The sequence below is a fragment of the Cyanobium sp. FACHB-13342 genome (assembly GCF_014697415.1).
Taxonomy (GTDB): Bacteria; Cyanobacteriota; Cyanobacteriia; order PCC-6307; family Cyanobiaceae; genus Cyanobium_A.
Genome location: NZ_JACJRT010000011.1, coordinates 54,359 through 108,959 on the forward strand (window position 1 = coordinate 54,359; position 54,601 = coordinate 108,959).

53 protein-coding genes and 1 tRNA gene (2 of these 54 cut by a window edge) are annotated in these 54,601 nt (G+C 69.3%); 31 read left to right on the top strand and 23 right to left on the bottom strand.

All coding sequences use genetic code 11. The annotated features are described in order from the left end of the window. The 3 genes in view from H6G16_RS09560 to lysA are tightly spaced (at most 20 nt apart) and all read right to left on the bottom strand, a layout consistent with a single transcriptional unit that may run on beyond the window. Positions 1 to 601, bottom strand: partial view of an isoprenyl transferase gene (locus H6G16_RS09560; RefSeq protein WP_190390096.1) — the 5' portion only. It extends 173 nt beyond the left edge of the window; the window shows 601 of its 774 coding nt (coding positions 1-601); its start codon is at positions 599 to 601; the stop codon falls past the left edge of the window. Next, entirely contained in the window at positions 598 to 1,428 is an 831-nt protein-coding gene (gene cdaA, locus H6G16_RS09565) for a diadenylate cyclase CdaA (protein WP_190390097.1), read from the bottom strand. Before cdaA ends, H6G16_RS09560 begins: the two co-directional genes overlap by 4 nt. Positions 1,429 to 1,448: 20 nt before the next feature. Then, the gene (gene lysA / locus H6G16_RS09570) at positions 1,449 to 2,879 is read right to left on the bottom strand and encodes a diaminopimelate decarboxylase (protein ID WP_190390098.1); all 1,431 of its coding nucleotides are present in this window, start codon (positions 2,877 to 2,879) and stop codon (positions 1,449 to 1,451) included. On the opposite strand from lysA, the gene rimI reads away from it, so the two are divergent. The 5 genes from rimI (at position 2,878) to H6G16_RS09595 (ending at position 8,750) form a co-directional block, all read left to right on the top strand. Beyond that, positions 2,878 to 3,342 (top strand): ribosomal protein S18-alanine N-acetyltransferase, encoded by a 465-nt coding sequence (gene rimI / locus H6G16_RS09575; protein WP_190390099.1) that lies wholly within the window; start codon positions 2,878 to 2,880, stop codon positions 3,340 to 3,342. The two genes, lysA and rimI, sit on opposite strands and share 2 nt — an antisense overlap. Before the next feature lie 164 nt (positions 3,343 to 3,506). Then, positions 3,507 to 6,059, top strand: coding sequence for an ATP-dependent Clp protease ATP-binding subunit (locus H6G16_RS09580; RefSeq protein ID WP_190390100.1), 2,553 nt, complete (start codon positions 3,507 to 3,509; stop codon positions 6,057 to 6,059). A 59-nt stretch (positions 6,060 to 6,118) separates the two neighbouring features. Beyond that, positions 6,119 to 7,225: an iron-containing alcohol dehydrogenase family protein gene (locus H6G16_RS09585; protein WP_190390101.1), complete on the top strand. Its 1,107-nt coding sequence runs from the start codon at positions 6,119 to 6,121 to the stop codon at positions 7,223 to 7,225. Beyond that, positions 7,222 to 8,115 carry an alpha/beta fold hydrolase gene (locus H6G16_RS09590; protein ID WP_190390102.1) on the top strand — a complete coding sequence of 298 codons (894 nt, stop codon included), beginning with the start codon at positions 7,222 to 7,224 and terminating at the stop codon, positions 8,113 to 8,115. Before H6G16_RS09585 ends, H6G16_RS09590 begins: the two co-directional genes overlap by 4 nt. Then, the gene (locus H6G16_RS09595; protein WP_199289330.1) at positions 8,112 to 8,750 is read left to right on the top strand and encodes a DUF2993 domain-containing protein; all 639 of its coding nucleotides are present in this window, start codon (positions 8,112 to 8,114) and stop codon (positions 8,748 to 8,750) included. Before H6G16_RS09590 ends, H6G16_RS09595 begins: the two co-directional genes overlap by 4 nt. 13 nt (positions 8,751 to 8,763) lie before the next feature. On the opposite strand, the gene H6G16_RS09600 is transcribed toward H6G16_RS09595, so the two are convergent. The 4 genes from H6G16_RS09600 to H6G16_RS09615 form a co-directional block, all read right to left on the bottom strand. Then, positions 8,764 to 9,609, bottom strand: a complete 846-nt coding sequence (locus tag H6G16_RS09600) for a phosphatidate cytidylyltransferase (protein WP_190390103.1) — start codon at positions 9,607 to 9,609, stop codon at positions 8,764 to 8,766. A gap of 10 nt (positions 9,610 to 9,619) precedes the next feature. Next, positions 9,620 to 10,297, bottom strand: coding sequence for a precorrin-6Y C5,15-methyltransferase subunit CbiT (gene cbiT, locus H6G16_RS09605; protein WP_242036335.1), 678 nt, complete (start codon positions 10,295 to 10,297; stop codon positions 9,620 to 9,622). Then, a complete protein-coding gene (locus H6G16_RS09610) occupies positions 10,251 to 11,627 on the bottom strand; it encodes a lysine decarboxylase (RefSeq protein ID WP_190390104.1) in 1,377 nt (458 codons plus the stop codon). The genes cbiT and H6G16_RS09610 overlap by 47 nt, the downstream gene beginning before the upstream one ends. Before the next feature lie 83 nt (positions 11,628 to 11,710). Then, positions 11,711 to 12,934 carry a hypothetical protein gene (locus H6G16_RS09615; RefSeq protein WP_347238850.1) on the bottom strand — a complete coding sequence of 408 codons (1,224 nt, stop codon included), beginning with the start codon at positions 12,932 to 12,934 and terminating at the stop codon, positions 11,711 to 11,713. Between the two features lie 136 nt (positions 12,935 to 13,070). Between H6G16_RS09615 and H6G16_RS09620 the strand changes: the two genes are divergently transcribed. Together H6G16_RS09620 and H6G16_RS09625 are read left to right on the top strand one after the other, a co-directional pair. Further along, positions 13,071 to 14,114, top strand: coding sequence for an ABC transporter substrate-binding protein (locus H6G16_RS09620; RefSeq protein ID WP_190390105.1), 1,044 nt, complete (start codon positions 13,071 to 13,073; stop codon positions 14,112 to 14,114). 64 nt (positions 14,115 to 14,178) lie between these two features. Beyond that, positions 14,179 to 15,846, top strand: a complete 1,668-nt coding sequence (locus H6G16_RS09625) for an AarF/ABC1/UbiB kinase family protein (RefSeq protein ID WP_347238851.1) — start codon at positions 14,179 to 14,181, stop codon at positions 15,844 to 15,846. Between the two features lie 4 nt (positions 15,847 to 15,850). On the opposite strand, the gene H6G16_RS09630 is transcribed toward H6G16_RS09625, so the two are convergent. Next, on the bottom strand, positions 15,851 to 17,047 hold the full coding sequence (locus H6G16_RS09630) for a hypothetical protein (protein WP_242036337.1): 1,197 nt from the start codon (positions 17,045 to 17,047) through the stop codon (positions 15,851 to 15,853). 100 nt (positions 17,048 to 17,147) lie between these two features. On the opposite strand from H6G16_RS09630, the gene H6G16_RS09635 reads away from it, so the two are divergent. From H6G16_RS09635 to H6G16_RS09650, 4 genes are read left to right on the top strand one after another with little or no spacing between them, the layout of a single operon-like run. Next, on the top strand, positions 17,148 to 18,293 hold the full coding sequence (locus H6G16_RS09635; protein WP_190390107.1) for an ABC transporter substrate-binding protein: 1,146 nt from the start codon (positions 17,148 to 17,150) through the stop codon (positions 18,291 to 18,293). A gap of 37 nt (positions 18,294 to 18,330) precedes the next feature. Continuing rightward, positions 18,331 to 18,792 (top strand): hypothetical protein, encoded by a 462-nt coding sequence (locus H6G16_RS09640; RefSeq protein WP_242036338.1) that lies wholly within the window; start codon positions 18,331 to 18,333, stop codon positions 18,790 to 18,792. Positions 18,793 to 18,796: 4 nt separating this feature from the next. Next, positions 18,797 to 19,300, top strand: coding sequence for a YqhA family protein (locus tag H6G16_RS09645; protein WP_190390108.1), 504 nt, complete (start codon positions 18,797 to 18,799; stop codon positions 19,298 to 19,300). Between the two features lie 4 nt (positions 19,301 to 19,304). Then, on the top strand, positions 19,305 to 19,988 hold the full coding sequence (locus H6G16_RS09650; protein ID WP_190390109.1) for a hypothetical protein: 684 nt from the start codon (positions 19,305 to 19,307) through the stop codon (positions 19,986 to 19,988). 32 nt (positions 19,989 to 20,020) lie between these two features. Here the strand turns inward: H6G16_RS09650 and H6G16_RS09655 are convergent, their stop codons facing one another. Further along, complete coding sequence (locus tag H6G16_RS09655) at positions 20,021 to 21,037, bottom strand: RpoD/SigA family RNA polymerase sigma factor (protein WP_190390110.1); 1,017 nt, start codon at positions 21,035 to 21,037, stop codon at positions 20,021 to 20,023. Positions 21,038 to 21,108: 71 nt separating this feature from the next. Here H6G16_RS09655 and H6G16_RS09660 point away from each other — a divergent pair, with 71 nt between their 5' ends. Continuing rightward, a complete protein-coding gene (locus H6G16_RS09660; RefSeq protein ID WP_190390111.1) occupies positions 21,109 to 21,834 on the top strand; it encodes a pseudouridine synthase in 726 nt (241 codons plus the stop codon). Then, positions 21,807 to 22,733: a helix-turn-helix domain-containing protein gene (locus tag H6G16_RS09665; protein WP_190390112.1), complete on the top strand. Its 927-nt coding sequence runs from the start codon at positions 21,807 to 21,809 to the stop codon at positions 22,731 to 22,733. The genes H6G16_RS09660 and H6G16_RS09665 overlap by 28 nt, the downstream gene beginning before the upstream one ends. Before the next feature lie 9 nt (positions 22,734 to 22,742). Here the strand turns inward: H6G16_RS09665 and malQ are convergent, their stop codons facing one another. Next, the gene (malQ, locus tag H6G16_RS09670) at positions 22,743 to 24,242 is read right to left on the bottom strand and encodes a 4-alpha-glucanotransferase (RefSeq protein ID WP_190390113.1); all 1,500 of its coding nucleotides are present in this window, start codon (positions 24,240 to 24,242) and stop codon (positions 22,743 to 22,745) included. Next, entirely contained in the window at positions 24,239 to 25,450 is a 1,212-nt protein-coding gene (locus H6G16_RS09675; RefSeq protein WP_190390114.1) for a Coenzyme F420 hydrogenase/dehydrogenase, beta subunit C-terminal domain, read from the bottom strand. The genes malQ and H6G16_RS09675 overlap by 4 nt, the downstream gene beginning before the upstream one ends. A 91-nt stretch (positions 25,451 to 25,541) precedes the next feature. Between H6G16_RS09675 and H6G16_RS09680 the strand changes: the two genes are divergently transcribed. Further along, a complete protein-coding gene (locus H6G16_RS09680) occupies positions 25,542 to 26,492 on the top strand; it encodes an LCP family protein (RefSeq protein WP_190390115.1) in 951 nt (316 codons plus the stop codon). 2 nt (positions 26,493 to 26,494) lie between these two features. On the opposite strand, the gene H6G16_RS09685 is transcribed toward H6G16_RS09680, so the two are convergent. Continuing rightward, complete coding sequence (locus H6G16_RS09685) at positions 26,495 to 27,004, bottom strand: hypothetical protein (RefSeq protein ID WP_190390116.1); 510 nt, start codon at positions 27,002 to 27,004, stop codon at positions 26,495 to 26,497. Between the two features lie 89 nt (positions 27,005 to 27,093). Here H6G16_RS09685 and H6G16_RS09690 point away from each other — a divergent pair, with 89 nt between their 5' ends. Further along, positions 27,094 to 28,104 (top strand): ribose-phosphate pyrophosphokinase, encoded by a 1,011-nt coding sequence (locus H6G16_RS09690; protein ID WP_190390117.1) that lies wholly within the window; start codon positions 27,094 to 27,096, stop codon positions 28,102 to 28,104. Between the two features lie 5 nt (positions 28,105 to 28,109). Next, complete coding sequence (locus H6G16_RS09695) at positions 28,110 to 29,348, top strand: family 10 glycosylhydrolase (protein WP_242036340.1); 1,239 nt, start codon at positions 28,110 to 28,112, stop codon at positions 29,346 to 29,348. A gap of 3 nt (positions 29,349 to 29,351) precedes the next feature. Here H6G16_RS09695 and pepN read toward each other — a convergent pair whose 3' ends face one another. Genes pepN through H6G16_RS09710 form a run of 3 tightly spaced genes read right to left on the bottom strand, consistent with a single transcriptional unit; the run spans position 29,352 to position 33,167 of the window. Next, positions 29,352 to 32,036: an aminopeptidase N gene (gene pepN, locus H6G16_RS09700; protein WP_190390118.1), complete on the bottom strand. Its 2,685-nt coding sequence runs from the start codon at positions 32,034 to 32,036 to the stop codon at positions 29,352 to 29,354. 6 nt (positions 32,037 to 32,042) lie between these two features. Next, on the bottom strand, positions 32,043 to 32,501 hold the full coding sequence (locus tag H6G16_RS09705) for a cAMP phosphodiesterase (protein ID WP_190390119.1): 459 nt from the start codon (positions 32,499 to 32,501) through the stop codon (positions 32,043 to 32,045). A gap of 60 nt (positions 32,502 to 32,561) precedes the next feature. After that, complete coding sequence (locus H6G16_RS09710) at positions 32,562 to 33,167, bottom strand: hypothetical protein (RefSeq protein WP_242036341.1); 606 nt, start codon at positions 33,165 to 33,167, stop codon at positions 32,562 to 32,564. An 89-nt stretch (positions 33,168 to 33,256) separates the two neighbouring features. Here H6G16_RS09710 and H6G16_RS09715 point away from each other — a divergent pair, with 89 nt between their 5' ends. Next, positions 33,257 to 34,462: a histidine kinase gene (locus H6G16_RS09715; protein WP_190390120.1), complete on the top strand. Its 1,206-nt coding sequence runs from the start codon at positions 33,257 to 33,259 to the stop codon at positions 34,460 to 34,462. A gap of 37 nt (positions 34,463 to 34,499) precedes the next feature. Continuing rightward, positions 34,500 to 34,572 (top strand) — tRNA-Glu (locus tag H6G16_RS09720). A gap of 12 nt (positions 34,573 to 34,584) precedes the next feature. Here H6G16_RS09720 and H6G16_RS09725 read toward each other — a convergent pair. Continuing rightward, positions 34,585 to 35,055, bottom strand: a complete 471-nt coding sequence (locus tag H6G16_RS09725; RefSeq protein WP_190390176.1) for an SRPBCC family protein — start codon at positions 35,053 to 35,055, stop codon at positions 34,585 to 34,587. Between the two features lie 213 nt (positions 35,056 to 35,268). Between H6G16_RS09725 and H6G16_RS09730 the strand changes: the two genes are divergently transcribed. The 7 genes from H6G16_RS09730 (at position 35,269) to H6G16_RS09760 (ending at position 42,470) form a co-directional block, all read left to right on the top strand. Continuing rightward, complete coding sequence (locus H6G16_RS09730; protein ID WP_190390121.1) at positions 35,269 to 36,441, top strand: FAD-binding oxidoreductase; 1,173 nt, start codon at positions 35,269 to 35,271, stop codon at positions 36,439 to 36,441. Between the two features lie 147 nt (positions 36,442 to 36,588). Then, the gene (gene zwf, locus H6G16_RS09735) at positions 36,589 to 38,112 is read left to right on the top strand and encodes a glucose-6-phosphate dehydrogenase (protein WP_190390177.1); all 1,524 of its coding nucleotides are present in this window, start codon (positions 36,589 to 36,591) and stop codon (positions 38,110 to 38,112) included. Positions 38,113 to 38,131: 19 nt separating this feature from the next. Continuing rightward, positions 38,132 to 39,415: a glucose-6-phosphate dehydrogenase assembly protein OpcA gene (locus H6G16_RS09740; protein ID WP_190390122.1), complete on the top strand. Its 1,284-nt coding sequence runs from the start codon at positions 38,132 to 38,134 to the stop codon at positions 39,413 to 39,415. After that, positions 39,416 to 40,864 (top strand): cobyrinate a,c-diamide synthase, encoded by a 1,449-nt coding sequence (locus tag H6G16_RS09745; RefSeq protein ID WP_190390123.1) that lies wholly within the window; start codon positions 39,416 to 39,418, stop codon positions 40,862 to 40,864. After that, complete coding sequence (locus tag H6G16_RS09750) at positions 40,864 to 41,115, top strand: acylphosphatase (RefSeq protein ID WP_242036342.1); 252 nt, start codon at positions 40,864 to 40,866, stop codon at positions 41,113 to 41,115. Before H6G16_RS09745 ends, H6G16_RS09750 begins: the two co-directional genes overlap by 1 nt. Positions 41,116 to 41,123: 8 nt before the next feature. Then, positions 41,124 to 41,741, top strand: a complete 618-nt coding sequence (locus H6G16_RS09755) for a histidine phosphatase family protein (RefSeq protein WP_190390124.1) — start codon at positions 41,124 to 41,126, stop codon at positions 41,739 to 41,741. A gap of 15 nt (positions 41,742 to 41,756) precedes the next feature. Continuing rightward, positions 41,757 to 42,470, top strand: a complete 714-nt coding sequence (locus tag H6G16_RS09760) for a GAP family protein (RefSeq protein WP_190390125.1) — start codon at positions 41,757 to 41,759, stop codon at positions 42,468 to 42,470. Between the two features lie 227 nt (positions 42,471 to 42,697). Here H6G16_RS09760 and H6G16_RS09765 read toward each other — a convergent pair whose 3' ends face one another. The 3 genes from H6G16_RS09765 to crtE are packed head-to-tail and all read right to left on the bottom strand — an operon-like array spanning position 42,698 to position 45,556. Further along, complete coding sequence (locus H6G16_RS09765) at positions 42,698 to 44,152, bottom strand: AAA family ATPase (RefSeq protein WP_190390126.1); 1,455 nt, start codon at positions 44,150 to 44,152, stop codon at positions 42,698 to 42,700. Next, entirely contained in the window at positions 44,145 to 44,657 is a 513-nt protein-coding gene (locus tag H6G16_RS09770) for a divergent PAP2 family protein (RefSeq protein ID WP_190390127.1), read from the bottom strand. The genes H6G16_RS09765 and H6G16_RS09770 overlap by 8 nt, the downstream gene beginning before the upstream one ends. Beyond that, a complete protein-coding gene (gene crtE, locus H6G16_RS09775; protein ID WP_190390128.1) occupies positions 44,654 to 45,556 on the bottom strand; it encodes a geranylgeranyl diphosphate synthase CrtE in 903 nt (300 codons plus the stop codon). The genes H6G16_RS09770 and crtE overlap by 4 nt, the downstream gene beginning before the upstream one ends. 247 nt (positions 45,557 to 45,803) lie before the next feature. Here crtE and H6G16_RS09780 point away from each other — a divergent pair, with 247 nt between their 5' ends. After that, positions 45,804 to 47,342 carry a mechanosensitive ion channel gene (locus tag H6G16_RS09780; protein WP_242036343.1) on the top strand — a complete coding sequence of 513 codons (1,539 nt, stop codon included), beginning with the start codon at positions 45,804 to 45,806 and terminating at the stop codon, positions 47,340 to 47,342. Positions 47,343 to 47,470: 128 nt separating this feature from the next. Here the strand turns inward: H6G16_RS09780 and folD are convergent, their stop codons facing one another. Continuing rightward, a complete protein-coding gene (gene folD / locus H6G16_RS09785) occupies positions 47,471 to 48,349 on the bottom strand; it encodes a bifunctional methylenetetrahydrofolate dehydrogenase/methenyltetrahydrofolate cyclohydrolase FolD (protein WP_190390130.1) in 879 nt (292 codons plus the stop codon). Between the two features lie 78 nt (positions 48,350 to 48,427). Here folD and H6G16_RS09790 point away from each other — a divergent pair, with 78 nt between their 5' ends. Further along, positions 48,428 to 50,485, top strand: a complete 2,058-nt coding sequence (locus H6G16_RS09790) for an HDIG domain-containing metalloprotein (RefSeq protein ID WP_190390131.1) — start codon at positions 48,428 to 48,430, stop codon at positions 50,483 to 50,485. On the opposite strand, the gene H6G16_RS09795 is transcribed toward H6G16_RS09790, so the two are convergent. Continuing rightward, positions 50,482 to 51,015: a hypothetical protein gene (locus H6G16_RS09795; RefSeq protein ID WP_190390132.1), complete on the bottom strand. Its 534-nt coding sequence runs from the start codon at positions 51,013 to 51,015 to the stop codon at positions 50,482 to 50,484. The two genes, H6G16_RS09790 and H6G16_RS09795, sit on opposite strands and share 4 nt — an antisense overlap. A 59-nt stretch (positions 51,016 to 51,074) precedes the next feature. On the opposite strand from H6G16_RS09795, the gene H6G16_RS09800 reads away from it, so the two are divergent. From H6G16_RS09800 to H6G16_RS09815, 4 genes are all read left to right on the top strand, one after another. Then, a complete protein-coding gene (locus H6G16_RS09800) occupies positions 51,075 to 52,586 on the top strand; it encodes a peptide ligase PGM1-related protein (RefSeq protein ID WP_190390133.1) in 1,512 nt (503 codons plus the stop codon). A 191-nt stretch (positions 52,587 to 52,777) separates the two neighbouring features. Further along, positions 52,778 to 52,984 (top strand): hypothetical protein, encoded by a 207-nt coding sequence (locus H6G16_RS09805; RefSeq protein WP_190390134.1) that lies wholly within the window; start codon positions 52,778 to 52,780, stop codon positions 52,982 to 52,984. Positions 52,985 to 53,052: 68 nt separating this feature from the next. Beyond that, complete coding sequence (locus H6G16_RS09810; protein WP_190390135.1) at positions 53,053 to 53,241, top strand: hypothetical protein; 189 nt, start codon at positions 53,053 to 53,055, stop codon at positions 53,239 to 53,241. 10 nt (positions 53,242 to 53,251) lie between these two features. Further along, entirely contained in the window at positions 53,252 to 53,800 is a 549-nt protein-coding gene (locus H6G16_RS09815) for a hypothetical protein (protein ID WP_190390136.1), read from the top strand. 192 nt (positions 53,801 to 53,992) lie between these two features. On the opposite strand, the gene H6G16_RS09820 is transcribed toward H6G16_RS09815, so the two are convergent. Then, positions 53,993 to 54,382: a PIN domain-containing protein gene (locus H6G16_RS09820; RefSeq protein ID WP_190390137.1), complete on the bottom strand. Its 390-nt coding sequence runs from the start codon at positions 54,380 to 54,382 to the stop codon at positions 53,993 to 53,995. Further along, a protein-coding gene (locus tag H6G16_RS09825) for an AbrB/MazE/SpoVT family DNA-binding domain-containing protein (protein WP_190390179.1) crosses the window boundary here: on the bottom strand, positions 54,382 to 54,601 show its 3' portion. The gene runs 26 nt beyond the window's last position; only the last 220 of its 246 coding nucleotides appear in the window; its start codon lies off the right edge, out of view; the stop codon is at positions 54,382 to 54,384. Before H6G16_RS09825 ends, H6G16_RS09820 begins: the two co-directional genes overlap by 1 nt.

The window sequence follows — 54,601 nt, forward strand, 5'->3', positions numbered from 1 at the left end:
TCAGCAGATCGGGATCCCGCTCGCCGGCCGTGAGCAGTTCGGCGCCGAAACTCTGCTCGTCGATGGCGGCCGGATCGAGCTCCCCGGCCGCGCAGCGCTCGGCCAGCCGCCGCGCCGCCCGCACCAGCTCAGCTCGACCGCCGTAGTTGGTGCAGACGTTGAAATGGATGCCGGTGTTGGCGGCTGTGCGCTCGGTGGCATCGGCGATCAGCCGTTGCAGCCCCTCGGGCAGGGGCTCGAGATCACCCAGGAAACGGATCCGCACCTGCTCCTGCTCCAGGGCCTGAAGTTCCCGGGCCAGCACCCGCTCGAACAGGGTCATCAGGAAGCTCACCTCCTCGCCGGGGCGGCTCCAGTTTTCGGTGGAGAAGGCGTAGGCGGTGAGGGCGCCGATGCCCCAGTCGCTGCAGAGCCGCAGGGTGCGCTTGAGGGCCTCCACCCCTTCCCGGTGGCCCATCACCCGGGGCAGGTTGCGCTGCTTGGCCCAGCGCCCGTTGCCATCCATGATCACGGCCACATGGGCCGGCAGGCGCGCGGGATCGAGGCCCGCCGGAACGGGCTGGGGGGCGTTCGCAGTGGTGGTCGCCAGGGCGCGACTCATCCGCGGGATTCCGGCGTGTCCTTGGCCACGCTACGCCCCGTCGGCAAGGCCAGGGCCTGGCTGAGCAGATCATGCAGACGGCTGCTCGTGATCGGCCGCTCCAACCGGCCCTGGCTAGCCAGGGACAGGGTGCCGGTTTCCTCTGACACCACGATGGCCAGGCACTGGTCGAAACGCTCCGTGAGGCCGAGGGCCGCCAGGTGACGGGTGCCGTAGCGGTTGATGCCCTGGCGGGAGAGGGGCAGGATCACGCCGGCCGCCACAATCCGGTTGGCCTTCACCAGCACGGCCCCATCGTGCAGCGGGGTGTCGGCGGCAAACAAGTTCAGCAGCAGATCCACCGTGAGCTTGGCGTCGAGGCCAATGCCGGGATTGAGAAAATCCTCGGGGCGCAGGTCGCTGCCCAGATCCACCACGATCAGGGCCCCACGCCGGGCCTGGGAGAGGCGACCGGCGGCCTCACTGAGGATGGCGACGGCACCGGAGCCGAGCTGGTCGCGGTTGCGGCTGCCAAACAGCACGCCGAGGCGTCCGGTACCCAGCAGCTCCATCAGCCGGCGCAGTTCCCCCTGCCAGAGAATGGCCAGGGCGAGGCTGCAGGCCAGCACCAAAGCCTCCACCAGCTTGCTGGTGAGAGGCAGGTTGGCGTAGCGCTGCACCACCCAGGCCAGGGCCACCAGCAACAGGTAGCCGCGCAGCAACCACAGGGTGCGGGCCTCGGTGACCCGGCCGAGCACCAGGACGCCCAAGCCTGTGGCAAACAGCAGATCCAGGAGCAGGCGCGGATCGATCAGCCGTAGCAACTCACCCAGTTGCGGCCCAATCACAGACGCCTAAGTCGATGGGTTCAGCCTACCGAGCGCAACCGTTCCGGCAAAACGTCGTAGCGCAGTAGGTCCTCCGGCTGCTCCCGGCGCTGCACCAGGTCGGCCAACCCGTCATGCACCAGCACCGCCGCCGGACGGGGGATGCGGTTGTAGTTGGACCCCATCGAAGCGTTGTAGGCCCCGGTGGCGAACACCACGAGCAGATCGCCGCTGGTGGCCGGCGGCAGCGCCACGTCCTTGAGCAGCACGTCGCCCGACTCACAGTGCTTGCCCGCCACGGTGACGGTCTCGGTGGCCGCCGCCGTGGGGCGGTCGGCCAGCACGGCCGTGTACTGGGACTGATAGGTGATGGGACGGGGGTTATCGCTCATGCCGCCGTCCACCGAGAGGTAGGTGCGCAGGCCGGGAATGTCCTTGCGGCTGCCCACCTCGTAGACGGTTACCCCGGCGGTGGCCACCAGGGAGCGACCGGGTTCGCACAGCAGCCTGGGCAGGTCCAGCCCCCGCTCCTGACAGGCCGCCGCCACCGCTTCCGCCACGGTGCGCACCCAGCTCTCGATCGAGGGGGGGTCGTCGCTGGCGATGTAGCGAATGCCCAGGCCGCCCCCGACATTGAGGTCGGTCACCGGGTGCCCGAGGGAGCGGGCCAGGGAAAGGGCATCGGCCATCACCGCCGCGAGGTCGCGGTGGGGCTGCAGCTCGAAAATCTGGGAGCCGATGTGGGCATGCAGGCCGGTGAGCCGGGCCCAGGGGCAACCCACCAGGTGCTGCAACACCCCTTCGAGCTGGTCGGGATCGAAGCCGAACTTGCTGTCCAGGTGGCCGGTGCGGATGTACTCGTGGGTGTGGCACTCGATGCCCGGCGTGAAGCGCAGCATCAACCGCACGGGCGCCCGCCCCGACTCCACCAGGCCCGGAGCCAGCTCAGCCAGCAACTCGAGGTCGCGCCAGTTGTCGATCACCACCGTGACGCCGCAGCCGGCGGCCAGGGCCAACTCCTCGCGACTCTTGTTGTTGCCATGCAGCACGATCCGGTCGGCGGGCATGCCGCCCTGGAGCGCCGTGAGCAGTTCGCCGGCCGACACCGCGTCCAGCCCCAGGCCCTCCCCAGCCACCAGGGCGGTCAGGGCGAGGGAGCTGTTGGCCTTGGAGGCATAGACCGCCAGGGCTTCCCCGGGGTAGTGGGCCGCCAGGGCTTCGCGGTAGGCCCGGCAGGTGCCCCGCAGGGTGGCCTCATCGAGCACATAGAGCGGCGTGCCGTAGTTGCGGGCGAGCTCACCGAGCACGCAGCCCCCGACACTCAGGGCCCCCTCGGCGGTCAGCGCGGTGGTGAGGGGGGTGAGATTGCGGTTGGGGCTGAGCGGATCGCGCTCCAGCTCGAACGGCCGGGGCACCGCGACGGGCTCACGGGAGATCACCATGGCTGGGGCCGCGGGGGATTCAGAGGTCATGAATGTAAGGAATCTCACGCCAGCCCATCTGCAGGCCTGCCTCGCCCTCGACCAGGCCAGCCTGGGAGGCCTCTGGACCACCGCCCAGTGGCAGAGCGAGCTGGCCGATCCCCGCCGCCCCGGGATGGGGCTCTGGCAGGCCGACAACCTGGTGGCGATGGCCAGCGGCTGGCTGGTGCTGGACGAGCTGCACATCACCTTGGTGGCGGTGGCCCCCGAACAGCGGCGCCGGGGCCTGGGACGGCAGGTGCTCGAAGCCCTGCTGGCTGAGGCCCGGCAGCAGGGCGCCCGGCACGCCACCCTGGAGGTGGGAGTCACCAATGCGGCCGCAGTGGCTCTCTACCGCTCTTTGGGGTTCCAGGATGCGGGCCTGCGTCGCGGTTACTACCGCAACGGGGAGGATGCCCTGATCCAATGGCTGCGGTTACCACCGATCAATGATGCGGAGCCGGGGTGTGGATAACCGGCTTTTCTTATTGCTGAAAACCAGCAATTTGCGATCCCGAGTTGTTGCCGAAAACCGCTTGGGCTCCTGATCCCGCAATGGGTCTGCCCTTGATTCGGCGTAAATCACACCCGACCGGTCAACCCTGGTAGCTTGGATGCACTTGCACCAGGCCCCGGCCCATGTTCGAGCGGTTTACCGAGAAGGCCATCAAGGTGATCATGCTGGCCCAAGAGGAGGCCCGCCGCCTTGGCCACAACTTCGTGGGCACCGAACAGATCCTGCTCGGTCTGATTGGAGAGGGCACCGGCGTGGCCGCCAAGGTGCTCAAGTCGATGGGGGTGAACCTCAAGGACGCCCGCGTCGAGGTGGAGAAGATCATCGGCCGTGGTTCCGGCTTCGTGGCCGTGGAGATTCCCTTCACCCCGCGGGCCAAGCGGGTGCTGGAGCTGTCCCTGGAAGAAGCCCGCCAGCTGGGCCACAACTACATCGGTACGGAGCACCTGCTGCTGGGCCTGATCCGTGAAGGTGAGGGTGTGGCGGCCCGGGTGCTGGAAAACCTCGGCGTCGACCTCGCCAAGGTGCGCACCCAGGTGATCCGCATGCTCGGCGAAACCGCCGAGGTGGCCGCTGGCGGCGGCGGTGGCAAGGGCTCCACCAAAACCCCCACCCTCGACGAATTCGGCAGCAACCTCACCCAGCAGGCCGCCGACGGCAAGCTGGATCCGGTGGTCGGCCGCCAGAACGAAATTGAGCGGGTGATCCAGATCCTGGGCCGCCGCACCAAGAACAACCCCGTCCTGATCGGCGAACCCGGCGTCGGCAAGACCGCCATCGCCGAGGGACTGGCCCAGCGCATCAACTCCGGCGACATCCCGGACATCCTGGAAGACAAACGGGTTCTCACCCTGGACATCGGCCTGCTGGTGGCCGGCACCAAGTACCGGGGTGAATTTGAGGAGCGCCTCAAGAAAATCATGGAGGAGATCCGCAGCGCCGGAAACGTGATCCTCGTGATCGACGAGGTGCACACCCTGATCGGCGCCGGTGCCGCCGAGGGGGCCATCGACGCGGCCAACATCCTCAAGCCGGCCCTGGCCCGCGGCGAGCTGCAGTGCATCGGCGCCACCACCCTCGATGAGTACCGCAAGCACATCGAACGGGACGCCGCCCTAGAGCGGCGCTTCCAACCGGTCATGGTGGGCGAACCGTCCGTGGATGACACGATCGAAATCCTGCGGGGCCTGAAGGAGCGCTACGAATCCCACCACCGCCTCAAGATTGCCGATGAGGCCCTGATCGCCGCGGCCACCCTCGGCGACCGCTATATCTCCGACCGCTTCCTGCCGGACAAGGCCATCGACCTGATCGATGAGGCCGGCAGCCGGGTTCGGCTGATGAACTCCAAGCTGCCGCCGGCCGCCAAGGAGGTGGATAAACAACTGCGCTCGGTGCAGAAGGAGAAGGAAGACGCCGTACGCGAGCAGGACTTCACCAAGGCGGGTGAACTGCGTGACAAGGAAGTGGAGCTGCGCGAGCAGATCCGCTCCATCCTCCAGGCCCGCAAAGATGAGGAGCCCTCCGCTGAGGCCTCCCCGGAAGCCGGCTCCGAGGGTGTTGCTGTGGCGGTTGCCGAGGCACCCGTCGACGGCGAGCGCAGCCCGATGGTGACCGAAGAAGACATTGCCCACATCGTGGCCTCCTGGACCGGGGTGCCTGTCCAGAAACTCACCGAAAGCGAGTCGGCCAAGCTGCTGAACATGGAGGAAACCCTCCACCAGCGCCTGATCGGCCAGGACGAAGCCGTCAAGGCGGTGTCCCGCGCCATCCGGCGCGCCCGGGTGGGCCTGAAGAACCCCAACCGGCCCATCGCCAGCTTCATCTTCTCCGGCCCCACCGGCGTCGGCAAAACCGAACTCACCAAGTCCCTGGCGGCCTACTTCTTCGGCAGCGAAGAGGCCATGATCCGCCTCGACATGTCGGAGTTCATGGAGCGCCACACGGTCAGCAAGCTGATCGGCTCCCCTCCGGGCTACGTGGGCTTCAACGAAGGCGGGCAGCTCACCGAAGCCGTGCGCCGCCGCCCCTACACCGTGGTGCTGTTCGACGAGATTGAGAAGGCCCACCCCGACGTGTTCAACCTGCTGCTGCAGCTGCTGGAAGACGGTCGCCTGACCGACTCCAAGGGACGCACGGTGGACTTCAAGAACACCCTGATCATCATGACCTCGAACATCGGTTCGAAGGTGATTGAGAAGGGCGGCGGCGGCCTCGGCTTCGAGTTCGGCGGTGGCGATGCGGATGAGACCAACTACAACCGCATCCGATCCCTGGTGAATGAGGAGCTGAAGCAGTACTTCCGCCCCGAGTTCCTTAACCGTCTCGACGAGATCATCGTCTTCCGTCAGCTCACCCGCGACGAGGTCAAGGAGATCGCCGAGATCATGCTCAAGGAGGTGTTCGGCCGGATGCTGGAGAAGGGCATCGCCCTCTCCGTCACCGACGCCTTCAAGGAGCGATTGGTGGAGGAGGGCTACAACCCGTCCTACGGGGCCCGTCCCCTGCGCCGCGCCGTGATGCGCCTGCTCGAAGACTCCCTGGCCGAGGAGTTCCTCAGCGGCCGGATCGGCGATGGCGATGCTGCCGTCGTGGACGTCAACGACGACAAGCAGGTGGTCATCCGCAAACAGGTCGCCCTGCCGGCTGAGCCCGAGCTCGCCACGGCCGGCGTCTGACGCCCCGCGGGCCGGGACCCCGGCCCGTACCATCGATTGGGGATGACGACCACACCGGGATGAGCAACCCCCTGAGCCAACACGCCATCGCTCCGGCCGAGGTGCTGCGGGGCCCTGGGGCCTGGAGCCAGGGTGTACCCCGCATCGCCCAGCTCTGCCGCAGGCCCCTGCTGCTCGGCCGCAGCGCCGCCACCGCCGGCTTGCGTCAGCAGCTCAACGCCGATCTGGCCGCAGCGGGCCTGGCCCCCCGCGCCGCCCAACTGCACCACGACTGCTGCGAAGAGGACCTCAGCCGGGTGGCGATCGCACTGCAGGACGGCGCCTGTGATGCCGTGGTCGCCATCGGTGGCGGCAAGGTGCTCGACGCCGGCAAGCTGCTGGCCCACCGACAGGATCTGGTGTGCATCACCGTGCCCACCAGTGCGGCCACCTGCGCCGGCTGGACCGCCCTGGCCAATGTGTACACCCCTGCGGGAGCCTTTCTGGGCGACGTGGCCCTGGCCCGCTGCCCAGATCTGCTGATCTTCGACCACACCCTGGTGCGCCAGGCCCCGCCCCGCACCCTGGCCAGTGGCATCGCCGACGCCATGGCCAAGTGGTACGAGGCCTCCGTGAGCAGCGGCGCCAGCGGCGACGGACTGGTGCAGCAGGCGGTGCAGATGGCCCGGGTGCTGCGGGACCAGCTGATGCTCGAGGCCGAAGCCGCCCTGGGCGACCCGACCAGCGCCGCCTGGGAACGGGTGGCGGAGGCCTGTGGCCTCAGCGCCGGACTGATTGGCGGGATCGGCGGGGCCCGCTGCCGCACCGTCGCCGCCCACGCGGTGCACAACGGCCTCACCCAACTGGAGGCCAGCCACGGCCACCTCCATGGCGAGAAGGTGGGTTTCGGCATCCTGGTGCAGCTGCGGCTGGAGGAGGTGCTCGGCGGCAACCAGCTCGCCGGCCAGGCGCGGCGACAACTGCTGCCTCTCTTCCGCCGGCTGGGGCTGCCGGTGAGCCTTGAAGAGCTGGGCCTGGGGCAGGCCGGCCTGCACGAGCTGCAGCAGGCCTGCAGCTTCGCCTGCCGCGACGGCTCCGATCTGCACCATCTGCCCTTCGCCGTGGGGCCCAACGACCTGCTGGCCGCCCTGGTGAGCACCTGCAGCAGCGAGCGCCAGCCCGCGTGACCACCGAGGCCCCAACCCAACAGGACCTGGTACGCGCGGCGGCCCGCAACCTGCTCGACCCCCAGGGCCGGGAGCTGGCTGCCCAGGTGGAGTGGTGGACCCTGCCCGAGCTCGAGGCTGGCGACGGCTGGGGGCCCTGGCCGGTGGCCGTGCTGGGGCAAGGCCCACCGGTGCTGCTGCTGCATGGTTTTGACAGCTCCTTTCTGGAATTTCGCCGGCTCGCACCGCTGCTGGCCGGGGGTGCCCAACTGTTCATCCCCGACCTGTTCGGCTTTGGCTTCTGCCCCCGACCCGCGGGTGGCGACTACAGCCCCAGCGGCGTGCTGCGCCACCTGGAGGCCCTGGTGGCAGCCATCCAGCAACGCAACCCAGCCCCCCTCGGGCTGATCGGCGCCTCGATGGGGGGCTCGGTGGCGGTGGAGCTGGCCCGGCGCCTGCCAGAGCAGGTGACACGGCTGCTGCTGCTGGCCCCCGCAGGCCTCACGGGCCGGCCCATGCCCCTGCCACCCCTGCTGGACGGGCTGGGGGTGCGCTTTCTGGCCCTGCCCGGCGTGCGCCGGGGCCTCTGCCGCACCGCCTTCGCCGATCCGGAGGCCTCGGTGGGTGCTGCGGAACTCGAAATCGCCTCGCTGCATCTGCAGAGCCCGGACTGGGGCGAAGCCCTGCGCCGTTTCGCCCGCTCCGGCGGCTTCGCGGGCTGTGGGGCACCCTTGCCCGAGCAGCCGATCCAGGTGCTGTGGGGAGCGGATGACCGGATCCTGCGGGCTCCCCAGAAAAAGGCAGCCCTGGCCCTGTTGGGCGGACGGGTGCGCGAATTGGAGGCCTGCGGCCACCTCCCCCACCTCGACCAGGCCGCTACCGTCGCCGCCACCTGGTTCAGTCCAGTATGAGCAGTCCTGAGGAGAAGGCCAATGGACCGGTGATGCAGCTGCTGGCCAGCGGCCTCCAGCTGTGGGTGCGCCAACAGTGCCAGAGCATCGGCAGCCTCGACATCCAGCTGGAGGGCTCGGCGTTGCAGCTGCTGCGCGGGCGGCTGGCGGGGGTGCAACTGCTGGCCCGGCGGGTGGTGTACCGGGAGCTCCACATCGAACTGGTGGAGCTGCGCAGCGGCCCAATCCAGGTTCACATCGGCAACCTGCTGAAGGGGCAACCGCTGCAGCTGGAACGGGCCTTCCAGATTCAAGGCCAGGTGAGTTTCACCCCCGATGGTCTCACCCGCTCCCTCAGTGCCCCCCCGTGGCGGGCCCTGGGAGACAGCCTTGGCGAGGCCCTGCTGGGCATCGTGCCGCTGGTGGAGCTGCGCATGAGCCGCGACCGGCTGATCTTCGCCGCCCGGGGCCTGGGCCGCCCAGACCTGATCGCACTGGAAACCACCATCGCCGCCGTGGAGGGCAGCGTGGAGATCCGATCCAGCGACGGCAGCCTGCGCAGCCGGCTGCCGATGGATCCAGGCATCACGATCAGCGACGCCCGCCTGGAAGCCGGCATGGTGCAGCTTGTGGGCGAAGCCCGCGTGAGCGTCTAGTCCACAGCAAGCCTTAGCCCTGCACCAGGGGCAACACCAGGGTCACCAGGGAATACACCACCGCCGGCACGAACAGGTAGCTGTCGATGCGATCGAGCACCCCGCCGTGGCCCGGAATCGCATCGCCGGAATCCTTCAGGCCCGCATCTCGCTTCATCATCGATTCGGTGAGATCCCCCACCAGGGCAAACACCGCCACCACCGCCCCAAGCACCGCACCGATCAGCCAGCCCCAGCTCCAGCCAATCCAGGTGCCCCCCAGGGCCCCCACCGCCATCGAACAGGCCACCCCACCGAGGGCCCCCTCCACGGTCTTGCCCGGGGAAATGGGCGAGAGGGGGTGTCGACCAAGCCGGCGGCCGACCACGTAGGAGCCGATGTCGGTGGCCACGATCAGGAAACAGGCCAACAGGGTGAGGGCCAGACCAGAGCCCTCCAGGTCCCGCAGACGGATCCAGTAGCTGGGCAAGAACCCCAGATAAAAGAGCCCGAAGATCGAGGCGGCGATGTCGGCGATGGTGCCGGTGACCGGTTGCAGCAACAGCCAACCGCAGATCACGGCACCGGAGGCGGGCAGCACGGCGGCGGCCACATCACCGGCAAACCAACCGCCCCCACTGGCCAGCTGGGTGGTGACCAGCAGCAGCTGCACCGCCACCAGGGTGGTTTTGGTGGCGGGCCGGATCCCCTTGAACTGGGCCATCCGGAAAAACTCCAGCAGGCCCAGATGCACGATCAGGCCCACCGCCACGGTGAACCACCAGCCGCCGAGCATCACCACCACGAAGCCGAAGGCGCCCGCGGCCCAACCGCTCAGCAGCCGGGGCAGGGAGGTGGCGGTGCGGGGGGACGGAATCAAGGCGGGCAGATCAGGCGGGCTCGGGGTGGGGGGACCGCTCCGCGGCGATCAGGAACAGGGGCTCCGCCGCCGCCAGCTTGGCCTGGCTGCCCCGCCGCTGCATGCGGTGCACGGTGGCCTGCACCACCTGCACATCCCTGGCCTGCAGATGGCCCAGGGTGTCGGTGGCATCCACCAGCCCCTCCAGGCTGGCGGTGCTGATCACCAGGCGTCCCTGGGGCACCAGGGCCTCCCACACCGCCAGCAGCACATCGCCCAGGGGACGGCCCACCTCCAGCAGCACCCGATCGGGGTGGGGGGGAAGCTGGGCCAGGTCGGCCGGAGCGGCCCCGGCATGGATGTGCAGGTTGGAGATGCCGAACCGGCGCCGGTTTTGCTCGAGCAGCTCGATGGCATCGGGATCACGCTCGAGGGTATGCACCGCGCCCCTGGGCATCAGCCGGGCGATCTCGAGGGCCAGGGCACCCGTGCCCCCACCCACATCCCACACCAGGGAATCGGGCCGGGGGCGCAGATGGGCCAGCAGCATCACCCGCAGCTCCATCGGGGTGGGGCTGAAACCCGGGGCATCCTCAAAGGCGCTGTCGGGCAGCCCGGGAGTGACGAAATCCCACTGGTAGGGCGCCGGGGGCGAGGCCTGGTCAGGAGCCACCGATGGCTGGTGATTCATCGACGCAGGCAGATCCATCGCCCCCCGATCCGGCCACAACCCTCACCGTATCAGCGATCTGGCCAGGCCAAAGCCGGGCCTGCTCCTGCAGCCAAACGGCCCGGGCCGAATCGATCCGCTCACCTGGCACCAGCAGGGGGATGCCGGGGGGGTAGGGGCAGAGCGGTTCAGCCGCGATCCGGCCAGCCGCCGCGGCCAGCGGCACCGTTTCGGCAGGAGCCCGCCAGGCCTGGCCGATCGGAAGCTCGGGTTCCGCCACCAGGGGCAGGGGCGGGGCACTGAAGGGCGGCAGGGGATGGCCCCCCAGGGCACGCCGCAGCCGCTGCAACTGGCGGGGCAGCCGCCACACCACCCCAACCGGCGGCCCCAGGCCCAGACAAAAGGTGAGCGCCCCCGGCTCGGGCAACTCGGCAATCACGCCCCGCTCCAGCAGCCAGGCATCGGCATCCAGACCATTGATCCCCAGGGCCGCCGTGTGCAGCACCAGCCGCAGGGGGTCGTCATTGGCCAGCAGGGGCAAGCCCGCCGCCAGACAGCGGCGACGCAGGCGCTCGCCGATCTGCTCCGCCCGGCGGCGGCGGTGGCGCCCCCCCGGGCTGGTGAGCTCCTGCAGGATCGCCTCGGCCGAGGCCAGCAACAGGGCACTGGGGCTCGAGGTCTGCAGCCACAGCAGGGCCCGGGCCACGGCAGCAGGATCGACCCGCTGCCCCTGGAGCAACAGGGCCGCGCTCTGGGCCAGGCCACCTCCGGCCTTCTGGCCGGAGAGCACCACCAGGTCGGCCCCAGCCCCCAGCGCCTCCCCACGGCCATGGGCCTGGTCCACCAGCACCGGCACCCCATGGCCGTGGGCCAGAGCCACTAGCGCCGGCAGATCGGCCCTTTGGCCCTGATAGCTGGGGGACACCAGCACCAGCGCCGCCACGGGACCGGCCGCCTTGAGGATGGCCGCCAGGTGGGCCGGGCCGGGCGGTCGCCACAGCCCCGTGGCCGGATCGAAGGGCAGGTCATACAGCAACGGCCGCACCTGGCCGAGCACGCAGGCGTGCAGCAGGGAGCGGTGCAGGTTGCGGGGCAGGAGCACCCGGCTGCCGGGGGGGGCCAGGGCCAGCAGGCCCGCCTGCAGCAGGCCACTGGCGCCATTGACGCCAAACCACACCGCCCCAGCACCGAGCTGGTGGGCACAACGCCGCTGGGCCTCGGCCACGGCACCGCTATCGATGAGGGGACCGCCAAACTCCGGCAGTTCCGGCAGGTCCCAGCGGCCCGGGCGCTGGCGCAGCAGGCGTTGCAGGGCGGGCGACAGCCCCCGTCCGCGGCCATGGGCCGGCAGATGCAGCGGCAGGCCCATGGACGAGCAGATCACGTGGCTTGAGTCTGCCGATCGACCGGCTGCCGTGCCCAGAACCATCGCCCCAGCGGCACGAAGCCTGGTCAGGCCCCGGGCGGAATCGTGAACCAGGCCACGGCAATCGCCAGGCTGCTGAAGAGCACCACCACCACGGGCCAGCTGTTATCCAGATGCTCGAGCCGCCCCCTCAACGCGGCTTGGGCCGCGGGATCCTCCATCGCCTCCATGTCGGCATAGCGACGGCCAATCCAAATCACCAACACAAAAGCCACCAGGGTGACCACATAGGCCACCACATACACCTGATCGAGGAAGGTGAGGAACGGAAGAACGGGCAGATCACTGCGATAGGTCTGCTGCAGGAAGACCAACGTCAGCAACACCGTGACCGGGATGCTGGCGCGGGCATCCTGTTCATCCGGGCGCACCTTGAACACCAGCAACACCATCGCCATCAGCACCACCAGGGGCAGCAACAACCGCCACACCGCAGCCCAGGCGGAGGTGCCAAAGGACATCTCGTACAACACCAGGCTGTAATCACTTTCACCACCCCCTTGGCCAAAACTGGTGGCGTACTGGTGGCGGTATTCAGCAATCGACCAGCCCTGGTTCAACCAGCCCAGGATGCGGGCATTGAACCCCATGCCACTGTCACGAATGTCGGGCTCAAGCCGCAGCTGGTTGTAGCTGAGGCTGCCATCCACGTCGTCGGCCTCGATGAACAACGGGAGACTGATGCTCATAAAGGGGTAATGGCGAAAGCTCGCCTGATCGAGCAGATAGCGGCCGCGGTAGGTGAACAGTTGGTAATACCCCCCATCGGCACGCCGCTCGGGGCCTTCACCCACCGGATTGAGCTCGGGTGGGGCGTCGGTGATCAGGGTGTTGAGCAGGGTGAAGCGCTGATCAATCGCGATACCTGCCGCATCGAGATAGCGCTGAAGGGGCTCATCCCAGATCAACCAGATGTAGCCACTGGAGGCAAAACTGGGAACGCTCAGATCGAGCTCGGAAGCGGTATTGGCGTAGACCCCAACCTGGGCCCGATAGGGGGCTGTGGCCAACGCCTCCTGATCCACCTTGGCCTCACCGGCATTGAGCAGGTCACCCCGCAGGGTGGTCCAGCCACTGGCGGGCAAGTGATCCGGATCGATGGTGAGGGATCGAGCTGAGGTGGACAGCCGCAGGGCATCCCGGGTCTGGACCGGTTTGATGTCGATGCGCGTGATCGCAATCAAGGCCAGAATCACCGCCAGCAGGAGCGACAATGTGGCGAGCAGATTCCAGCGCCGCTGCTTCCGCACTGGTTTCAGGAGGCCGGTGATCCCGAGATTACGCGCCAGACGCAGATTTGCCCTGCTACTGCTACCGCTTCTGGCACCGTTGTTGGTGCGATCGGCACCGGCAGCGCGGCAACCTGCTCAGGCGCCCCAAGAGCTGGTGATCGGCCAGTCGGCCCCGTTCAGCGGGCCCTCCGCCCAAACGGCCAGGGACTACCAGGAAGGCTTGCTCGCCTGGTTTGCCGACGTGAACCGGCGCGGGGGGATCCACGGCCGGCGGTTGCGCCTGGTGAGCCTGGATGACCGCTACGACCCGAAACTCACCCTGCGCAACACACGCCAGCTGGTGGAACAACAGCAGGCCATCGCCCTGATCGGCTACTTCGGCACGGCCAACTCCAAGGCCGTTCTTCCCTTGGTGGAGAGGGTGGGCATCCCCTACGTGGCGCCGCGCACCGGGGCAAAGGCCGTGCTGAAACCCTTTCGTCCGATGGTGTTCAACCTGCGGGCCAGCTACCAGGCCGAGATCGATCGGGTGATCGACCAACTGGTGCGCGATGGCCGCCACCAGGTGGCGGTGGTGCACATCACCGATGCCTACGGAGAAGACGGTCTGCGCTCCAGCCAGGTGGCCCTGGCCCGCCATGGCCTGCGGCCGGTGGCGATTGCCGGGGTCCAGCGCAACTCGACCAACACGGACGCCGCGGCTCGAAAGGTGCTGGCCGCCCAGGCCAATGCCGTGCTGGTGATCGCCACCTTCACCACCTCCGCCTCCCTGACGCGCGACCTGTCCCGACTCGGCAGCAGGGCCCAACTGATGAACCTCTCGCCGGTCGGGATCGAGGGCTTGCAAGATGCCTTGCCCGGGGGCCAGGCCAATGGCATCGGCATCTCCCAGGTGGTTCCCTTCCCCTGGAACCGGAGGGTCCCACTGGTGGCCCAGTACCAGCAGCTGATGCAGCGGCAGCAAGGGGAGGCCCGCTACGGCTACACGAGCCTGGAGGGGTTCCTGGCTGCCCGCTGGCTCACCGCCGCCCTGGACAAAGCTGGACCCGACCCCAGTCGCGCCAAGGTGGTGGGGGCCTTCCGCAGCCTGAAGTCCCTCGACCTGGGCGGCTTCAAGGTGCAGCTCGGGCCGGGCGACAACCAGGCCAGTGATCTGGTGGAGCTCACCTTTCTCGGTTCCCAACGCTGGGGGCCCTGAGTTCCCACCCTTGGGCAGGCGGATCGCGTTTCTAGAGTCTGTCGATCGTCCGGCTGCCGTGCCCGTGACCATCGCCGATGCCGCCAGCAGGCCGCGCTACGACCCTGGCCGGGATCTGAGCTGGCTGCTGCTGCGCCCGTGGGTGCTGGTGAGTCGTCTGCTGGTGGTGCTCTGGCAGCTCGGCAGCCTGGCCCTGGTGCTGGTGGTGCAGGGCAACAGCACCAGCACCGAGGTGCAGCAACAGCTGGGGCGCCGCATCCTCACCACCCTCACCGCCCTCGGCCCCTGCTTCATCAAGGTGGGCCAGGCCCTCTCCACCCGCCCCGACCTGGTGCGGCGCGACTGGCTCGAACAGCTCACCCAGCTGCAGGACAACCTGCCCCCCTTCCCCCACGCCATCGCCCTGGCCACGATCGAGCGGGAGTTGGGCGCTCCGGCCGATCAGCTCTTCGAGCAGTTCCCCGACTACCCCGTGGCTGCCGCCAGCCTGGGGCAGGTGTACAAGGCCCAGCTCGCCGATGGCCACTGGGTGGCCGTGAAGGTGCAGCGTCCCAACCTGCCCACGATTCTGCGGCGGGATCTGGTGATCATCCGGCTGCTGGGGGTGCTCACGGCCCCGTTCCTGCCGCTCAACCTGGGCTTCGGGCTGGGCGACATCATCGATGAATTCGGCTCCACCCTGTTTGAGGAGATCGACTACCGGCTCGAGGCCAACAACGCCGAGCGGTTCGCCGATCTGTTCGCTGCCCAGCCGGAGGTGACGGTGCCCCGGGTGGAGCGGCTGCTCTCCAGCGAACACGTGCTCACCACCCAGTGGATCAATGGCACGAAGCTGCAGGAACGCCAGGCCCTGGAGGCCCGCAACCTGGATCCGGCTGCCCTGATCCGCACTGGGGTGATCGCGGGCCTGCAGCAACTGCTGGAATTTGGCTACTTCCACGCCGATCCCCACCCCGGCAACCTGTTTGCCCTCTCCGGCAAAACCGGGGCCCTGGGCCACGTGGCCTACGTGGATTTCGGGATGATGGATTCGATCAGCGACAGCGATCGCCTCACCCTCACCGGGGCCGTGGTGCACCTGATCAACCGGGATTTCCGCTCCCTCGCCAGGGACTTTGTGACCCTGGGATTCCTCAATCCCAAGGCCGATCTGGACCCGATCGTGCCCGCCCTGGAAGAAGTGCTGGGGGGGGCCCTGGGGGACAACGTGGGCTCCTTCAACTTCAAGGCGATCACCGATCGCTTTTCGGAGTTGATGTATGCCTACCCCTTCCGGGTGCCGGCCCGCTTCGCCCTGATCATCCGGGCCGTGGTGAGCCAGGAGGGCCTGGCCCTGCGACTGGATCCCAGCTTCAAGATCATCAACGTGGCCTATCCCTACGTGGCCCGCCGGCTGCTGGCCGGGGACACCAGCGAGATGCGCGACAAGCTGCTCGAGGTGCTGTTCGATCGGGAGGGTCGACTGCGGATCGAACGGCTGGAAAACCTGCTGGCCGTGGTGGAGAACGACAGCACCAGCCCGAACCTGCTGCCGGTGGCTGGGGCGGGCCTGAAATTGCTGCTGGGGCCAGGGGGCAGCAGCCTGCGGCAGCGGCTGCTGCTCACGCTGGTGCAGGGCGATCGGCTCCACACCGACGACCTGCGCGCCCTCCTGAACCTGATGGGTCGCACCTTCAGCCCCCGCAAACTCGTGGGTGGCATGCTCTCCCGGCTGTCGCCACTGGCGGCCTGAGCCTTCAAATCACCTGGGGAATCGTGATCCAGCAGAAGGTGATGGCGGCTCCTCCCAGGAGCACCACCACCAAGGGCCAGGTGTCATCGAGGCGATGCAGGTGACGCTGGAGGGCCTCCTTGGCAACAGGATCCTCCATCGTTTCCATGACGGCGTAGCGACGGCCAATCCAAAGCACCAACACAAAGGCCGCCAAGGTGACCACATAGGCCACCACATACACCTGATCCAAAAAGGTGAGGAAGGGCAGATTCGGCAGTTGGTCGCGATAGGTCTGCTGTAGGAAAACCAGGGTCAACAGCACGGTGACCGGGATACTCGCGCGGGCATCCTGTTCATCTGGACGCACCTTGAACACCAGCAACACCATCGTCATCAGCACGGCCAAGGGCAGCAGCAGCCGCCAGAAGGACGACCAGGAGGAGGTGCCGTAGGAGATCTCAAATAGAATCTGGCTGTAGTCGTTTTCCTCCCCACCCAGGCCGAAGTTGGTGGCGTAGTGGTGGCGGTATTCGGCGATCGACCAGCCCGTGTTGAGCCAGCCGATGATGCGGGCATAGAGGCCCATGCCGCTGTTGCGGATTTCGGGAATCAGGCGGAGATTGCGATAGCCCAGTTGACCATCCACATCATTGGCCTCAATCACCAGCGGCAGGCTGATGGTCATGAAGGGATAGTGACGGAAACTGGCCCGATCGACGTAGTAACGGCCGATGTAGGTAAAAAGCTGGTAATAACTGCCATCAGCCAATTTGATCGGGCCCGCGCCCACCGGAGCGAGACTTGAATCCTTATCTGAAAGCAGCGTGTTCAAGACAATGAAGAAACTGGAGATATCACCCCCACGACTCTCCACATAGCGCTGCATGGGCTCCTCCCAGCGCAGCCACACATAGCCACTGCTGGAATAGCTGGGCACCGTGAGATCGAGCTCGTAATTGCTGGTGGAGTACACCCCCACCTGCACCTTGTAGGGAGCCTGCTCCAACTCGGCGCGATCGACCCGCTCCTCCCCAGCGCTGAGTTGATCGCCCCGCATGGCGCTCCAGACGCCGATGGGGGGCTTCTCGCCCAGGGGCAGGGTGGTGAGGGCGCGCGAGGCCGAAGACAGGCGCAGGGCATCCCGGCTCTGCACCGGACTCACGTCAATGCGGCTGATCCCAAGAATGGCCAGGATGGCAGCCAGAACAACGGCCACCATCGCCAAAACGTTCCACGGCCTTTGCCTGCGCTGCCCCATGCCAAGCCGCTGCTGTGCCCCGAAGTTAAAGCTGAACAGCGGGCATCAGCCAGGGGCGGCGATGGGTGTGCTCGGACTCACCCTGGCCCTGGCACTCCCGGCTCTCCCCGCCCTGGGCGCCGCCGATCCCCAACCCCGCCCCAAACCCACGCCGGCGCCACTGGTGCTGGGCCAGTCAGCCCCCTTCAGCGGCCCCTCCGCCCTGCTCGGGCAGGAATATCGAGACGGGGCCCTGGCCTACTTCGCCGAGGTGAATCGCCGGGGCGGCATCCATGGCAAGCGGCTGAAGCTGGTCAGCCTCGACGACCGCTACGAGCCACCCCTGACCCTGCGCAACACCCGGCAGCTGATCGAGCGCGACAAGGTGTTCGCCCTGTTCGGCTATGTGGGGACCCCCACCGTCAAAGCGGTACTGCCCCTGGTGGAGAGCGCCAAGATCCCGCTGATCGCCCCCCTCACCGGGGCCCAGCTGCTGCGCCAGCCCCACCGGCCGATGGTGTTCAACCTGCGCGCCAGCTACCACCAGGAAATGGACCGGATGGTGAATGACCTGGTGCGCAGCGGTCGCCATCGAATCGCCGTGGTTGTTCAAAATGATGCCTTCGGCCAGGACGGGCTCAAAGGCGCCCTCAAGGCCCTGAAGCGTCACGGCCTCAAGCCGGTGGCCACAGCGAGGGTGGAGCGCAACTCCACCCAGACGGGTGGGGCCGTGCGCACGGTGCAGCAGGCCAATGCCAACGCCGTGTTGATCGTGGCCGCCTACCCCAGCTCCGCCTCCTTCAGCCGCGACATGCACCGGCAGGGCAGCACCGCCCAGCTGATGAATGTGTCCTTTGTGGGCACGAGCGCCCTGAGGGCCTCCCTGCAGAGCCACGAAGCCAGCGGCATCGGCGTGGCCCAGGTGGTGCCCTTCCCCTGGAATGAGCGGGTGCCGGTGGTGCGCGAATACCAGCAGCTGATGCGGCGCCAACAGGCCAAACCGCACTTCGGCTTCTCCAGCCTGGAGGGCTTTCTGGCCGCCAAGATGACGGTGGAGGGCCTGCGCCGGGCGGGGCCTTCCCCAACCCGCCAGCGGTTTGTGACAGCCCTGGAAACGATGGGCAATGTCGACCTCGGCGGGTACCGGGTGCAACTGGGCCCCAACGACCACAACGGCAGCCATTACGTGGATCTCACCTTTCTGGGCTCCCAGCGCTGGGAGCCCTGAGGGCCTAGGGTCTCGGCCACCCCAACCCATGCTGCCGATGGCCAGCCTGCCGCCCGATCTGCCACCCGACCTGGCCGAGGGCTGGATGTTTGGCGACCTGGATTCCAGCGACATCCTGCTGGAATACGCCCAAATCATGCAGCCGCCCTACCTGGTGGCGGGTGTGGGCTTGGCGATCGGCGTGCTCTGCGGCCTCACCTTCGCCAAGCTGGTGCAGAACCGGCTGGAAGGCTGGAAACAGGATCGCCTGGCCCTGCTGCCCCTGGGCACCCTGGCCATCACCCTGCCCTACATCGGCGTGGTACTCGGCATCACCCTGTTCATCGGCGGCAGCCTGCAGGTGTTTGGCTTCTCCGCCGGGGTGGCCTTGCTGGTGTCCTTTGTGCTGTCCATCGCCACGGCCGGAGCCCTGTGGGTTCAGCTGGAGCGACTGATGGGTCAGGTGGAAGATGGAACCTTCAGCGCCGTTGATTTCGACAACTTCGACCAGTTCTTCTGAACCCATGCCCAGATTCTTTCGGATCGGCATCTTTACGGGGGTCGTAGGGCTGGTGGTGGCCACCGGGCTTGTCTTTTCCCTGGCCGCGCTGCGGATGGCCAAGGTGGGGGAAAACATCCTCAGGGGCCAGGCCAGTTTTGCCGAAGAACTGGAAATGATTGGAACGGTCGACCTCCTATTGCTTGGGATTGGTATTTTGATTATTGCCGCTGGCATGATCAGCCTGACCATGCGAAACATCCCGATGCCTCGGGGGCTGCGGTTTCACGACCTCCATCAACTCAAGAGCACCTTTTCCAGCTTTTTGATTCTGATCATGGCCATTCTCTACCTGGAGAGCATGGCTTCCCTCAAGCAGATGGAGTTGAGCACCAAAAGCCAACCGGAAGCCCTGCTCTATGGAGGGCTTGGCTTTCTGGCGGTCACCATTGGCTTGGTGATCTTCCAGCGGAGCGGCCACCACCGCCCCCCACACGCCCCCCATCCATCCACCCACGAACAGGGCTGAGCCCATGGCCCCATCCACCCCCAAAAACTCCGGCAGCGGACCCGCCGACCTGCTGCGCGATCGCCTCACCCATGGCAGGGGCCGGCTTGCCGTGATCGCCGCCACCACAGGGGTGTGGATGATGGATTTGCTGTTGGTACACCACCTCAAAAACCGGGACGTCATTACCCCCAATCTCGGCACTTTGGTGCACAACATCGATCTCATCGGCACGATTGCGTTCATCGCCGTGACGCTGGGTCTCACCATTAGCCTGTTTCGCGGCCAAAAGCGCGAGCTGTTTCGCTGGGCCCTGGCCTATCTGCTGTTTTCGATGGTGCAGGTGATCACCAACGTGCTCTCGATGGTGGCCAGTGCGGGCAGTCAAAGGGGAGGAGGGCTTGGCGGACTCTGGGACGTGGCCGCCGTTTACATGGAAAGCGTGCTGGTGTTCATGTTCGTGTACATCTTCCTGGATGTGAGCACCCCGGGCGGGGCGTTTGTCTGGCCCAGCCGTGAAGGTGAAGATCCGCCTGAGCCCCACATCATCGACTACCTGTTCATTTCACTGAACGTCAACTCCACCTACGGCCCCACCTCCGAAGCGGTGATGTCACGGCGGGCCAAGCTGGTGATGGCGTTGCAGGTGTTATTGGCGATCTTGATGCTCACCGTGCTGATCGCCCGCTCCGTGAGCTCCACCAGCTGAGTTCGCCCTTTCACAGGGTCTCAAGTGCAGGCTCAGGCCGCCAGATAGCCCTCGAGCATGGCGGCCTGGGCCCGCACCCCCTCAAGGGCCTTGCGCTCCAGGTTGCGCGTCTTGTCGCGGCTCATGCCCAGGTGCTTGGCAATGGCGCTGAGGCTCATGGGCTCGGACTCACCGGGGGCCTGCTCGCAGGGGATGCCGTAGCGCATCTTCAGCACCCGACCCTGCAGCTCCGGCAGCTGCTCCAGCAGTGCCCGCAGGTCGCCCTTCAGGCACTCCCCATCCACCCGCTCCTCCGGCAGCTCCCCATCCCCCGCCAGCAGGTCCAACAGTTCGGTGTCATCCCCATCGCCCACCTTCGTCTCCAGGCTCACCGGCTGGCGCGCCCGGCACAGCAGGTCCTTCACCTCCTCCTCGGGGAGCTCCACCGCTTCCGCCAGTTCCGTCACCGTGGGCGTGCGGCCCAGCAGTTGGCTCAGTTCCCGCTGACCCTTCTTGAGCTTGTTCAGCGTTTCGGTGATGTGGATCGGCAGCCGGATCGTGCGGCTCTTCTCCGCAATCGCCCGCGTGATCCCCTGGCGAATCCACCAGTACGCATAGGTACTGAACTTGTAGCCCCGCGTCGGGTCGAACTTCTCCACCCCCCGCACCAAACCAATGGTCCCCTCCTGGATCAGGTCCAGCAGCTCCATGTTCCGCCGCGTGTACTTCTTGGCCACGCTCACCACCAGCCGCAGGTTCGCCGCCACCATCCGCTCCTTGGCTCGCCGCCCCGCCTGCAGACGCTTTTTCAGCAAGGGCGCGCTCAGGCCCGCCGCCTGGGCCAGTTCCGCCTGGCTCGGCTTGCTCCCCATCCGGCTCTCCAGCTCTCCCTCGAGCTCTTCGAGCGCCACCAGCTCCTGCACCTGACGCCCCAGCGTGATCTCCTGCTCGTGCGTCAGCAGCGGCACCCGGCCGATGTCCCGCAGGTAACTGCGCACCAGGTCGCCGCCACCCTGGGCCGAGGAGCCGTCCGAACCTGAGCTGGAGCCGAGAACGGGCAGGGCAGGCATGGCAGCCGGAATTACGAAACGCTTTTGTTTCGCAAACCTACCATCCTTTTCCAGGAGGCAGCATGGGGGACATGGCCCTTGAACGGCTCCAGAAACTGATGGCCGCCGCCGGGCTGTGCTCCCGACGCCAGGCCGAAACCCTGTTGCGGCAGGGGCTGGTGCAGGTGAACGGCGCCGTCGCCCAGCTGGGGGATCGGGCCGACCCCGCCCACGACCGGATCAGCGTGCGGGGCCAGCCCCTGGCCAGCCGGCCGGAGCCCCTGCTGCTGCTGCTCAACAAACCGGCTGGGGTGGTCTGCAGCTGCCATGACCCCGAGGGGCGCCCCACCGTGCTCGACCTGCTGCCGGCCGAGCTGCGCGACGGCTGCGGGCTGCACCCGGTGGGCCGACTGGACGCGGAAAGCCGCGGCGCCCTGCTGCTCAGCAACCAGGGCGACCTGACCCTGCGGCTCACCCACCCCCGCTACGGCCACCGCAAGACCTACCGGGTATGGGTGCAGGGCCGGCCCGATGGCCCAACCCTGAGCCGGTGGGCCGCCGGCGTGCCCCTCGACGGCCGGGCCAGCCAACCGGTGGGGCTGCAGGTGCGGCGGCGCACACCCCAAACCACGGAACTGGAACTGGAGATGGGGGAGGGACGCAACCGGCAGATCCGGCGCACCGCAGCCCTGCTCGGCCATCCGGTGCGGGATCTGCAGCGGCTGGCGATCGGCCCCCTGCCGTTGGGGGATCTGCCCGAGGGTCGCTGGCGGCGCCTCGATCGCCAAGAATGGCAAGCACTGACAACCCAGCCCTGACCCGCCCCCCCCAGCTGCCACCCAAGCGCCCCCAGGGCCGGCTCGGCCGCTGGTGGCGCCGGGCCCCCCTGCCGGAGCCCGTGAGCGCCCAGCAGCCGCCTGCCGATCCCCTGCTGGCGGCGGGGCAACGGCTGCGGCAACGGCGCGAGGAGCGGGGGCTGAGCCTGCGGCAGCTGGCCCTCGACACCCGCATCAGCACGGCGGTGCTGGAAGCCCTGGAACGGGGCTGGCGCGACCGGCTGCCCGAGGCCACCTATCTGCGCACCATGCTGCCGTTGATCGAGCGGCACCTGGAGCTGCCCTCCGGCTGCCTCGAGTCGGTGTTGCCCGACAACGACCGGCTGCCCCAGAGCCAACGGCGGGAGCCACTGCTGCGCCGGTTCACACCGGGGTCGATCGATGTGTTCACCACCTGGCAGGGCACGTTGCTGTACGGCCTGCTCACCGTGGGGCTGATCTACGCCGTGAATCTGCAGCAGCAACATCTGGCGGCCCAGGGCCTGCTGGCCCTGCGGCCGATCCCGCCCCTGCCGGCCCAGGAGCAGGCCAAGCCGCCGCGGCCCGAGCAGGCCCTGCTGACCCTCTATCCCGATCTGCGGCCCCTCGAGCTGGCGGCCCGGGGCCAGGGACTCGGCCAACTGCGGCGGGCACCGGCCGCCCAGCCGCTGCGCTCGGGGGTGCTGGAGCTGCAGCTGGCCCAGCCCAGCCAGCTCAGCCTCGACAGCGCCAGCGGCGTGCGCACCAACCTGCGTAGCGCCAGCGGCAGCCTCAGCCTGCCCCTCACCGGCCGCTTCCAGCTGGAGGTTGAGCCCCCTCCCCGCCCCGGCGACCGGGTGAGCTGGAACGGCACGGCCCTGAAGCCCGTCCAGGGCAAGCCCGGCACGTTCAGCCAGCCCTAACGGGCAGCTTTAACGAGGAGCCCTGCCGTAGCGGGCAGCCATGGTGCCGTAGCCCTGCAGGGCCCCATCGAGGGCGGCGACGGGCTGGTCGAGGCGCCAGGTCCAGTTGCCGGAGCTGGTGCCGGGGGTGTTGAAGCGGGCCCGATCATCGAGCTCCAGCAGGTCCTGCAGGGGCACCACCGCCAGGTCGGCGGAACTGGCCAGGGCCAGCTCCAGCAGCTGCCAGGCCGGGGACGTGATCGGCGCCCCCACCGCCTCCGCCACCCGCCGGCGACCTGCCGCATCGAGGCTCTGCCACCAGCCCACGCTGGTGGCGTTGTCGTGGGTGCCGGTATACACCACCCAACGGGGGCCGCGGATGTTGGCGGGCAGGTAGGGGTTGGTGGGATCGCCGTCGAAGGCGAACTGGAGGATCTTCATGCCCGGCAGGCGAAAGCCATCGCGCAGGGCCTCCACCGCGGGGGTGATCACGCCGAGGTCTTCGGCGATCAGGGGCAGCTTCAGCCCCCGCCGCAGCCACAGCAGGGTGAGCAGGGGCCAGCCCGGAAACCAGCGCCAGCGGCCGTGTTCGGCGGTGGGGGCATCGCCGGGCACGCTCCAGAAGGCCTGCAGGGCGCGGAAGTGGTCGAGCCGCAGCAGATCGAGCAGGGCAAACTGACGCCCCAGCCGGTTGAGCCACCAGCGGAAGCCGCTGAGCAGGTGCAGGGGCCAGCGGTAAACAGGCGTGCCCCAGAGCTGGCCGGTGGCCGAGAAGTAGTCGGGCGGCACGCCGCTCTGGGCCGTGAGGCTGCCATCGGCGCGCAGGGAAAACAGGGCCCGGTGGGCCCACACATCGGCGCTGTCATGGGCCACATAGAAGGGGAGATCGCCCAGCAGCTGCACACCCACCCGCTGGGCCTGCTGCCGCAGCTGCTGCCACTGACACTCGAGCTGCCACTGGAGCAGCTCCTCCTGCAACAGCCAGTCGGCCCGCTCGCTGGCCAGGCGGCGCAAGACCGGACGCTGCCGGCGGGCCAGGGGCGCCGGCCAGAGCCACCAGGGCTGGCCGTCCTGGAGACGGCGGATCACCATGAACAGGGCGTGGTCGGGCAGCCAGCCGCGCTGGCGGCGGCGCCAGCGGCCAAAGGCACGCTGCTGCTCCTGCGGCTGGGCCGGCCAGCGGCGGGCCAGGGCCTCGCCGAGGGCGCGGCTGCGGGCCGGCATGGCGGCCAGATCCAGGGGGCCGGAGCGGTCAGCGGCTCCGGGCAGGGCGTCCCGGTCGGAAGCCTGCAGGAAACCCTGCTGCACCAGCAGCTCCGCATCCAGCAGCCAGGGGTTGAGGGCCGAACCGCTGGGGGAGCTGTAGGGCGATCCGGTGCCGTCGGTGGGGGCCAGGGGCAGCAGCTGCCACACGCCGATGCCATGGCGGCCGAGCAGCGCCAGCCAGTCGTGGGCGGCCTGGCCGAAGCCGCCGCAGCCGCCAGGGCCCGGCAGCGCGGTGGGGTGGAGCAGGACGCCGGCCCGTCTCACGAGGCGGGCAGCCGGTAACGGCTAATGATCTTCTGGGCAAAGGCGGGGATGTGGGCGTCCACCTTCTCGGGGTGATTCCGCCGAAGCCACAGGGCGTTGCGGGTGAAGTGGGAATCGATCGAGAAGCGGCCGTATTCCAGACCCTTGGGGCCAAAGCGCCCCACCACGCAGCCAATCAGATTGGCCAGCCACAGGGGCAGCTTCACCGCCTTGTCGTAGGCCTCAATGCCCTGCTGCACCGCCGCCAGGCGGTTGCCACCGCTGGTGACAGGTGCCACGTCGAGCTCGCTCTCCACCAGGTCGAGCAGCACCTGACCCTTCGGGTTGCGCACGGTGAGCCACTGGCGCCCGAACGTCGCCCCCATGTAGCCCACCACCAGATCGGCACCGGCATTGGTGTAGTCGAAGCAGCTCAGACAGCTCGGGGCGAACACGTCCTTGAGCTTCGGGGTGTCGAGCCCGAAGAAGGGCACCGTTTCCTCGCGGCCGTCGCTGTGGCGGAAGTGGATGCGGAAGTCCTGCATGAACTCGTAGTGCACCACCGTCTCCGGGGAGCTCACCGTGCTCTCCAGGAAGGTCTGCAGACCCTGCCGCGACACGTTGTCGACGCAGGGCAGCCCCAGGACATACAGCTCCTCGAGGGGCAGGGTGGGCTGCACCGCCCGCAGGGCCTGGATCTGGCAGCCCACACCGATGGCGAGCAGGCGGCGGATGCCGCTGCCGGGCAACTGCTCGAGCACCTCCAGGTTGGGCGACAGGGTGGGCTTGTTCACCCGGGCGCTGAGCACCTCCTCGGGGGTGCGGGCCAGCCGCGGCACGGGCGTGAAGCGATCGTCGTCGCTCTGGCCCACGCACAGCACCGCATCCACCAAGCCCGTTTCCAGGGCGCGCACACCGAGGCGGCTGACGATCCCCGTCCACTGGGCGCCCTCGATCGGCTGGGCCAGGCGGGCGGTGAGCATGCGCTGCTGCACGCCGAAGTAGAGCTCGTCGTCGTTGTCGAGGTCGCGGCTGCGGCCATGGGCTGCGGTTTCCATCGCCTCAAAGCGCTGGTTCAGGAAGGCGCAGCTGTCCTTGACGTAGGCCACCCAGCGGCTGTCACACAGACCGCATTGGCTGCAGAGATCCTTGGCGGGATAGACGCTGCCCTTGGCCAGGGGCCGGGCTTTGTCGTGGGGCGCCTGCCCTTGGGGAGCACTGGCAGCCATCTACGGAGTCCCCTCGCCACATCAGCAGGGGCTCAACCTATCGGGTGCCGGCCGCAGGGGTGGGCCAAAGTGGATTGCCGCCCCAGCTCGAATGGTCCGACGTCCCGCCCCGCCCAAGCTCCGCCGGGGGCCCGCCCTGGTGAGGGCGCTGGCGGCCATCGTGGGCGGGGTGGCCGGTCTGGGGCTGCTGGGCCTGCTCTGGCCCGAGCCCGACCGCGCCATCCAGCCGGTGCAGCAACTCACCCCGGCCGACCTGGCCAAACCCCCCAGCCGCAGCATCACCCTGCTGGTGATCGGCCTGGACAGCGACCGTCCCGGGGATCGGCTGAACAGGGCCGCCCCACCGGGTCCGGCCAACGTCGATGCCCTGCTGCTGGTGCGGGTCAACCCCCAGGGGCCCCTGCAGGTGCTCACCCTGCCCACCAACCTGGCCGTGCAGTTGCCGGGCCAGACCAAGCCCGTCGGCCTGGGCCGCCTCTACCGGCTGGGCGGGCCGGCGCTCCTGGCTGATGCGGTGCGCAACCTGCTGGAGCTCGACTCCGGCCAACCGGAGCGCTACCTGGTGATGGGACGATCCACCCTGCGCAGCCTGGTGGATGGCCTGGGCAGCGTTTCCGCCAACCCCACCTTGGCCCTGCGGTACAACGACCGCAGCCAGTCGTTCTCGATCAACCTGCAGGGCGGCCTGCAACGGCTAACGGGCAGCCAGGTGGAACAGCTGGCGCGCTACCGGGACCCCGCCCGGCCGGAGGACAGCCGGCAGGAGAACCAGCAACTGGTGCTGCGCAGCCTGTTGCGGGAGATGGCCCTGCCGGAGCAACTCGGCCAGCTCTCCGGGCTGGTGAAGTCGCTCAACGCCGGCGTGGTGACCAACCTGAGCCAATCGGAAACCCTGAGCCTGCTGGCCGCCGGCCTCAGCCACGGCGAAACGGTGCAGTTCAGCCGGGTGCCCCTGGCACCCGCCAGCGCCAACGTGCCCCTGCGCCAGATCGCCAGCACCGCCCCCGAGCCCCTCTGGCCGGCTCCGCCCACGGCCAACTGAACTCAGGCGTCGACGATCTGACGCCAGCGGAGTTCCAGGGCCCGGGCCAACTGGCCCCGCTCGGCCCCGTCTAGCTCGGCGCCCTCTGGAGGGAGCCAGCCCAGCCAGGGCAGGCCGTCAGCGCGGCGGGCCTCCCTATCCCAGCTCCCGCCCCATTGCACCAGCCCCGCCAGGGGCACCTGCCACTGGAGCAGCAGGGCCACCATCGCCGCCGGCAGGCCGCTGTGGAGCTGGTCACCCGCCAGCAGCAGCAGCACGGGCTGGCGCCAGGCCCCCAGGGCTTCGGCCCAGTGGCCAACCCCGGGCAGGGGCAAGCCCGGATCCAGGGGCAGGGGCACCAGGCCCGGTCCCTGCTGGGCCAGGGGGGCAAGGGCCAGCTGGGGCACCCGATCAGCCAGGGGCCCACACCAGGGCAGGCCCAGGGCGGACGCCAGTGGCGGCCCGGCCTGCTGCTGCAGGGCAATCACGGCAGCGGCCGGACCGGCGGCCACCAGCACCAGGGGGCGCGGCATTCCAAGCCTGGAAAGCGTCATGGATGTTTGCACTAGGGGGGCGGGCTCGCTTCTACGATCAGGTTTCAGCCGACGCGTCCGCGCCCGCCGTGACCAGTTTCCTGACCGCTGATCGCGTGGCGCCCCAGGGCAGCGCGACCCAGTCGACTCACGACACCCGCCGGCTGCGCCTGTTCAGTGGCACCTCGAACCAGGCCCTGGCCAGGGAAATCGGCGCCTACCTGGGGGTGCCCGACGGCCCGCGGGTGATCAAGCGCTTTGCCGACGGCGAGCTCTACATCCAGATCCAGGAATCGATTCGCGGCTGCGATGTGTTCCTGATCCAGCCCACCTGCGCTCCGGTGAACGATCACCTGATGGAGCTGCTGATCATGGTGGACGCCTGCAAGCGGGCCTCCGCCCGCCAGATCACCGCCGTGATCCCCTATTACGGCTACGCCCGCGCCGACCGCAAGACGGCGGGGCGCGAATCGATCACGGCCAAGTTGGTGGCCAACCTGCTGGCCAAGAGCGGGGTGGATCGGGTGCTGGCCATGGACCTGCACTCGGCCCAGATCCAGGGCTACTTCGACATCCCCTGCGACCACATCTACGGCTCGCCGGTGCTGGTGGACTACCTGCGCACCCGCGACCTGGGCGAGGTGGTGGTGGTGTCGCCGGACGTGGGCGGTGTGGCGCGGGCGCGGGCCTTCGCCAAGCAGATGAACGATGCCCCCCTGGCCATCATCGACAAGCGCCGCTCCGGCCACAACGTGGCCGAAAGCCTCACGGTGATCGGCGATGTGGCCGGCAAGACGGCCATCCTGATCGATGACATGATCGACACCGGCGGCACCATCTGCGCCGGGGCCCGCCTGCTGCGCCAGCGCGGCGCCACCCGGGTGCTGGCCTGCGCCACCCACGCGGTGTTTTCTCCGCCGGCGGTTGAGCGGCTGTCGGAACCGGGCCTGTTTGAGGAGGTGCTCGTCACCAACAGCATTCCCCGCAGCGACGACGGCCGCTTCCCCCAGCTGCAGGTGTTGTCGGTAGCCAACATGCTCGGCGAAGCCATCTGGCGCATCCACGAGGAGAGCTCGGTGAGCTCGATGTTCCGCCGCTGAGCCCCTTGCGCCGCCCCCCTGCCCGGTTGCGCCGCGGCGCCCGGCTCAAGGCCTTCCTGCCCGCGGCGGTGAGCCTGCTGGTCACCCTGCCTTGGGCCCTCTCGGCCGCCGCCGCCGGGCCCCTGCCGGGCCAGCCGCCCCCGCGCCGCATTGGCGTGTGGCTCACCAACAGCCCCAGCCCCCTCTACTACGACCCGGCCCGCATTGACCGGGCCGTGAACGAGCTGGCCGACGCCGGCTTCAACACCCTCTACCCCAACGTGTGGAGTCGGGGGGCCACCTTCCACCGGTCCCGCCATGCCCCGCTGGAGCCGGCCCTGGAGCAGGCCAACCCCAACCTCGATCCGATCTGCCGCTTCACCCAGGCCGCCCACCGGCGCGGGCTGCAGGTGATCCCCTGGTTTGAGTACGGGCTGATGGAGCCCGCGGATGCCGCGGTGGTGCGGCAGCACCCGGAGTGGGTGCTGCAACGGCGCGATGGCAGCAGCACGATGGCCATGCACGGCAAGCCGATGGTGTGGCTCAACCCGGCCCATCCCGGCGTGCGGGAGCGGTTCCTGGGGTTGATCAGCGAGATCGTGCAGCGCTGCAGCGTCGACGGCATCCAGCTCGACGACCACTTCGCCTGGCCGGTGGAACTGGGCTACGACCCCTTCAGCCGCGCCCGTTACCTCCAGGACACCGGCCGCGAGCCCCCCGAGGACCACACCGACCGGGCCTGGATGCGCTGGCGGCGCCAGCAGCTCACCGGGCTGCTGCGGGAGCTGCGGGGGCAGCTCAAGCGACTGGATGCCCCGGCGGGGTCGGTGCCGAAGCGCACGGTGATCAGCCTCTCGCCCGGACCCTTCCGCTTTGCCTACAACCACTGGCTCCAGGACTGGGAGCTCTGGGCCCTGGGCGAGCTGATCGACGACCTGGTGGTGCAGAACTACGCCTACTCGGTGCAGGGCTTCGAGAAAGACCTCAACCAGCCCGCCCTGGTGAAGGCGCGCAGCTGGGGCATGCCCGTGGAGATCGGCATCCTGGCGGGCTTCGGCGGCCGCACGCCCCCCATGGCCACCCTGGCCCAGAAGACCCAGTTGGCGGCCAGCAAGGGCCACGGCGTGATCTATTTCTACTGGGAAGGCCTGTGGGGGCTGCACGCCGGGCCGGAGGGCGCGGCCTACCGCCAGGCCGCCTTCCGCCAGCTGCACCAGAGCCTGAATGGCCCCCTGCGCCCGCCGCCGCCCCTGCCCCTGCGCTGAGGCCTAACCCGCCCCCAGGCACTGGCTCACCACCTCGCCGGTGTTGGGCGAGAGGGGGGCGGCGGCGAGCTGCTCGAGGACTGCACGCATCGCGGCCGCGCGGCCCGGGCCGTAGCTCTGCCAGCGGCTGAACACCTTGGCCAACCGTGAGGCGGTGATCGGGTTGCGCTGGTCGAGCTCGGCGATGCGCTCCGCCATGAAGCGGTAGCCGGCGCCATCGGCGGCGTGGAACACCGGCGCATTGCCCGCCAGGCCGCCCAGCACGGCCCGCACGGAATTGGGCGCGGCCGGATCGAAGCGGGGATGGGCCAGCAGCCGATCCACCCGCTCCAACCCATCGGCGAAGGGGGCCGAGGCCTCAAGGGCAAACCAGGCATCGAGGATCACGGGTTTGTCCTGCCAGCGCTGGTAGAAGGCCTCCAGCGCCTGCTGCCGCTCGGGAAGCGGGTGGGCTTGCAGGGCCCGCAGGCCGGCGCGGGCCAGGGTCATGGAGGGGCCCCGCACCGCCGCGGCCGCCGCCGCGCAGACGGCCCCGTCGCCAGCCGCCACCCGCCAGCTCCACACCGTGCCGGTGAGCAGGCGATCGCCATTGCCCTCGGGCCAGGCCAACCCCCACTGGGGGGTGCAACGCTCCAGGGCCGCCGCCAGGGGCTCGGCCAGGGCGGTGCCAAACCGCTGCTGCAGGGCCATCAGGGCGGCAAACAGGGCCGGCGGATCGGGTTCCTGGCCGGCGGCCGTGGCGGCATCCTCCAGCTCGGGCATGCCCGGCAGCGCCATCAGCACGCTGCGGCTGGCCTCCGACAGGGAGGGGTCCGCCAGGATCCGGCCAAAGGCATCGATCAGCTCCTCCTCCAGCAGACCATCGGAACCACCGGCGGCCCGGGCCAGCACGGCCTGGCGCAACAGCACCTGGCCCGCATCCCAGCGGGCGAAGGGGTCGCTGTCGGCCGCCAGCAGGTGCACCAGCTCGGCGGTGGGCCGCCCCATCTCGAGCACCACCGGGGCGGAGAACTGGCGCAGCAGCGAGAGGGCAGGCGGATGGGCCTGGCGCGGCAGCCCCACCAGACGCAGGGTTTGGTCGGGCTGGTCGATCACCAGCAGGCGGGTGGCCTGGCCCCAGGAGGGCGGCAGGGGTGCGGCGGCGGCCTCCTCTCCCTCCAGCTGAACGGGCAGGGGATCGCCGGCCTGGTCAAGCAGCCCCAGGGCCAAGGGAATCACCAGCGCCATCTTGTCGGCCTGGCCGGGGGTGGCGGGGGTGTGCTGCTGCACGTGCAGCTCGAGCACGCCGGCCTCCCCATCCCAATGGCGCTGGATGTGCAGCCGCGGCGTGCCGGCCTGGTGGTACCAGCGGCGGAACTGGGCAAAGTCAAATGTCGCCTGCCCGGCGGCGGCATCCTGCATCGCCTGCACGAAGTCTTCGCAGGTGGCGGCGGTGCCGTCGTGACGGCTCACGTACAGCGCCATCCCCCGCATGAACGTCTCCTCCCCCAGCAGGGTGTGGAGGCAGCGGATCACCTCGGATCCCTTCTCGTAGATCGTCGTGGTGTAAAAGTTGTCGATCGCCTGGTAGGCATCGGGTTGCACCGGATGGGCCGTGGGGCCGGCATCCTCCCGGAACTGGGTGTTGCGCAGCATCGCCACGTTCTCGATGCGGTTGAGCGCCGCACCGTGCAGATCGGCCGTGAAGCTCTGATCCCGGAACACGGTGAGGCCCTCCTTCAGCGACAGCTGGAACCAGTCGCGGCAGGTGATGCGGTTGCCGGTCCAGTTGTGGAAATACTCATGGGCTATCACGCTCTCGATCCGCTCGAGCTCGCCGTCGGTGGCGGTTTCGGCATCGGCAAGCACCAGCTTGGAGTTGAAGATGTTGAGGCTCTTGTTCTCCATCGCGCCCATGTTGAAGTGGCGCACCGCCACGATGTTGAACTCATCGAGGTCGTATTCGAGGCCGTAGCGCTGCTCATCCCAGGCCATCGAGCGCTGCAGGGAGGCCATGGCGTGGGCGGTGTAGGGCGCATCGCCCGGCTCCACGTGGATGCGCAGGGCCACCGACCGGCCGCTGGCGGTGGTGAAGCTGCCGCGCACCTCCTCGAGTCGGCCGGCCACCAGGGCGAACAGATAGGAGGGCTTGGGGAAGGGATCGTCCCAGATGGCGTAGTGGCGGCCGCCCTCCAACCCACCGGTTTCGACGCAGTTGCCGTTGGAGAGCAGCACCGGGCAGCTGGCGACATCGGCTTCGATCCGCACCCGGAAGCGGCTGAGCAGGTCGGGACGGTCGGGGTGGAAGGTGATGTGGCGGAACCCCTCCGCCTCGCACTGGGTGGTGAACAGCCCGCCGCTCACGTACAGCCCTTCGAGACTGGTGTTGGTTTCCGGGTGGATCCGCACCCGGCTCTCCAGCTGGAAGGGGCCCGCGGGGGGCGCGGGAATCAGCAGCTGGTCGTTGCCGAGCTGATAGGCCGCCGGCTCCAGCAACCGGCCATCGAGCCGCAGCTCGATCAGCTCCAGATCCACCCCTTGGAGCACCAGGGGCTCAGGCAACTCCCCAGCGGACCCAGCGGCGGGATTGGGGCGGAAGGCCAGCTGGGCCACCACTTCGGTGTGGTCGGGGTGCAGCTGCACCGTCAGGTCGGTGCGGTCGAGCAGATAGGGCGCCGGACGGTAGTCGGCGAGGCGCACCAGGGCCATGGGGACTTACTTGCTGGGGGAGGCGGGCTTGGGGGTGGGTTGGGTCGCGGGCTTCGCGACGGGCTTGGGGGCCGGTTGCTTGAGGGCGTCCTGCACCTTGGCCATCACGTCGGCGGGCACCTCCTTGGGGCAGATCTCGGCGGCGCCAAGCACGGCGGAGTTGATCGAGCCCTTGCGCAGGTCATCGAGGCTGAGGGGCTTGGGCCCCACCTGGGTGATCACGCCGTCGTGCTGGCCCTGGATCAACTGGGCGACCGTCTCGCCGGCGATGCCCACAGCCTTGTCGAAGGGCACCCCGGCGCCCCGGGCGATGCAGACATTCACCGCCGCAATCCGGGTGTAGAGGTTCATCTCTGCCTCGGTGGCCGGAGCCGCCAGGGCTGTGGCCGGGGCCAGCACGAGCGGCAGCACCAGCAGGGGGGCCACCAACAGGGGGGCGGCAAGCGACAACGCGGAGCGGGGCATCATGAAAGCCGAAGGCGGGACATCAGATGCAGCCATGCTGCTGCATCGGGGCTGGCCCCATCAGGGCTCGGACGCGGGGCCCGAGGCCAGGGCCGCGCCGGCCTCCTCCACCCGGATTTCGTGGTGGGTTTCCGCCAGCTCCAACACCCCGTCCTTCCAGGAATAGATCGAGCGGGAGCGGTAGCGGTCCTGGTCCACCAAACGAATGTGCTCAAGGATGTCCCACTCCTGATAGTGCGACTCGAAGATCAGCTCGTGCTCATCCACCTGGCGGATCTGGCTCTTGGTGGGGGTGCCACAGAGGTAGCCGCGGCTGCGCCGCAGCTGGTGGCCGCAGAGGTAGGCCTCCATGGTGCCCGTGGGCACATAGCGGGGTTTCTTGTCGAAAAACTCGTACTCCTGCTCGGGCCACCAGGTGAACCGGTAGGCCGCATCGCCCTGCACCGGTTCGCTGAAGGTCTCCACCCGCAGCATCATGTCGACGCGCAGGGCCTCGCCATCCGCAAAGAAATACAACCGGCGCGAGCGCCACAGGCCGAGATTGCGGGCAAACCAACGCCGCAGATTGCTGTCGAGCTGGATGCGGGGTCGCGGCAGGGCCGCACTGGCAGACCCATCGGCCGGCAACGGATGCCTGGCGGGGCTGAGGTCCGAAAGCATGCTCATGACATCCCGGCCCTTGGGCGCACGGCATTGAATGAACTAGTCATAGCGAGGATGGGCCGCACTGGCTCAATCCCCATAGGGTGAGCAACGTGACTGCTGATCACCCCCCCACAGCTGACCAGGCCAACCCTGCGGGCCCTGCTGAGGGGCAGGAGCTGAAGCTGCTGCTTGTGGCCGCCAACCACCATCTGGCCAGCCTGGATCTGCGCAACCTGCTCCAGTTCCTCAAAAGCGAGGAATGCGGCTTCACGGTGGGCCTGGAGATCGCCGATCCCGCCCGCCAGCCGGAATTGCTGGAGCTGCACCGGCTGGTGGCCACCCCGGCCCTGGTGAAGCTCCATCCCCTGCCCAAGCAGGTGTTCGCCGGCAACGGCATCACCCAGAAGCTGCGCAGCTGGCTGCCGCGCTGGCAGCAGATGGAGGTGGTCACCAGCCTGGGCATGAGCCTGCGGCCCGCCGAGAGCGATGGCAGTCGCACCCAGCGCGAACTGCAGCTGGAGGACCAGGTGCTGGTGCTGCGCCAGGAGAACGAAACCCTGATCGAGCGGCTGGGGGTGCAGGAGCGCCTGCTGCGGATGGTGGCCCACGAGCTGCGCACCCCCCTGACGGCGGCCAAGCTCGCCCTGCAGAGCCACACCCTCGGCCAGATCGACGAGCCCCGCTTCCGCGATGTGCTCACCCGCCGCCTCGACGACATCCAGGAGCTCTCCAAGGACCTGCTGGAGGTGGGCACCACCCGCTGGGAAGCCCTGTTCAACCCCCAGCGCCTGGATCTGGGCAAGGTGGCCGCCGAGGCGATCCTGGAACTGGAAAAACTGTGGATCGGCCGCGACCTGGAGCTGATCACCGACATCCCGGCCGACCTGCCGGATGTGTTCGCCGACCAGCGCCGCATGCGCCAGGTGCTGCTCAACCTGTTGGAAAACGCCCTCAAATTCACCCCCGACCGGGGGCGGGTGCACCTGACCCTGCTGCACCGCACCGACCAGTGGGTGCAGGTGAGCGTCTGTGACAGCGGGCCCGGCATCCCCAAGGCCGAGCAACAGCGGATCTTTCTGGATCGGGTGCGGCTGCCCCAAACCTCCAGCACCACCTCCGGCTACGGCGTGGGGCTATCGGTGTGCCGGCGCATCGCCGAGGTGCATGGCGGCCGCATCTGGGTGGTGTCCGAACCGGGCGAGGGAGCCTGCTTCCACGTCTCCGTGCCGGTGTGGAGCGGCCAGGTGCAACCCGCCTTCACCCCGAGGGGACCAGACCGACGCAGCTCCTTGACGAAGGGTCCCACCGACCCGTAGCTTCCAACACATCAACGCCGACCGGCGTTGTGGCCTCGCCCCCATCGTCTAGAGGCCTAGGACACCTCCCTTTCACGGAGGCGACAGGGGTTCGAATCCCCTTGGGGGTATTGCGATTCAGATCAGCCCAGGGCGGCGCGCCGTTCGGCTTCCCGCTGGACCCCGCGCAGGTTGTTGGCTAGGTCTTCCCGCAGGCGTTGCTCGATCAGACCGATCGGCATGCCTGGACGGCCCTGCACCGTGAGCTCATAGAAGAGATGGGTCACCCCGCCGGAGCGGCCGATCTGCCAGATGCCCTCGAAGCGCCGGAAATCGCCGCGGCACATGGAGAACCGCAACTCGCCAGCCTCGGGATCTTCCTCCAGCTCAAGCTCCACCCGGGCACTGAAGCGCAGCCCGCAGAACTGCTGGGTGCCCACCTGTTCCAGGCCCACCTTGTTGCCCCGACGCCAGAGCTCCCGTGAGGAGGCCAGGTTGGGGATGTAGAGGTTGAGATTGGCGTAATCGGTGAGCACGGCCCAGAGCCACTCGGGGTCGAGGGGCAGTCGTAGCTGCACCGCCAAACGCCGGGCTCCATGGGGCAACCGCTCCATCACCTGCTGGATGGTGTCGAGGCTGCAGGCGTCAGTCACGACGGCCGAACACGGGTCGCTGAAAGACGGGTCGAAAGGGCGGGCCTGGGCGAGGAGCTGGGCCAAGGGAGCACGGTCAAGGTGTGCTGGCGCACAAACTTAGCGGTGTCTTCTGGAAAACCGCTGCGGAAAGGTTCCGTATGATCAGCGCGCTTTTCAGGGGGCTGAGTCTGCATGCGTGTTTCCACCGGTTGCGCCATCCAGTCCGACAGCCGCATGTTCACCGTCGTGGTGGAAGGCTTCGGCATCGGTCGCCAGCGCCAGGCTGAACGTCGCTTCACCGTGCCGTTCAACCAGCTCCAGGGGTTGATGCAGTCCATCGCCCAGCAGGGCGGTCGGATCCGTGCCGTGCTGGCTGCCGACGGCGCCGGTGGCGACACGGCTGCCGCTGCTCCTGCCCCGGCCGCCCCTGCCCCCGAAGCCAAAGCCGCTCCTTCGAAACCCGCTGCCGTGTCCCACGCCGACGTCCCCGTCAATCTCTACAAGCCGAAGGACCCGTTCATCGGCACCGTGACCGAGAACTACAGCCTGCTGGCGGAGGGCGCCATCGGCCGGGTGAACCACATCACCTTCGATCTCAAGGGTGGCGACCCCCAGCTCCACTACGTGGAAGGCCAGAGCATCGGCATCATTCCCGACGGCACCGACGCCAACGGCAAGCCCCACAAGCTGCGCCTCTATTCGATCGCCAGCACCCGCCATGGCGACAACATGGCCGGCGACACCGTCTCGCTCTGCGTGCGTCAGCTGCAGTACGAGAAGGACGGCGAAACGATCAACGGCGTTTGCTCCACCTTCCTGTGTGACATCGAACCCGGCGCCAAGGTGAAAATCACCGGCCCGGTGGGCAAGGAGATGCTGCTGCCCGCCGACGAGGACGCCAACGTGATCATGCTGGCCACCGGCACCGGCATCGCCCCGATGCGCACCTACCTGCGCCGCATGTTCGAACCCACCGAGCGGGAGAAGAACGGCTGGAATTTCCGCGGCAAGGCCTGGCTGTTCATGGGCTCACCCACCACGGCCAACCTGCTCTACGACGACGACTTCAACCGCTACCAGGAGCAGTACCCGGACAACTTCCGCTACACCAAGGCCATCAGCCGCGAGCAGCAGAACGCCAGCGGCGGCCGGATGTACATCCAGGACCGCGTCAGCGAGAACGCCGAGGAGATCTTCTCCTGGATCGAAAATCCCAAGACCCACGTCTACATGTGCGGCCTGCGGGGCATGGAACCCGGCATCGACGAAGCCATGGCCACCGCCGCCGCCGCCAAGGGGCTCAACTGGGCCGAGCTGCGGCCCCAGCTCAAGAAGGCCGAGCGCTGGCACGTGGAGACCTACTGAGCCCGGGCCCAGCCCGCTGCTGTCTGCCAGCCCGCCGCCCAGGCGGGCTTTTTTTTGGCGAATCCCACACAGAAACCATCACAAAGTGGGCCAAGCGGTGGGCGGGGCCGCCAGGCCCGTTAAACCATGGTCACCGCGAAGGCATCCATGGGCGCCGTGCTCACCAATCCACTGCGGGTCGGCCTCCGGCAGGAGCGGGTGATCCCGCCCCAATGCCTGGTGATCTTCGGGGCCAGTGGCGACCTCACCCACCGCAAGCTGATTCCGGCGCTGTTCGAGCTGTTCCGCCAGCGACGGCTGCCCAGCGAATTTGCAGTGCTGGGTTGCGCCCGCCGCCCCTGGAGCGATGAGGAATTCCGCCAGCGCATGGCGGAGGCGATGGCCAGCGAGGTGACCGAGCACCGCATGGCCTGGGAGCAATTTGCGGCGGGGCTCTTCTACGAGCCGGTGGACCTGCAGGATCCGCCCACGGTGGTGCAGCTGGGCCAGCGGCTCGAGGCGATCGACCGGCAGCGGGCCACCCGCGGCAACCGCACCTTCTACCTGTCGGTATCTCCGAATTTCTACGGCAGTGGCTGCCGGGCCCTGGCCGCCGCCGGCCTGCTGAGCGATCCGGCCCGCAGCCGGGTGGTGATCGAAAAGCCCTTCGGCCGCGACTACGGCAGCGCCCAGGAGCTGAACCGGGTGGTGCGGGCCAGTGCCCAGGAAAACCAGATCTTCCGGATCGACCACTACCTGGGCAAGGAGACGGTCCAGAACATCCTGGTGCTGCGCTTCGCCAACACGATCTTCGAGCCGATCTGGAACCGCAACTACATCGCCAGCGTGCAGATCACCGCTGCCGAGACGGTGGGGGTGGAGGAGCGGGCCGGCTACTACGAGAGCTCGGGAGCCCTGCGGGACATGGTGCAAAACCACCTCACCCAGATGCTCGCCCTCACCGCGATGGAGGCGCCGGGCCGCTTCGATCCCGAATCGATGCGCAACGAAAAGGCCAAGGTGATCCAGGCCGCGCGGCTGGCCAACGAAGACGAACCGTGGAAGTGCTGTGTGCGGGGCCAGTACGGCCCCGGCGGCTCCAGCACCCGGCCGATCGCCGGCTACCGCCAGGAGCCAGGGGTGAACCCCGAGAGCACCACGGAGACCTACGTGGCGATGAAGCTGTTCATCAACAACTGGCGCTGGCAGGGGGTGCCCTTCTACCTGCGCACCGGCAAACGACTGCCCAAGCGGCTCTCCGAGGTGGTGCTCACCTTCCGGGAAGCCCCGGTGCACCTGTTCGATGCCGCCGGTGGCGCCCCCACCCCCAACCAGCTGATCCTGCGCATCCAGCCGGACGAAGGGGCCGAGTTCAAGTTTGAGGTGAAGGCCCCCGGCTCCGGCATGCGCAGCCGGCCGGTGGACATGGCCTTCTCCTACGACGACAGCTTCGGCGAACCCAGCGATGAGGGCTACGTGCGCCTGCTGGCCGACGCCATGCTGGGCGACCCCACCCTCTACACCCGCAGCGACGAAGTGGAGGCCGCCTGGCGGCTCTACACCCCCCTGCTGGAGCTGATCGAAGACGCCCCGCACCAGCTACCGGTGTACCCCTACGAGGCCCGCACCTGGGGCCCTGGCGCCGCCGACAACCTGCTGGCCGAGGACGGCCTGGCCTGGCGACGCCCTTAGTTTTCCCGCCCGTACCCCCATGTCGACCCAACTCACCCTCCAGGCCCCACTGGCGTTGCCCCCCTCCGAGGTGCCCAGCTACCTGGAGCGCCTCTGGAGCCAGGAGCTGGGCAGCTCCCACGGAGCCGCCACCTTCACCCTGGTGGTGTGGGAGGGCTCCTGGCTGGAGCAGCAGCTGGTGCGCTGCGGCCGGCTGGATGGACCGATCACCGGCCTGCTCAACGAGACGGTGCTGGAGGCGGCCCGGGCGGCGGCCAGCAGTTGCGGCCTGCCGCTGAGCACCGCGCCAATGGATCCCAAGCTGGCCTGGGCGATCGGCCAACTGGGCGGCAACCACGAGGCCGACGACCTGCGGGGGCAGTTTGTGGAAGGGGCGATCAGCGCCCACATGCCCCGGCGGCTGATCACCCTGGCCCCCACCCTCGATGGCGGCCAGCCCTTGGAAACCCTCGTGGCCGCCTACTGCCCCCTGCCGGAGGAGGGCTCGGGCGGGTCGGCCTGCGGCGATGTGGTGGTGCTGCGCGGCGGCACCGGTGCCCTGCGCCAGAGCCTGGAGCTGGTGCAGCCGCTGATCGCCCCCGACCTGCCCTGCTGGGTGTGGTGGAACAGCAGCCTCGATGAGGCCCCCGAACTGATGACGGCCCTGGCCAGCGGCCAGCGGCGCCTGGTGGTGGATTCGTCGTTGGGGGATCCGCGCCGCTGCCTCGACCTGCTGGTGGATCGCATCGATGCGGGCCAACCGATCAACGACCTCAACTGGCTGCGCCTGCGCAGCTGGCGCGAATCCCTGGCGATGGTGTTCGACCCACCGTCGCGGCGGGACGCGCTCAACCATGTGGTGCAGCTCGACCTCGATGTGGAGGGCAGCAACCCGGTGAAGGGCCTGCTGCTGGCCGCCTGGCTGGCCGACCGGCTGGGCTGGCACCTGATCTCCACCTACCCGGTGGACGGCGAAGGCATCGGCGCCGAATTCGAGCGTACCGATGGCGAAACCGTGCGGTTCCGCCAGATGCCCGTGCCGGTGGGCGTGCCCAAGACCCACCCCGGGGCGATGGTGGGCTTGCGGCTGATCTGCCAGAGCAGCCAAGGGTCGCCCCTATGCGTGATCCTCTGCTCGGAGTCGGGCGGCTGCATGCGGCTCGAATCCGGCGGCATGGCGAGCATGGAACTGGCCGAGGAGGTGGTGCCCCTGCCGATGGAAAGCGAGGAGATGGAAATGGCGCGGCTGCTCTCGGGCGGCCACGACTCCACCAACCCCCTGCTGGCCGCCGCCGCCCCCCTCGCGGCCAAACTGCTGCCCTAGATGGCGTGTCTGATCGCCGCGCCCAGCAGCGGCAGCGGCAAGACCCTGCTGTCCCTGTGCCTGGCGGCCTGGGCCCGGCGCCAGGGCCGGCGCCTGCAGCCCTTCAAGGTGGGGCCCGACTACCTCGACCCCCAGCTGCTCAGCCGGGTGAGCGGCCTCACCTGCCGCAACCTCGATCCCCTGCTGTGCGGGCCGGAGTGGCTGGCGCGCTGCTTCGCCTGGCACGGCAGCCGGGCCGACCTGGCCCTGGTGGAGGGGGTGATGGGCCTGTTCGACGGCCGCGGCCCCAGCAGTGAGGGCAGTTCGGCGGCGGTGGCGGCCCAGCTGGAGCTGCCGGTGGTGCTGGTGGTGGAGGCCTCCCGCCAGGCGGGCTCCCTGGCGGCCCTGGTGCGGGGCTTCCGCGACCATGGCCCGCCACCGGTGCGGCTGGCCGGCGTGGTGCTCAACCGGGTGGGCAGCGCGCGGCACCACGCCCTGCTGGCGGAAGCGCTCGAGAGTATCGCCGTGCCGCTGCTGGGGGTGCTGCCGCACCACCCCAGCCTGGAGCTGCCCTCCCGCCATCTAGGGCTGCTGCCGCCGGGGGAACTGCACGACCTCGAGCAACGCCAGCACCAATGGGCCGACCTGGCCGCCCGCCACCTCAACCTCGAGCAGCTCGAGCCATTGCTGGCACCCCCCGCCCGCCAGGCCGGCGCCGAGGATCCGATCCGCTGGTGCCTGCGGGACCACGCTGTAGCCCTGGAGCAGCCGGAGCCGCCCAGGGTGGCCATCGCCAGCGACGCGGCCTTCCACTTCCGCTACCCGGAGGCCGGCGAGCTGCTGGAGGCGGTGGGGCTCGAGCCGGTGCCCTGGAGCCCCCTGGCCGATGAGCCCCTGCCGCCGGGCTGCAGGGCCGTGCTGCTGCCGGGGGGCTATCCCGAACTCCATGCCGCCCAGCTGGCCGCCAGCCGGCGCAGCCTGGACGCCCTGGCCCGGGCGGCGGCGGCGGGCCTACCCGTGGTGGCCGAGTGCGGTGGGCTGCTGCTGCTGGGCTCAACCCTCAGCGACGCCGAGGGCCGCCCGCACCGGATGGCGGGGGTGCTGCCCTTCTCTGCCCAACAAGGGGCCCTGAGCCTGGGCTACCGCCAGGCCACGGCCACCGCCCACGGGCTGCTGGTGCGGCCGGGTGAAACCCTTTGGGGCCATGAATTCCACCGCTGGCAGCTCGAACCTGTGGCCACAAACGGCGGGCTGTGGCAGCTTGAAGGGTGGGGCACTCCACAGCGAAGCGAAGGATGGACAGCGCCGAACGTGCACGCCAGCTGGCTGCATCTCCACTGGGCTGGATGCCCGGCGATTCCCTCGCGCCTGGCCGCCGCAGCCGGGCGCGCCGCGCCGCTGCCGACGAGCGCCGCTTCATCCAGCCCCATGAGCCCAAGCCCCAGATCCAGCAGGAGCGCTGGCGGCTGATGGTGCGGGGCCAGGTGCAGGGAGTGGGCTACCGGGCCGCCTGCTGCTCCCGGGCCCAGGACCTCGGCCTCAGCGGCTGGGTGCGCAACCGCGCCGATGGCTCGGTGGAAATCGAGGCCGAGGGCTCCCCCCTCGAACTCACCGAACTGCGCCTCTGGTGCGAGAAGGGTCCGGCGGAGGCGGTGGTGAACAGCGTGGCCAGCAGCCAGGTGGCCGCCACGGGCGCCGACTGGTTTGAGGTGCGGGGCTGACTGGGGTGATGGCGACAGAGTCCACGCCCGCAGCGAAGCTCGAGCTGTGGCTGTTGCGCCACGGGGCCACCGAATGGGCCCAAAACGGGCGCCACACCGGCAGCACCGACCTGCCGTTGCTGCCGGAGGGGGAGGCGGAAGCCCGGGCCCTGGCGCCGGTACTGGCCCGGCAGCCCTTCGCCGCCGTGCTGGTGAGCCCGCTGCAGCGGGCTCGGCGCACCGCCGAGTTGGCGGGGCTGGGGGCCGACGCCCAGATCTGCCCCGACCTGCGGGAATGGGACTACGGCCGCTACGAGGGAATCACCACCGCCGAGATCCGCCAACAGGTGCCGGGCTGGACCGTGTGGAGCCACGGCTGCCCCGAGGGCGAGAGCAGCCCCCAGGTGGAGGCGCGCTGCCAGCGGGTGATCGCCCTGGCGGAATCGCTGGTGCAATCGCAGGGTGGCGCCGTGGCGCTGGTGGCCCACGGCCATATCCTGCGCAGCCTGGCGGGCACCTGGCTGGGCCTGGGGCCGGCCGGTGGGGCGCTGCTGAATCTCAACACGGCCACCCTCTCGGTGCTCGGCCATGAGCGGGAGCGGCGCACGGTGGTGCGTTGGAATGCCCCCGTGGTGCCGCCAGCGTGATCGCTGTCCTCGTGAATGACTGATCTCCAGAGCACGGGCCAGGGGCTGGCCGCCCTGCTGGGGGAGCTGGCCGCCTATGGCCTGGCGATCGGCTTCTCGCCCCTGCACATCGGCCTGCTGCTGCTGCTGCTGCTAGGCCCCAAACCCGTGCAGCGGGGGGGCTGGTTTGTGGTGGGCTGGCTGGCCACGGCGGCCCTGGCGGTGACCCTTCTGCTCACGGTGGGCCATGGCCTGCTGCTCACCATGGACAAGGGCAGCAGCCACCGCACCGGCCTCGACCTGCTGGCGGCCGGAGCCCTGCTGGGGCTGGGGCTCAAGGAGCTGTTGAGCAAGGAGGAGGACGGGGCCGAGCCACCGGCCTGGACCCGCAAGCTGGACCAGTTCTGTGCCATGCCCCTGCCCCTGCTGGTGGGGATCAGCGCCGCCCTGGAGGTGGCCAGCCCCGACGATCTGTTCCTGTTTGCCAAGACGGCCGGCAGCCTGCTGGCGGCGGGCCTGGGCCGAAGCAGCGAGGTGCTGGCCACCGGCGTGTTCAGCCTGGTGAGCGCCAGCCTGCTGCTGACGCCCCTGCTGGCCTTGGTGCTGGCCGGCCCCGAACGGGTGCTGCCCATGCTGGAGCGGGGCAAGCAGTGGCTGTTCGCCAAGGGCGACCTACTGGTGGGCCTGGTGAGCGTGGCCCTGGCGGTGTACCTGGGCTGGCAAGGCATCCAGGGCCTGCAGCTGGCGTGAACGGGGGGCTCGGGCCGTTATGGATTCGGGCTGGCCTTGACTCGGGCTGGCCTTGATTCCGTATCTACCCAGTTCTGTCTCTGCTCAGCGCCCTCTCTGCGCCGTTCTCGCTCCTTGGTTCTGTACAGGTTGTACAGAACTCAGGAGAGGCTCAACGAGAAGGAGTCCCCCTCCTCACCAGCCCCTGCGGGCCATCCCATCCCTTTGCAGCCCCCCACGAACCTCGATCACCCGTCTGCCTGCAGCCAGGTGCTCCAGAGTTGCTGATCGGTGAGGGCACTGGGGCCGGCAGCCGGCGCGCCGGCCTGGAGGGTCACCGCTTGGCTGGCCCGGCTCACGGCCACGTACACCAGCTGGCGGCGCAGCACCGGGTCGCTGGGCCAGAACACATCGGCATCGACGAACACCTCCGCAAAGGTGCTGCCCTGGCTGCGGTGCACGGTCAGAACAGCAGCCGGACCAAGGGAAGCAAAGGCGTCCCGCACCAGGAAAAAGCGGCGCCACAGGCCCTTGCCGTCCTGCTTGCCAGCGTCCCTGGCCCCTTGACGCAGGCGGGCCAACGCCGCCTCGAGGGCACTCCGGGCCGCCGTGCCCAGGGGTGGCAGCAGCCGCAGGCTGAGCTGGTTGTCGCCGGCCTCCACCTTGGCCATGAGCGTGTCGATCACCGGCGCGTCAGCTACGCCGAAATCGGCCAGGTCGCAGCGCTCGGGGGTCACATCGCGCACCACCAGCTCCCGGTTGGAGCCCAGCAGCATGTCGGGCTCCTCGGCGGCGTCCTCGCCCTCGCGGCAGGCGGGCGCCATCACGGCGGCGCGGGTGATCAGCACCTCGCCGGGCAACACCGGCAGCTGGTCGGCCATCTCGCCGTGCAGGGCGCGGCGGGCGATCGGCACCAGCTGCTCGAGGGAGCGGTTGGTGTAGCAGAGGATGCGGGCGAGGTCGGGGTTGTCGGTTTCGGCGCTGCGGCGCAGGGCGGCCTGGGCCGCCTCGAGCCAGGCGCCCCGCTCCAGCACCGCCACCTGGCCGGTGGCGGTGCGAATCGGCGGCAGGGCCGGCGGGCGACGGCAGGGCAGGGCGCCCTGGCGCAGGCCCGAGGCCAGGCGCAGCACCGGCCCCTGGTGGCGCACCACCTGGCGCAACTCGGCCCGGCAGGCCCGGCCCAGGCTGAACACGGGACTCCCGGGCTCACCCACCGGCGGCAACTGGGCCGGATCGCCCACAAACACCAACCGGGTGCGGAAGGGGTGGGCGCAGCGCAGGCTGATCTCCAGCAGGGTGGAATCCACCATCGAGGCCTCGTCGATCAGCACCAGGCCCAGGTGCTCGAGGGCCACGGCGGTCTGCTCGGTCTCCTCACAGCGCTCGGTGTCGCGCTGGCGCTTGAGCTTGAGGCGCAGCAGCCGGTGAATGGTGGAGGGAAACCAGGTGGGCGACAGGCCCGCCAGGGCCAGGTGGGAGCGCAGCACGCCCACGGCTTTGTGGGTGGGGGCCACCACGGTCCAGCACAGGCCGGTGGCCTCCACCTGGGCCAACAAACGCATCGAGAGGAAGGTTTTGCCCGTGCCGGCGTAGCCGCTCAGCACAAACGGCGTGCCATCCCCCGGCGTGGCCAACCAATCGGCAAAGGCGGCGGCGGCGGCCTGCTGGTCGGCGGTGAGGCCGGGAGCTTCGGCGTCAGCCAACGGGGGTGAACCAGCCCAGGCCCTGGGCCAACTGCAGCGGTGAGCCCACCAGCACCAGCCCCGGCAGGGCCACCAACGGGCCCATCAGGGCACCGATCAGCACCTCCAGGCGGGTGTGGCCCAGATTTTCCTTGAGGGGCTTGGCCGGCGGCTCCCCCGCCACCAGGCCACCGCCGTCGGCCACCAGGGCATTCACCCGGGCGGCGGTGAGGCCTGCGGCGCGGCGCACGCCGGAGGCGTCGTAGAGCACCACGAAGCAGAGCACGGCCGCCAGGCCAAACAGGGGCCCGTCAAAGCCCTGCACCCAGCCCAACGCAGCAGTGGTGCCGGTGAGCAGGGCCGAGTGGCTCGAGGGCATGCCGCCGGTTTCCACCAGCACCTTGGGGTTCCAGCGGCGATGCACCACCAACTCGATCACCAGCTTGGAGAGCTGGGCGACGCCGCAGGCCGCCAATCCCCACCACAGCACCCCGTTGTCGAAGATCCCAACAACCGGAGCACTCATCGGTCGCGGCTCGTGATGTAGTCGGCCAGGGCCAACAGGGGGGCGGCACTGGCGTGCCAGGGGGCCAGGGCGGCCTTGGCCTCGGCCACCAGGGCATCGGCCCGCTGGCGGGATTCCTCCAGGCCCAGCAGCTTGGGATAGGTGGTCTTGTCGGCGGTGAGGTCCTTGCCGGCGGTCTTGCCCAGCACCTCACTGCTGGCCGTCACATCGAGGATGTCGTCGATGATCTGAAAGGCCAGGCCGATGCCGCGGGCGTAGGTGCCCAGGGCCGCTAACAGCTCGGCGGAGGCGCCGGCGATCAGGGCCCCGGTGAGCACGCAGGCGCGCAGCAGGGCACCGGTTTTGTGCAGGTGGATGTACTCGAGGGTGTCGAGGTCGACGCTCTTGCCCTCGCACTCCAGATCCACCACCTGGCCGCCCACCAGCCCGGGGGCGCCGGAGGCCAGGCTCAGCTCCCCCACCACCGCCAACAGCCGCTCGGCGGGCACGCCAGGACTGCGCAGCGCCACCATCTCGAAGGCGCGGGTGAGCAGGGCATCGCCGGCCAGGATCGCGTTGGCCTCGCCGTACACCTTGTGGTTGGTGGGCCGGCCGCGACGCAGGTCGTCGTTGTCCATGGCGGGCAGGTCGTCATGGATCAGCGACATGGTGTGCACCATCTCCAGCGCCACCGCCGTGGGCATGGCCAGGGCGCTCTCGCCTCCAGCCAGCTCACAGGCCGCCAGGCAGAGGATCGGCCGCAGTCGCTTGCCCCCGGCCAGCAGGGAATAGCGCATGGCCTCCCGCAGGGATTCGGGCCGCTCGGGGCCGAGGGAGCCATCAAGGGCCGCCTCCACCTTCAGCCGGGCGGCCTCCAGATAGGCGGCGAAATCAAAGGAGGTGGATACCGCCGCGGTCATGGGGGCTGGGCCTCGGGCCATTCCTGGCGGGGATTCTCTCAGGCGAGCCGCCACAGCACCGCTGCGCTTTTAGCAAAGCAGTGCGTCACTGGGTTCGTCGCCCCTGCAGGTTCGCTACAAACACCTGACAGGCCGGATCGCGCTGCACAGCCTGGGTGGGTGTGATGGTTTCTGAACCATGGCCCCAACATCCTTGCCGGCAGCGCCTCCGGTCGCTCCCGGCCCCCTTGCTTCACCGGTCCCGGTCATGCCCCCGGCAGCCGCCCCGGACAACTGGCTGGCCTTCCTGCAGACCCAGGTGCTGCCCATCGTGATCAACCTGATCGGCGCCCTGGCGATTCTGCTGGTGGGCTGGCTGGTTGCCGGCGTGGTGGCCAGCACCTGCCGGCGACTGCTGCGCCGCACCCGCCTCGATCGGCTCGTGGCCGGTGGGCCGGAATCCAGCAGCCCCGGCTTCTCCCTGGAGCGCTGGATCGCCACCCTGATTTTCTGGGTGATCCTGGTGCTGGCCGTGGTGGCGGCACTGAATGTGCTCAACCTGGCCACGGTTTCAGAACCGCTCAACCAGTTCCTCAACCAGATTTTTGCCTTCCTGCCCAAACTCGGCGCCGCGGCGGTGCTGGCAGCCGTGGGCTGGCTGGTGGCCAGCTTGGGCCGCTCGGCGGTGCGCCGCAGCAACAAACTGCTGCGCTTCGAAGAGCGCTTCATCGATGCGGACGACAGCGGTCAACACCTGCTGGTGAGCGAAACGCTCGCCAACCTCCTCTATTGGCTGGTGCTGCTGTTCTTCCTGCCGCTGGTGCTCAACGCCCTCAACCTGGGCAGCCAGCTGGCGCCGTTGGCCAACCTGCTCAGCGACCTGCTCGCCGCCCTGCCGCGGCTGATCAAGGCGGCCGCCATTGCGGCCGTGGGCTGGTTCATCGCCCGCAGCGTGGGGCGGATCGTGCGCCAACTGGTGACCTCCGCCGGCGGGGATCGCCTCGGCGAAAGCTTTGGGCTCAGGGCTGAAAACGGCCAGGGGCTCTCCTGGCTCCTGGGCACGATCACCTACGTGCTGCTGCTGATCCCCACGGCTACGGCGGCCCTGGAGGCCCTGGCGATCTCGGCCATCTCCCAGCCAGCCACCGCCATGCTCAACCAGGTGATGGGCAGCTTGCCGCAGCTGTTCACCGCCGTGGTGATCCTGGTGGCAGCGGTGGCGATCGGCCGCTTCGTGGGCCAGCTGGTGGCCCAGATCCTCGAGGGCTTTGGCTTCGACCGGGTGTTCGCCTGGCTGGGCTTTGAAAGCCGCGGCACCAGCCTCAGCGACGGCGACGCGGGTGCCTTCAGCGCGCCGGGCCGACGCCGACCGTCAGAGCTGGTGGGCGTGGTGGTGATGGTGGGCATCCTGCTGTTCGCCCTGGTGGCAGCCACCGACGTGCTCGGCCTGCCGGCCCTGACCGGCGTGGTCACGGGGCTGCTCTCCCTGTCCGGCCAGGTGCTGGCGGGGCTGTTGGTGTTCGGCGTGGGGCTCTACCTGGCCAACCTGGCGGCTGGGCTGCTGCGCAGCTCCGGCAGCCAGCAGGGAGCCCTGCTGGCCCAGATCTCGCGGGTGGCGATCGTCACCTTCAGCGGCGCCATGGCCCTGCGCCAGATCGGCGTCGCCCCCGACATCGTCAACCTGGCCTTCGGCCTGCTGCTCGGCGCCATCGCCGTGGCCGCTGCCCTGGCCTTCGGTCTGGGAGGCCGGGATGTGGCCGCTGAGCAGTGGCGCTCCTGGATGGAGGACTTCCGCCAGCGGCGCTGACGGGTCCCCACCCCACTACTTGCAGGACTTCTCCTGAATTCTGTACAACCTGTACGGAATCCAGGAGGGGCCTCAACGGGGCTCCACGGTCTCTCCAGGCCGACCCAGGCACCCCCAGCCCCGACTGCTCAGGGCACCAGATCGCCCAGGCCGTGGTCCACACCGGCGCGGCGACACCAGGCCACCACCGTGTTCACCAGCAGCAGGGTGACGGTCATGGGGCCGACGCCACCGGGCACCGGGCTGATGGCGCTGGCGATCGGCTCCACCTCCTCAAAGCGCACGTCGCCGCAGAGGCCGCTCTCGGTGCGGTGGATGCCCACATCCACCACCACGGCACCGGGCTTCACGTGCTCGGCGCCGATCATGCGGGGCCGACCGGCGGCCACCACCAGCACATCGGCCTGGCGGGTGAGGGCGGCCAGGTCGGCGGTGCGGGAGTGGGCCACGCTCACGGTGGCATCAGCGGCCTGGAGCATCAGGGCCATGGGCTGGCCCACCAGGATGCTGCGGCCCACCACCGCGGCCCGCTTACCGGCCAGCTCCACCCCATGGCGGGCCAGCAGGGCCATCACGCCGGCGGGGGTGCAGCTGCGGGGGCCGGGTTCCCCCTTGAGCAGCCGGCCGAGGTTGAGGGTGTGCAGGCCGTCGGCGTCCTTATCGGGATCGATCGCCAGCAGCAGCGGGCCCTCGTCGAGGCCGGCCGGCAGGGGCAGCTGCAGCAGGATGCCGTCGCAGGCGGGGTCTGCATTGAGGCGCTGCACCGCGGCCAGCACTTCGGCCGGGGTGGCCGTGGCACTCAGGTGGGCCCCGAGGCTGGTGATACCCACCCGGGCACAGGCCTTCTCCTTATTGGCCACGTACACGCCGCTGGCCGGGTCATCGCCCACCCGCAGCACCGCCAGGCCGGGGGGCCGCCCCACCGCCGAGAGACGCTCGGCGATCACCGCCTGCAGCCGGGCTTCGATCTCAGCGGCCAGCTGGCGGCCGTCCAGACGGGTGGCCATGGGGCAAACAACGACGGCGCCCCTCCAGCTTGCAATCCCAGGGGCTGGGCCGCCCACCGGCAGGGTTAGCGTTTGCCCATGGTGTGGCGGTGGCTGCGATCCCTCTGGCGTCAGCTGCTGCGGCTGGAGCGTCCGCGCCAGTCGCCGGGAATCTGGCGCGCCCGGGACACGGCCTCGGTGCTGCTGGTGTGTGCCCTCGTGGCCCTGGTGGCCAGCTGGCCCTGGCTGGTGGAGCCGAGCCTGCGGCCCGGCATGGCGGCCCCCTTCACGGCCCGGGCCCCGAAGGCCGCCCGGGTGGTGGACAGCACGGCCCTGGAGCAACGGCGCCAGGAAATGGTGCCCCGCACCACCGTGCAGGTGGTGGACGAGCAGGCCAACCGCCAACTGGGCCAGGAACTGGAGAAGGGTCTGCGGGCGGTGGAACTGCAGGCCAACAGCGACCAGCCCCGGGTGGAGCCGGTGACGATCACCGCCGAGGAGCGGGCCTGGCTGCGGACCGTGGGAGCAACCCAGCTGGCGGCCTGGGGCCGGGAGGTGCGCCAGGCCCAGCTGCGCATGCTGAGCCAGGGGCTGGCCCCGGGGGTGGCCGAGGGCCAGCTGCTGGAGGCGGCCACGCTGCAGCTCGAACCCCTGGCGCCAGTGCCGCGGGGTCTGGGGGCCCGGCTGCTGGCCCGCTCCCTGCAGGGCCACTCCAACCTGCGCAGTGATCCGGGCCTGAGCCAGCGGCGCATCGAGGCCCTGATCACCCAGCAGGGGATTCCCACCATCACGGTGCAGCAGGGCGACCTGATCACCCGCCAGGGGGAAACGATCAGCCCCCAGGCCTTCGACGTGCTCGATTACTTCGGCCTGGTGAACCGGCGGCCTCGGCCGCTCACCTGGCTGGGCCATTTTCTCGAGGCCCTGGCGGTGGCGGGGGTGCTGGTGCTGGTGCTGCGCCGCTGGCGCGCCTGTCTGGAGCCGCGTCAGGCCCTGCTGGCCCTCGGCGCCCTGCTGGTGATGCAGGGCTTCTCGCTGTGGCTAGGGCCACTGGCGAGTCCGCTGGTGCTGCTGGTGCCGCCCACCCTGCTGCTGGCCCAGGGGCTCGGCACCCCCTGCGGCCTGGCCTGGCTGGCGGCCGGCAGCCTGCTCTGGCCCGTGCCGTTCACGGCCCTCGCCGGGGTGCGCCTGCTGGTGGCGGCGGCGGTGGGCACGGTGGCGGCGGTGGCAGCCGGCCGGCAGCGCAGCCGGGCCGAACTGCTGCAACTGGCGGTGCTGCTGCCGGGCGCCGGCCTCGCGGTGCAGTGGCTGCTGTTGCAATCGCTGCTGCGGCCCAGCCAGGTGGACCTGCTCAGCGAGGCGCTGCTGCTGGGCGGCCTGCTGATGGCGGGCCTGCTGCTGGCGCCGCTGATGGAGACCTTCTTCGGGCTGGTGACCCGGGCGCGGCTGATGGAGCTGGCCGACCTGCAGCGGCCCCTGCTGCGGCGGCTCTCGGTGGAGGCCCCCGGCACCTTTGAGCACACCCTGATGATCGCCGGCCTGGCGGAGGAGGGAGCCCGGGCCATCCAGGCCGACATCGACCTGGTGCGCACCGGGGCGCTGTATCACGACGTGGGCAAGCTGCACGGCCCGGAGTGGTTCATCGAAAACCAGGGCGAGGGCACCAACCCCCACGACACGCTCAACGACCCGCTCGCCAGCGCCGCCATCCTCCAGGCCCATGTGGATGAGGGCCTGAAGCTGGCCCGCCGCTACCGCCTGCCCCGGCCCCTGGCCAACTTCATTCCGGAGCACCAGGGCACCTTGAAGATGGGCTACTTCCTGCACCAGGCCCGGGAGCGGGATCCGGCCATGGCCGAGGAGCGCTTCCGCTACCGGGGGCCCACGCCCCGCAGCCGGGAGACGGCGATCCTGATGCTGGCCGACGGATGCGAGGCGGCCCTGCGCTCCCTGCCCCCAGGCACCAGCGAAACCGAGGCGCGGGCGATGGTGCGGCGGATCATCGAGGCCCGCCAGAGCGACGGCCAACTGGCCGAAAGTGGCATCAGCCGGGCCGAGCTGGAACTGCTGATCCGGGCCTTCGTGAGGGTGTGGAAGCGCATGCGCCACCGCCGCATCCCCTATCCGATCCCGGCCCGCAAGGGCTACAGCGCCTAGGACCCGTCCGGGTGCTCGAACTGCTGCCAGGCCTCAAGCAGGGTGTAGGCGGCCAGTTTGCGGCTCCAGAGCTCTGGGCTGCCGCCCTGGTCGGGGTGCCAGCGGGAGAGATGGCGGCGCCAGGTGGCGCGCACCACGGGCCAGGGGCTGCCGGGCTCCACCCCCAGCTCGGCGCAGGCCCGGATGTAGGCATCGGGGGGGACCGGAGCCGGCGGTGGCGCTGGCGGCGCGTCACGCGACAGAACCACGGGCCGGGGCCGCCACACCCGGCGAACGGCCCGCACCGGCCGCACCCTGGTTCGCCTCGGCAGCACCAGCCAGAGACTGCGCACCAGCCCATTGGCGATCAGCAGGGCGCCCACCCCGGCAAACACCGCCGGCGACCAGAGCATGTGCAGGCTGTCAGCGGCGAGCTGGGGGTTGCCGTGACGGCCGTGCTGGGTGGCCGTCGCCAGGATGAAGCCCGCCAGCACCAGGGCGATGCCCAGGCTGATCAGTCCGTGCAGCAGGGACTCCAGGGCTGCAGCCATGGGCGAGGGTGGCGGTGGGGCCAGCATGGTGGACACGCCGAGATCCTGCACCTGACGCCATGACGTTGCTCAGCTTCCACGAGCTCCAGGCCCAGCTGCAGCCGGAGTGGGGCCTGGCCACCAACGCCCAGGGCCCGGATGTGGATGTGCTGATGGTGCCGTCGCTGTCGATGGACCAGAACCAGATCGACCTGGTGACCGGCGCCCACCACTACGAGGAGCGCCAGCTGTTTTCACTGATCCGGCTGCGGGATCCGGGGGTGAGGATGGTGTATGCCACCAGCAAACCCCTGGCGGAGCTGGTGGTGGATGCGGTGCTGGAGCTGCTGCCGGGGGTGCCCACCTCCCACGCCCGGCGGCGGCTGCACCTGGTCGACACCGACGACGCCTCCAACCGGCCCCTCACCGCCAAGCTGCTGGAGCGGCCGGCCCTGCTGGCGCGGATCGCCGAGCTGCTGCGGCCGGGGCGCAGCTTCATCAACTGCTTCGTGGTGAGCGACCTGGAACGCCAGCTCTCGGAGCGGCTGCAGGTGCCCCTGCTGGGCACCGATCCGGCCCTGGGCACCTGGGGCAGCAAGGCCGGCAGCCGGGAGCTGTTTGCCCGCTGCGGCGTGCCCCATCCCCCCGGTTCGGCCCTCACCCACAACCTCGACGACCTCACCGAAGCGGCAGCCGAGCTGTGGGAGGCCCACCCCGAGTTGCGCCAGTGCGTGGTGAAGCTCAATGAGGGCTTCAGCGGCGAGGGCAATGCCCCCCTGCCGCTGGAGCCCCTGCAGCTGGCGGAGCTCAGCGGGGCGGAGCGGCGGCAGCGGTTGCGCCAGGCCCTGGAGGCCCTGCCGATGCCCTCCCCCAGCTGGAAGGAGCAGCTGGCGGTGCAGGGGGCCCTGGTGGAGGCCTGGCTGGAAGGGGGCGACGACCTGCGCTCCCCCAGCGTGCAGGGCACCATCCATCCCGGGACCGGCGGCCAGCCCGGGGCGGTGGAGGTGCTCTCCAGCCATGAGCAGGTGCTGGGCGGCGCCAGCGGCCAGACCTACCTGGGCTGCAGCTTCCCGGCGGCCGGGGAGTACCGGGCCGCGCTGATGGGCCATGGCCAGGCGGTGGGGGAGGCGCTGGCGGCGGAGGGGGCGCTGGAGCGCTACGCGGTGGATTTCATCGCCCGGCGCTTTGGAGACCGCTGGGACCTACAAGCGATCGAGGTGAACCTGCGCCAGGGGGGCACCACCCACCCCTACATGGCCCTCAGTGCGATCACCGGCGGCCGGCTGGATCCGGCCAGCGGGCTGTACCACGCCCCCAGCGGCCAGGCCCTGCACTACAAGGCCACCGACAACCTCACCGCCCCCCACCTGCGCGGGCTGCTGCCGGTGGACCTGATCGACATCGTGGCGGAGGCGGGGCTGCACTTCGACCCGGCCCAGCTGCACGGCAGCGTGTTTCACCTGCTGGGCTGCCTGTCGGAATACGGCAAGCTCGGCATGACCTGCATCGGCCGCAGCGCGGAAGAGGCCGAGGCGGTGTACGCCGCCACCGAAGCCGAGCTGCTGCGGGCGGCCCAGCAGCTCAGGGCCTAGGGCAGAAGCCACAGCAGGTGTGTGCTGAATTCTGTACAGGCTGTACGGAATCCAAAAGGCGAGTACGGAAAGCCATCACGGACCCTTGTTCAGCCCACGGCCAGGCGAGCCCCCGCGGGATTCTCAGCCGGCTCTCATCCGCCGGGGTGGGCACCGGCGTTAGAGCAGGGGTAATCGCCCAGGAGCACGCCATGACCCACCCCACTCGAGGCAGCACCCAGGGCTTTGAACTGCCGGGGCTCACGGGCTTCACCTTCCAACTGGCCCTGCACGGCTCGCGGATGCAGCTGGAGGCCCGCCACGGCGGGGAGGTGTGGAGCACCTGGATGGAGCCCACCCAAGACCGGCAGCACGTGGCCGATCAACTGTGCCGCCAGCCCTGCTGCTGCCTGGGCTGAGTGGCTTGACCGTGTGTCTTGACAGGGGCAGTTCGATCCGGTTGGTTGGAGGCAGTTCCAGAGCACCCATGCAGCGGACGGAGGCCCTCTCCATCCTTCGCCTCAAGGCCCTGCCCAGCACGCGGCAGGAGTTGTACCAGGCGATCCAGAGCACCAATCCCCAGCTCGACGGCTGGGGCGATCTGGAGCTGGAGGCCTACCGGCGGCTCTGGCAGTTCCTGCCGCCAGCGGATGCGCCCCGCCGCCAGGCCGCCTGAGGCTCCCGCCATGCGCCACCAGCGCTCCTCCCACCCCCTGCTGTTGACCGCCCTGCTGGCGGTGCTGCTGGTGGGCTGCAACGGCGCCGAGCGACAACGGCGGGAGCAGGCGGAGCGCGACCAAGCCGCCGCCGCCCAACGGCAACGGCAGCTGGATGGCCTGGTGAGCCGCTGCCGCCAGCAGCAACCGGCGGTGCAAAAGCTCGTGCAGGAGCAGAACCGCAGCAGCGCCGCGCTCAGCCAGCTGAGCCAGCAGCGCTACCTGCCCCTGCCCCGGCCGGCGGCGCCCGATCCGGCGGTGCTCGACCGCTTCACCCGCGAAGACCAGGAGCTGGAGCAGGAGCGCTATGCCCAGGCCCTGACCCGCTGGCGGGAGGCCGATGGGGCCGAGCGGCGGCGCTGGGAAGCCGGGCAGGAGGCGCGGCGCCTGGAGCTCACGGCCCGTCAGAGCGAAGCGCGCCAGGCCCTCACCAAACTCGGTGTGGCGGCCACGCCGGCGGCCCAAAGCGCCTGGAGCCGTTGCGAGCCGCGGGATCTCGCCGCGGCAGCGTTACGTTGAATTCAGCCAAAGCTCTCCCTTGAGCGACACCTCCCGCCGGCCCCAACGGGCAGAAGTACTTCCTGCACCTGCTGACACTGGTGCCAGGTGATCAAGCCCAACCGGGTGGAGCACACGGTGCGCTGGGCGCCGCAAGCGGGTGTTTGACCCGGGCGAGGTGCTGAGTCGCGCCAGGGTCAGACGCTCAAGGCTTCAGCCGAGCCACACCTGAGGGAGATCGGCGATGGCACGAAACTCGGGATCTTTGTGGAGAAGGGCAGCGCCAACCTGTTGCGCGGCCGCAGCGATCCAGGCATCTGCCAGCGACAAGGAATGGCGAGCCTTGATGCTGGCTGCTTGCTCCAGCAGTGGTTCGGAAGGCTCCACCCAGTTCAGGGGCAGGGCTTTGAGTTGCTCATAGGCCAGCCGACCAGCGCGCTCATTTTCGTCTTTCCAAACGCGGTAGAGCACCTCCATGCGGGTGAGAAAGCAGGCATAACAGCGCTGGGATTGCTCCAATGCTTGTTCGACCTGCTCAGCCCCCGGTTCGTCGTCGCGCAGGGTGAGCAGCGCGGAGGTGTCGAGCAGGAGCAGCGATGCCATCAGCGTTTTGCCCCAGGCTCGGCCTGCCGCTCAGCTTCGCGATCAGCCAGCAGGCGCTGGGTGGAGCCGCCCCGGCTTCCCATGCCGCGAAAGGCTTTCACTGGTGAGGGGTCTACGGGCACGACCCGGATGCAGCCATCGTCCTCGACGATCCATTCGAGGCGCTGGGATGGGCCGAGGGCAAAGCGGGCCCGAATGGGAGCCGGGATCACGGTTTGC

What these genes read in the sequence shown, in the direction of transcription:
- rimI (WP_190390099.1), top strand. Translation starts at nt 2,878, where the DNA reads ATGAATGTAAGGAATCTCACGCCAGCCCATCTGCAGGCCTGCCTCGCC.
- lysA (WP_190390098.1), bottom strand. Translation starts at nt 2,879, where the DNA reads ATGACCTCTGAATCCCCCGCGGCCCCAGCCATGGTGATCTCCCGTGAG.
- H6G16_RS09580 (WP_190390100.1), top strand. Translation starts at nt 3,507, where the DNA reads ATGTTCGAGCGGTTTACCGAGAAGGCCATCAAGGTGATCATGCTGGCC.
- H6G16_RS09585 (WP_190390101.1), top strand. Translation starts at nt 6,119, where the DNA reads ATGAGCAACCCCCTGAGCCAACACGCCATCGCTCCGGCCGAGGTGCTG.
- H6G16_RS09595 (WP_199289330.1), top strand. Translation starts at nt 8,112, where the DNA reads ATGAGCAGTCCTGAGGAGAAGGCCAATGGACCGGTGATGCAGCTGCTG.
- cbiT (WP_242036335.1), bottom strand. Translation starts at nt 10,297, where the DNA reads ATGGATCTGCCTGCGTCGATGAATCACCAGCCATCGGTGGCTCCTGAC.
- H6G16_RS09610 (WP_190390104.1), bottom strand. Translation starts at nt 11,627, where the DNA reads ATGGGCCTGCCGCTGCATCTGCCGGCCCATGGCCGCGGACGGGGGCTG.
- H6G16_RS09630 (WP_242036337.1), bottom strand. Translation starts at nt 17,047, where the DNA reads ATGGTGGCCGTTGTTCTGGCTGCCATCCTGGCCATTCTTGGGATCAGC.
- H6G16_RS09635 (WP_190390107.1), top strand. Translation starts at nt 17,148, where the DNA reads ATGGGTGTGCTCGGACTCACCCTGGCCCTGGCACTCCCGGCTCTCCCC.
- H6G16_RS09640 (WP_242036338.1), top strand. Translation starts at nt 18,331, where the DNA reads ATGGCCAGCCTGCCGCCCGATCTGCCACCCGACCTGGCCGAGGGCTGG.
- H6G16_RS09645 (WP_190390108.1), top strand. Translation starts at nt 18,797, where the DNA reads ATGCCCAGATTCTTTCGGATCGGCATCTTTACGGGGGTCGTAGGGCTG.
- H6G16_RS09650 (WP_190390109.1), top strand. Translation starts at nt 19,305, where the DNA reads ATGGCCCCATCCACCCCCAAAAACTCCGGCAGCGGACCCGCCGACCTG.
- H6G16_RS09655 (WP_190390110.1), bottom strand. Translation starts at nt 21,037, where the DNA reads ATGCCTGCCCTGCCCGTTCTCGGCTCCAGCTCAGGTTCGGACGGCTCC.
- H6G16_RS09660 (WP_190390111.1), top strand. Translation starts at nt 21,109, where the DNA reads ATGGCCCTTGAACGGCTCCAGAAACTGATGGCCGCCGCCGGGCTGTGC.
- H6G16_RS09665 (WP_190390112.1), top strand. Translation starts at nt 21,807, where the DNA reads ATGGCAAGCACTGACAACCCAGCCCTGACCCGCCCCCCCCAGCTGCCA.
- H6G16_RS09675 (WP_190390114.1), bottom strand. Translation starts at nt 25,450, where the DNA reads ATGGCTGCCAGTGCTCCCCAAGGGCAGGCGCCCCACGACAAAGCCCGG.
- H6G16_RS09680 (WP_190390115.1), top strand. Translation starts at nt 25,542, where the DNA reads ATGGTCCGACGTCCCGCCCCGCCCAAGCTCCGCCGGGGGCCCGCCCTG.
- H6G16_RS09685 (WP_190390116.1), bottom strand. Translation starts at nt 27,004, where the DNA reads ATGCCGCGCCCCCTGGTGCTGGTGGCCGCCGGTCCGGCCGCTGCCGTG.
- pepN (WP_190390118.1), bottom strand. Translation starts at nt 32,036, where the DNA reads ATGGCCCTGGTGCGCCTCGCCGACTACCGTCCGGCGCCCTATCTGCTC.
- H6G16_RS09705 (WP_190390119.1), bottom strand. Translation starts at nt 32,501, where the DNA reads ATGCCCCGCTCCGCGTTGTCGCTTGCCGCCCCCCTGTTGGTGGCCCCC.
- H6G16_RS09710 (WP_242036341.1), bottom strand. Translation starts at nt 33,167, where the DNA reads ATGAGCATGCTTTCGGACCTCAGCCCCGCCAGGCATCCGTTGCCGGCC.
- H6G16_RS09725 (WP_190390176.1), bottom strand. Translation starts at nt 35,055, where the DNA reads ATGGAGCGGTTGCCCCATGGAGCCCGGCGTTTGGCGGTGCAGCTACGA.
- H6G16_RS09730 (WP_190390121.1), top strand. Translation starts at nt 35,269, where the DNA reads ATGCGTGTTTCCACCGGTTGCGCCATCCAGTCCGACAGCCGCATGTTC.
- zwf (WP_190390177.1), top strand. Translation starts at nt 36,589, where the DNA reads ATGGGCGCCGTGCTCACCAATCCACTGCGGGTCGGCCTCCGGCAGGAG.
- H6G16_RS09740 (WP_190390122.1), top strand. Translation starts at nt 38,132, where the DNA reads ATGTCGACCCAACTCACCCTCCAGGCCCCACTGGCGTTGCCCCCCTCC.
- H6G16_RS09745 (WP_190390123.1), top strand. Translation starts at nt 39,416, where the DNA reads ATGGCGTGTCTGATCGCCGCGCCCAGCAGCGGCAGCGGCAAGACCCTG.
- H6G16_RS09750 (WP_242036342.1), top strand. Translation starts at nt 40,864, where the DNA reads ATGGTGCGGGGCCAGGTGCAGGGAGTGGGCTACCGGGCCGCCTGCTGC.
- H6G16_RS09755 (WP_190390124.1), top strand. Translation starts at nt 41,124, where the DNA reads ATGGCGACAGAGTCCACGCCCGCAGCGAAGCTCGAGCTGTGGCTGTTG.
- H6G16_RS09760 (WP_190390125.1), top strand. Translation starts at nt 41,757, where the DNA reads ATGACTGATCTCCAGAGCACGGGCCAGGGGCTGGCCGCCCTGCTGGGG.
- H6G16_RS09770 (WP_190390127.1), bottom strand. Translation starts at nt 44,657, where the DNA reads ATGAGTGCTCCGGTTGTTGGGATCTTCGACAACGGGGTGCTGTGGTGG.
- crtE (WP_190390128.1), bottom strand. Translation starts at nt 45,556, where the DNA reads ATGACCGCGGCGGTATCCACCTCCTTTGATTTCGCCGCCTATCTGGAG.
- H6G16_RS09780 (WP_242036343.1), top strand. Translation starts at nt 45,804, where the DNA reads ATGCCCCCGGCAGCCGCCCCGGACAACTGGCTGGCCTTCCTGCAGACC.
- folD (WP_190390130.1), bottom strand. Translation starts at nt 48,349, where the DNA reads ATGGCCACCCGTCTGGACGGCCGCCAGCTGGCCGCTGAGATCGAAGCC.
- H6G16_RS09790 (WP_190390131.1), top strand. Translation starts at nt 48,428, where the DNA reads ATGGTGTGGCGGTGGCTGCGATCCCTCTGGCGTCAGCTGCTGCGGCTG.
- H6G16_RS09795 (WP_190390132.1), bottom strand. Translation starts at nt 51,015, where the DNA reads ATGGCTGCAGCCCTGGAGTCCCTGCTGCACGGACTGATCAGCCTGGGC.
- H6G16_RS09800 (WP_190390133.1), top strand. Translation starts at nt 51,075, where the DNA reads ATGACGTTGCTCAGCTTCCACGAGCTCCAGGCCCAGCTGCAGCCGGAG.
- H6G16_RS09805 (WP_190390134.1), top strand. Translation starts at nt 52,778, where the DNA reads ATGACCCACCCCACTCGAGGCAGCACCCAGGGCTTTGAACTGCCGGGG.
- H6G16_RS09810 (WP_190390135.1), top strand. Translation starts at nt 53,053, where the DNA reads ATGCAGCGGACGGAGGCCCTCTCCATCCTTCGCCTCAAGGCCCTGCCC.
- H6G16_RS09815 (WP_190390136.1), top strand. Translation starts at nt 53,252, where the DNA reads ATGCGCCACCAGCGCTCCTCCCACCCCCTGCTGTTGACCGCCCTGCTG.
- H6G16_RS09820 (WP_190390137.1), bottom strand. Translation starts at nt 54,382, where the DNA reads ATGGCATCGCTGCTCCTGCTCGACACCTCCGCGCTGCTCACCCTGCGC.